Source organism: Streptomyces sp. NPDC057137 (assembly GCF_042670825.1).
In the GTDB taxonomy this organism is placed as follows: domain Bacteria; phylum Actinomycetota; class Actinomycetes; order Streptomycetales; family Streptomycetaceae; genus Streptomyces.
In genome coordinates this window covers 56360-112174 of sequence record NZ_JBHUUW010000017.1, presented here as the reverse complement: position 1 = coordinate 112174, position 55815 = coordinate 56360, and the positions used below count along the sequence as shown (strand labels likewise).

At 69.8% G+C, this 55815-nt stretch carries 55 protein-coding genes and 3 pseudogenes (2 of these 58 only partly in view); 38 read left to right on the top strand and 20 right to left on the bottom strand.

Annotated features, from left to right (window positions below; genetic code table 11):
- The 3 genes from ACFT9I_RS16885 to ACFT9I_RS16875 all read right to left on the bottom strand — a co-directional run.
- Positions 1–1488 carry the 5' portion of a flavin-containing monooxygenase gene (locus tag ACFT9I_RS16885; RefSeq protein ID WP_382564912.1) on the bottom strand. It extends 156 nt beyond the left edge of the window, so 1488 of the gene's 1644 nt are visible here — the first part of the coding sequence; its start codon is at positions 1486–1488; its stop codon lies off the left edge, out of view.
- Positions 1489–1491: 3 nt separating this feature from the next.
- The gene (locus ACFT9I_RS16880; protein WP_382564910.1) at positions 1492–1956 is read right to left on the bottom strand and encodes a cupin domain-containing protein; all 465 of its coding nucleotides are present in this window, start codon (positions 1954–1956) and stop codon (positions 1492–1494) included.
- A gap of 153 nt (positions 1957–2109) precedes the next feature.
- Entirely contained in the window at positions 2110–2931 is an 822-nt protein-coding gene (locus tag ACFT9I_RS16875; protein ID WP_382564908.1) for an IclR family transcriptional regulator, read from the bottom strand.
- 18 nt (positions 2932–2949) lie between these two features.
- Here ACFT9I_RS16875 and ACFT9I_RS16870 point away from each other — a divergent pair, with 18 nt between their 5' ends.
- From ACFT9I_RS16870 to dmpG, 7 genes are read left to right on the top strand one after another with little or no spacing between them, the layout of a single operon-like run.
- Complete coding sequence (locus tag ACFT9I_RS16870) at positions 2950–3831, top strand: SDR family oxidoreductase (protein WP_382564906.1); 882 nt, start codon at positions 2950–2952, stop codon at positions 3829–3831.
- On the top strand, positions 3831–4334 hold the full coding sequence (locus ACFT9I_RS16865) for a cupin domain-containing protein (protein ID WP_382564904.1): 504 nt from the start codon (positions 3831–3833) through the stop codon (positions 4332–4334). The genes ACFT9I_RS16870 and ACFT9I_RS16865 overlap by 1 nt, the downstream gene beginning before the upstream one ends.
- A complete protein-coding gene (locus ACFT9I_RS16860) occupies positions 4331–5317 on the top strand; it encodes an alpha/beta fold hydrolase (RefSeq protein ID WP_382564902.1) in 987 nt (328 codons plus the stop codon). Before ACFT9I_RS16865 ends, ACFT9I_RS16860 begins: the two co-directional genes overlap by 4 nt.
- Positions 5314–6249 (top strand): 2,3-dihydroxyphenylpropionate 1,2-dioxygenase, encoded by a 936-nt coding sequence (locus ACFT9I_RS16855; protein ID WP_382564900.1) that lies wholly within the window; start codon positions 5314–5316, stop codon positions 6247–6249. The genes ACFT9I_RS16860 and ACFT9I_RS16855 overlap by 4 nt, the downstream gene beginning before the upstream one ends.
- A 1-nt stretch (position 6250) precedes the next feature.
- Positions 6251–7189, top strand: a complete 939-nt coding sequence (locus ACFT9I_RS16850) for a 2-keto-4-pentenoate hydratase (RefSeq protein ID WP_382564898.1) — start codon at positions 6251–6253, stop codon at positions 7187–7189.
- A gap of 44 nt (positions 7190–7233) precedes the next feature.
- Entirely contained in the window at positions 7234–8118 is an 885-nt protein-coding gene (locus ACFT9I_RS16845; protein ID WP_382564959.1) for an acetaldehyde dehydrogenase (acetylating), read from the top strand.
- On the top strand, positions 8118–9143 hold the full coding sequence (gene dmpG / locus ACFT9I_RS16840; RefSeq protein WP_382564896.1) for a 4-hydroxy-2-oxovalerate aldolase: 1026 nt from the start codon (positions 8118–8120) through the stop codon (positions 9141–9143). Before ACFT9I_RS16845 ends, dmpG begins: the two co-directional genes overlap by 1 nt.
- Positions 9144–9186: 43 nt before the next feature.
- Here dmpG and ACFT9I_RS16835 read toward each other — a convergent pair whose 3' ends face one another.
- Positions 9187–9636 (bottom strand): hypothetical protein, encoded by a 450-nt coding sequence (locus ACFT9I_RS16835; protein ID WP_382564894.1) that lies wholly within the window; start codon positions 9634–9636, stop codon positions 9187–9189.
- Positions 9637–9800: 164 nt separating this feature from the next.
- Here ACFT9I_RS16835 and ACFT9I_RS16830 point away from each other — a divergent pair, with 164 nt between their 5' ends.
- The 6 genes and pseudogenes from ACFT9I_RS16830 (at position 9801) to ACFT9I_RS16805 (ending at position 14121) form a co-directional block, all read left to right on the top strand.
- Positions 9801–11033, top strand: coding sequence for an LAETG motif-containing sortase-dependent surface protein (locus ACFT9I_RS16830; protein WP_382564892.1), 1233 nt, complete (start codon positions 9801–9803; stop codon positions 11031–11033).
- A 130-nt stretch (positions 11034–11163) separates the two neighbouring features.
- Positions 11164–11823 carry a DUF402 domain-containing protein gene (locus ACFT9I_RS16825; protein ID WP_382564890.1) on the top strand — a complete coding sequence of 220 codons (660 nt, stop codon included), beginning with the start codon at positions 11164–11166 and terminating at the stop codon, positions 11821–11823.
- A gap of 33 nt (positions 11824–11856) precedes the next feature.
- Positions 11857–12420 (top strand): exonuclease domain-containing protein, encoded by a 564-nt coding sequence (locus ACFT9I_RS16820; protein ID WP_382564888.1) that lies wholly within the window; start codon positions 11857–11859, stop codon positions 12418–12420.
- A 315-nt stretch (positions 12421–12735) separates the two neighbouring features.
- Complete coding sequence (locus ACFT9I_RS16815; protein ID WP_382564886.1) at positions 12736–12843, top strand: hypothetical protein; 108 nt, start codon at positions 12736–12738, stop codon at positions 12841–12843.
- Between the two features lie 62 nt (positions 12844–12905).
- Positions 12906–13292 (top strand): annotated as a pseudogene (locus ACFT9I_RS16810) (signal peptidase I).
- Between the two features lie 127 nt (positions 13293–13419).
- Positions 13420–14121, top strand: coding sequence for an NAD(P)-dependent oxidoreductase (locus ACFT9I_RS16805; protein ID WP_382564884.1), 702 nt, complete (start codon positions 13420–13422; stop codon positions 14119–14121).
- 39 nt (positions 14122–14160) lie between these two features.
- Here the strand turns inward: ACFT9I_RS16805 and ACFT9I_RS16800 are convergent, their stop codons facing one another.
- Positions 14161–14928, bottom strand: a complete 768-nt coding sequence (locus tag ACFT9I_RS16800; RefSeq protein ID WP_382564883.1) for a Type 1 glutamine amidotransferase-like domain-containing protein — start codon at positions 14926–14928, stop codon at positions 14161–14163.
- Positions 14929–15089: 161 nt separating this feature from the next.
- Here ACFT9I_RS16800 and ACFT9I_RS16795 point away from each other — a divergent pair, with 161 nt between their 5' ends.
- On the top strand, positions 15090–15356 hold the full coding sequence (locus ACFT9I_RS16795) for a hypothetical protein (protein ID WP_382564881.1): 267 nt from the start codon (positions 15090–15092) through the stop codon (positions 15354–15356).
- Positions 15357–15654: 298 nt separating this feature from the next.
- On the opposite strand, the gene ACFT9I_RS16790 is transcribed toward ACFT9I_RS16795, so the two are convergent.
- Complete coding sequence (locus ACFT9I_RS16790; RefSeq protein ID WP_382564879.1) at positions 15655–17712, bottom strand: heavy metal translocating P-type ATPase; 2058 nt, start codon at positions 17710–17712, stop codon at positions 15655–15657.
- Positions 17713–17807: 95 nt separating this feature from the next.
- Here ACFT9I_RS16790 and ACFT9I_RS16785 point away from each other — a divergent pair, with 95 nt between their 5' ends.
- From ACFT9I_RS16785 to ACFT9I_RS16775, 3 genes are all read left to right on the top strand, one after another.
- Positions 17808–18215, top strand: a complete 408-nt coding sequence (locus ACFT9I_RS16785) for an ArsR/SmtB family transcription factor (RefSeq protein ID WP_382564876.1) — start codon at positions 17808–17810, stop codon at positions 18213–18215.
- A 58-nt stretch (positions 18216–18273) separates the two neighbouring features.
- Entirely contained in the window at positions 18274–18843 is a 570-nt protein-coding gene (locus ACFT9I_RS16780; protein ID WP_382564875.1) for an SDR family NAD(P)-dependent oxidoreductase, read from the top strand.
- A 396-nt stretch (positions 18844–19239) separates the two neighbouring features.
- Positions 19240–21258, top strand: a complete 2019-nt coding sequence (locus ACFT9I_RS16775) for a hypothetical protein (RefSeq protein WP_382564873.1) — start codon at positions 19240–19242, stop codon at positions 21256–21258.
- On the opposite strand, the gene ACFT9I_RS16770 is transcribed toward ACFT9I_RS16775, so the two are convergent.
- Positions 21255–22988, bottom strand: a complete 1734-nt coding sequence (locus ACFT9I_RS16770) for a translation initiation factor 2 (protein WP_382564871.1) — start codon at positions 22986–22988, stop codon at positions 21255–21257. The two genes, ACFT9I_RS16775 and ACFT9I_RS16770, sit on opposite strands and share 4 nt — an antisense overlap.
- 162 nt (positions 22989–23150) lie before the next feature.
- Between ACFT9I_RS16770 and ACFT9I_RS16765 the strand changes: the two genes are divergently transcribed.
- The 11 genes from ACFT9I_RS16765 (at position 23151) to ACFT9I_RS16715 (ending at position 33799) form a co-directional block, all read left to right on the top strand.
- A complete protein-coding gene (locus ACFT9I_RS16765) occupies positions 23151–23621 on the top strand; it encodes a hypothetical protein (protein WP_382564869.1) in 471 nt (156 codons plus the stop codon).
- 129 nt (positions 23622–23750) lie between these two features.
- The gene (locus ACFT9I_RS16760) at positions 23751–24710 is read left to right on the top strand and encodes an ATP-binding cassette domain-containing protein (RefSeq protein WP_382564867.1); all 960 of its coding nucleotides are present in this window, start codon (positions 23751–23753) and stop codon (positions 24708–24710) included.
- Entirely contained in the window at positions 24707–25513 is an 807-nt protein-coding gene (locus tag ACFT9I_RS16755) for an ABC transporter permease (protein ID WP_382564865.1), read from the top strand. Before ACFT9I_RS16760 ends, ACFT9I_RS16755 begins: the two co-directional genes overlap by 4 nt.
- A gap of 12 nt (positions 25514–25525) precedes the next feature.
- Positions 25526–26317 carry a MerR family transcriptional regulator gene (locus tag ACFT9I_RS16750; protein ID WP_382564863.1) on the top strand — a complete coding sequence of 264 codons (792 nt, stop codon included), beginning with the start codon at positions 25526–25528 and terminating at the stop codon, positions 26315–26317.
- Between the two features lie 152 nt (positions 26318–26469).
- Positions 26470–27792 carry a geranylgeranyl reductase family protein gene (locus tag ACFT9I_RS16745; protein WP_382564861.1) on the top strand — a complete coding sequence of 441 codons (1323 nt, stop codon included), beginning with the start codon at positions 26470–26472 and terminating at the stop codon, positions 27790–27792.
- 178 nt (positions 27793–27970) lie between these two features.
- Entirely contained in the window at positions 27971–28813 is an 843-nt protein-coding gene (locus tag ACFT9I_RS16740; protein WP_382564859.1) for an oxaloacetate decarboxylase, read from the top strand.
- A 63-nt stretch (positions 28814–28876) separates the two neighbouring features.
- Positions 28877–29476, top strand: a complete 600-nt coding sequence (locus ACFT9I_RS16735) for a TetR/AcrR family transcriptional regulator (RefSeq protein ID WP_382564857.1) — start codon at positions 28877–28879, stop codon at positions 29474–29476.
- 119 nt (positions 29477–29595) lie between these two features.
- A complete protein-coding gene (locus tag ACFT9I_RS16730; protein WP_382564855.1) occupies positions 29596–30993 on the top strand; it encodes an amidohydrolase family protein in 1398 nt (465 codons plus the stop codon).
- Between the two features lie 105 nt (positions 30994–31098).
- Positions 31099–31935, top strand: coding sequence for an SDR family oxidoreductase (locus tag ACFT9I_RS16725; RefSeq protein ID WP_382564853.1), 837 nt, complete (start codon positions 31099–31101; stop codon positions 31933–31935).
- A 130-nt stretch (positions 31936–32065) separates the two neighbouring features.
- Entirely contained in the window at positions 32066–32788 is a 723-nt protein-coding gene (locus tag ACFT9I_RS16720) for a HEAT repeat domain-containing protein (protein WP_382564852.1), read from the top strand.
- Between the two features lie 6 nt (positions 32789–32794).
- A complete protein-coding gene (locus tag ACFT9I_RS16715; RefSeq protein ID WP_382564850.1) occupies positions 32795–33799 on the top strand; it encodes a HEAT repeat domain-containing protein in 1005 nt (334 codons plus the stop codon).
- 164 nt (positions 33800–33963) lie between these two features.
- Here ACFT9I_RS16715 and ACFT9I_RS16710 read toward each other — a convergent pair whose 3' ends face one another.
- Entirely contained in the window at positions 33964–35442 is a 1479-nt protein-coding gene (locus tag ACFT9I_RS16710; protein WP_382564849.1) for a carboxylesterase/lipase family protein, read from the bottom strand.
- Positions 35443–35529: 87 nt separating this feature from the next.
- Positions 35530–36432: an MBL fold metallo-hydrolase gene (locus ACFT9I_RS16705; RefSeq protein WP_382564847.1), complete on the bottom strand. Its 903-nt coding sequence runs from the start codon at positions 36430–36432 to the stop codon at positions 35530–35532.
- A gap of 188 nt (positions 36433–36620) precedes the next feature.
- On the opposite strand from ACFT9I_RS16705, the gene ACFT9I_RS16700 reads away from it, so the two are divergent.
- Positions 36621–37481 (top strand): helix-turn-helix transcriptional regulator, encoded by an 861-nt coding sequence (locus tag ACFT9I_RS16700; protein ID WP_382564845.1) that lies wholly within the window; start codon positions 36621–36623, stop codon positions 37479–37481.
- A gap of 54 nt (positions 37482–37535) precedes the next feature.
- Here ACFT9I_RS16700 and ACFT9I_RS16695 read toward each other — a convergent pair whose 3' ends face one another.
- Positions 37536–37802: a helix-turn-helix domain-containing protein gene (locus ACFT9I_RS16695; protein WP_382564843.1), complete on the bottom strand. Its 267-nt coding sequence runs from the start codon at positions 37800–37802 to the stop codon at positions 37536–37538.
- A 94-nt stretch (positions 37803–37896) separates the two neighbouring features.
- Between ACFT9I_RS16695 and map the strand changes: the two genes are divergently transcribed.
- Positions 37897–38712 (top strand): type I methionyl aminopeptidase, encoded by an 816-nt coding sequence (gene map, locus ACFT9I_RS16690; protein ID WP_382564841.1) that lies wholly within the window; start codon positions 37897–37899, stop codon positions 38710–38712.
- Positions 38713–38805: 93 nt separating this feature from the next.
- Entirely contained in the window at positions 38806–39249 is a 444-nt protein-coding gene (locus tag ACFT9I_RS16685; protein WP_382564840.1) for an HIT family protein, read from the top strand.
- A gap of 275 nt (positions 39250–39524) precedes the next feature.
- Here the strand turns inward: ACFT9I_RS16685 and ACFT9I_RS16680 are convergent, their stop codons facing one another.
- Positions 39525–40358: an enoyl-CoA hydratase/isomerase family protein gene (locus ACFT9I_RS16680; RefSeq protein ID WP_382564958.1), complete on the bottom strand. Its 834-nt coding sequence runs from the start codon at positions 40356–40358 to the stop codon at positions 39525–39527.
- Between the two features lie 122 nt (positions 40359–40480).
- Between ACFT9I_RS16680 and ACFT9I_RS16675 the strand changes: the two genes are divergently transcribed.
- From ACFT9I_RS16675 to ACFT9I_RS16665, 3 genes are all read left to right on the top strand, one after another.
- Positions 40481–40870, top strand: coding sequence for a winged helix-turn-helix transcriptional regulator (locus ACFT9I_RS16675; protein WP_382564838.1), 390 nt, complete (start codon positions 40481–40483; stop codon positions 40868–40870).
- Positions 40871–41274: 404 nt separating this feature from the next.
- On the top strand, positions 41275–41796 hold the full coding sequence (locus ACFT9I_RS16670; protein ID WP_382564836.1) for an acyl-CoA thioesterase: 522 nt from the start codon (positions 41275–41277) through the stop codon (positions 41794–41796).
- 306 nt (positions 41797–42102) lie between these two features.
- Complete coding sequence (locus ACFT9I_RS16665) at positions 42103–42615, top strand: DUF4259 domain-containing protein (protein WP_382564834.1); 513 nt, start codon at positions 42103–42105, stop codon at positions 42613–42615.
- Here the strand turns inward: ACFT9I_RS16665 and istB are convergent.
- Positions 42572–43362, bottom strand: a pseudogene (gene istB / locus ACFT9I_RS16660) (IS21-like element helper ATPase IstB). The gene ACFT9I_RS16665 and the pseudogene istB overlap by 44 nt on opposite strands.
- 92 nt (positions 43363–43454) lie before the next feature.
- On the opposite strand from istB, the gene ACFT9I_RS16655 reads away from it, so the two are divergent.
- Positions 43455–43895, top strand: a complete 441-nt coding sequence (locus ACFT9I_RS16655) for a hypothetical protein (RefSeq protein WP_382564832.1) — start codon at positions 43455–43457, stop codon at positions 43893–43895.
- 10 nt (positions 43896–43905) lie between these two features.
- Here the strand turns inward: ACFT9I_RS16655 and ACFT9I_RS16650 are convergent.
- Both ACFT9I_RS16650 and ACFT9I_RS16645 read right to left on the bottom strand, forming a co-directional pair.
- Positions 43906–44115 (bottom strand): annotated as a pseudogene (locus ACFT9I_RS16650) (IS21 family transposase); the annotation flags it as partial.
- A gap of 322 nt (positions 44116–44437) precedes the next feature.
- Positions 44438–45448, bottom strand: a complete 1011-nt coding sequence (locus tag ACFT9I_RS16645; protein ID WP_382564830.1) for a hypothetical protein — start codon at positions 45446–45448, stop codon at positions 44438–44440.
- A gap of 102 nt (positions 45449–45550) precedes the next feature.
- Here ACFT9I_RS16645 and ACFT9I_RS16640 point away from each other — a divergent pair, with 102 nt between their 5' ends.
- Positions 45551–45943, top strand: a complete 393-nt coding sequence (locus tag ACFT9I_RS16640) for a hypothetical protein (RefSeq protein ID WP_382564829.1) — start codon at positions 45551–45553, stop codon at positions 45941–45943.
- Positions 45944–46676: 733 nt separating this feature from the next.
- A complete protein-coding gene (locus ACFT9I_RS16635; protein ID WP_382564827.1) occupies positions 46677–46946 on the top strand; it encodes a hypothetical protein in 270 nt (89 codons plus the stop codon).
- Between the two features lie 600 nt (positions 46947–47546).
- Here ACFT9I_RS16635 and ACFT9I_RS16630 read toward each other — a convergent pair.
- From ACFT9I_RS16630 to ACFT9I_RS16605, 6 genes are all read right to left on the bottom strand, one after another.
- Positions 47547–49685, bottom strand: a complete 2139-nt coding sequence (locus tag ACFT9I_RS16630; protein ID WP_382564826.1) for a TIR domain-containing protein — start codon at positions 49683–49685, stop codon at positions 47547–47549.
- A 176-nt stretch (positions 49686–49861) separates the two neighbouring features.
- Positions 49862–50584, bottom strand: coding sequence for a hypothetical protein (locus ACFT9I_RS16625; protein ID WP_382564824.1), 723 nt, complete (start codon positions 50582–50584; stop codon positions 49862–49864).
- A 335-nt stretch (positions 50585–50919) separates the two neighbouring features.
- Entirely contained in the window at positions 50920–51111 is a 192-nt protein-coding gene (locus ACFT9I_RS16620; protein WP_382564823.1) for a hypothetical protein, read from the bottom strand.
- Positions 51108–51848 (bottom strand): GntR family transcriptional regulator, encoded by a 741-nt coding sequence (locus tag ACFT9I_RS16615; protein ID WP_382564821.1) that lies wholly within the window; start codon positions 51846–51848, stop codon positions 51108–51110. The genes ACFT9I_RS16620 and ACFT9I_RS16615 overlap by 4 nt, the downstream gene beginning before the upstream one ends.
- A 65-nt stretch (positions 51849–51913) precedes the next feature.
- Positions 51914–53701: a thioredoxin family protein gene (locus tag ACFT9I_RS16610; protein WP_382564819.1), complete on the bottom strand. Its 1788-nt coding sequence runs from the start codon at positions 53699–53701 to the stop codon at positions 51914–51916.
- Between the two features lie 64 nt (positions 53702–53765).
- Positions 53766–55085: an ABC transporter substrate-binding protein gene (locus ACFT9I_RS16605; protein ID WP_382564817.1), complete on the bottom strand. Its 1320-nt coding sequence runs from the start codon at positions 55083–55085 to the stop codon at positions 53766–53768.
- 158 nt (positions 55086–55243) lie between these two features.
- Between ACFT9I_RS16605 and ACFT9I_RS16600 the strand changes: the two genes are divergently transcribed.
- On the top strand, positions 55244–55815 hold the 5' portion of the coding sequence (locus ACFT9I_RS16600) for a hypothetical protein (protein ID WP_382564816.1). It continues 31 nt past the right edge of the window; only the first 572 of its 603 coding nucleotides appear in the window; its start codon is at positions 55244–55246; its stop codon lies beyond the right edge, outside the window.

Sequence of the window (55815 nt, the reverse complement as noted above, 5' to 3'; positions counted from 1 at the left end):
ATTCAGCCAATGGACCGCGCGGACCAGGGGGTTGATGTTGAGACCGAGATCGTCCAGCACCTCGTCGGCGTTGTGCATCGAGAACGGGATGATCTTCGTCCCCCGGCAGTGGTGCCGGTTCGTGGCCTCGTCCATAAAGGCGATCTGGTCGACCACCGCCTGCCGTCGGGCGGCCGGTTCGGGCAGTGGCAGCACGCCCCCGAGGTCGGCCGCGATCCAGAGCGCGGCCATCTCGGCGTTCAGCGGACTGAAGAGTGAGGAGTTGTAGCCGTTGAAGTACAACCCCGGTACGTCGAGCGGCAGGATCTGCCGGTAGAGCATGAAGTTGCCGTGCTCGTCGAGGAGTTGGTCCCGCACCTCATCGGCGAGGAACGGGACGCCCTGGGTGAAGCCGGTGGCGCAGACCACCAGGTCGGCGGGCAGCGTCGTACCGTCGCCGAGTTCCGCGAAGGGGCGGCCCGCCTCGGCGAACAGCCGGGTGATCGTACGATCGCGGCGCACCGTGATCGCGCCCGCGTCGACCGCCTCGAAGAAGCCCTCGGTGCCGAGTCCGATCGCCCCCTGGATGATCTGCTCCATCCGCCCCTTCGGGACCAGGCCGTGTTTCTCCAGCCCGTACTGCCGCGCGGAGACCGAGCCGATCGAGTTGAGCATCCGCCGGCGCAGACCGTTGCCGGGCCCGTGCAGGAAGCGTTCGACTCCCCGCAGCCGCCGGTAGCGGAACAGGGCCTCGCCCATGCGCGTCAGCAGCAGCATCTTGAAGTTGAGGAAACCGCCGATCCTGCGCGGTACCTTCCAGAGCAACTGCCGGGCGATGACGTCGGTGCTGGTGGCGGTCCCGCTGATCGGTACGGCCACGTCGCACGCCGACTTGCCGTACCCCACCACGAGCACGTGCTTGTCGCGGGCCTCCTCCGCGTCGTGGAACGCGTTGCCGGCGCACAACCGGCCGCCGGCGGCGGTGAATTCGTCCAGTCCGGGATACGCGGGAACGGCGGGCTCGCAGAACACGCCGTTGGCGACGACCAGCCGGTCGAACCTCTCCGTGGCCGGTGCGCCCGCTCCGCCCCGTACGTCGACGTCCGGTACGTCGGCGTCCCGTACGTCGGTGTCCCGTACGTCGGTATCCGGGACATCAGCGCCCCGTACGTCGACGGTCCAGCCGCCCCCGGCCGCCCGCACGCGGGTCACCTCGGTCCGCAGCCGCAGGTGCGCCTCCAGCTCGAAGTGCCGGGCGTAGGCGGCGAGATAGCCCTGCACCTGGGCCCCGCTCGGCCACTCCGGCAGTTCCTTCGGCATGGGGAAGTCCGACAGGGCGTACTGCGTCTTCGGGCTCTGCGTCGACAGACCGGGGTAGCGCCGGGTCTCGCTCCACACACCCCCGATGTCCGGGGTCCGGTCGAAGACCACGACCTCGTGGCCCGCCTGCTTGAGCACCTTGGCCGTGGTCAGTCCGGCGACACCGGCGCCTATGATCCCGATCCTCATGGCTCAGTGACCCCCGGGCGGCAGGTGCAGCACGATTCCGAAGTCGTCCATGATCGCCTTGATCTTGGAGATGTCCTTCGGTCCCGGCGGCATGGCGGCCAGGGCCTGGTAATAGCCTTCGAGGCCCGCCGGCGACACGACGGAGATCACCCGTGACTCCTCCCCGTACGGATTGCGGAAGGCGTGCGGCACATCGCGCGGCAGATACATGTAGTCGCCGAATTCGAGGACGTAGTCCTGGTCGCCCAGCGTGACGTCCAGCCGGCCGGCGAGACAGATGAAGGACTCGTCCTCGCGAGTGTGCGTGTGCAGCGGTGGTCCGTCGGTCTCCGGAGGGATCGCGTACTCGAACAGCGAGTACGCGTCGTGCGTCGACTTGCCGTCCGTCTTCATCGTGATGCCCAGCCCGATCGCGGCGATCTTCGTGCCGTCGCGCGAGGGAAGCAGATAGCCACCGCCGAGGGTCATTCGTGGGCCTCCTTCGGAGTTGTCACACCGTCAGTCGACCGGTGTGTCCTGGCTCACAGCGTGCCGGGACACGGGAGATCTTCCAAGCGCGCGTCCCGCTCACCGGGACACCTTCCGCTTACGGGCTCCCGGGGGCCTCCGTCGGCCCTGTGCTCACCGCCGCCGCGTGGAATATGCCCGCGAAGCGGCGGCGGCGGCCATCCGTACGGCGGGCCCGACGCGATCGGCGCGGACCAGTTCCGTCGGCCCCGTGACGGAGAGGGCGGCGACGGCATCGCCGAGCGGCCCGAAGACCGGCGCGGCCACACAGTTCACCCCGGTGTTGCCCTCCTCCTGGTCCACCGCCCAGCCCCGGTCGGGGATGGCGGCCAGCTCCCGCCGCAGCGCCACCGGGCTCGTGATGGTCCAGGGCGTACGCGGAGTGAGCCCGGCCTCGATCACCGCGTCGACGGTCGCGGCGTCGGACCACGCGAGGATGGCGCGACCGAGACCCGAGCAGTGGGCCGGGATGGTGCCGCCGACCTGCGAGAGCATCGGCATCGGCCGATGCCCGCTGATCTTCTCGACGACCAGCACCCGCGGGCTGTCGAGCACGCCGAGCTGCACCGTCGTACGGGTGGCTTGATAGAGGTCCTGGAGATACGGCAGTACGGCCTCACGCAGTTCGTGCCGGACCGGGGCAAGGCCGGAGATCTCGAAGAGCCGGTTGCCGATCCGGTAGCGGTCGCGTGGTTTGTCCAGCCAGCCCAGCCTGATCATGGTGTCGGCGGTGCGGTGCGTGGTCGAGCGCGGCAGCCCGCTGCGCTGGACCAGTGCGGCGAGGGTCAGTTCGCGGTGGGTCGGGGTGAAGGCGCCGAGGATCGCCGCCGCGCGGTCGAGCGCGCCCATGCCGGCCGCGCCCATGCCGGCCGCGCCCGTGCCGGCGGCCGCACCGCGCCCCTCTTTCGTACCGGTGTCCCGTTCAGTGGGACTCATGGTTGGTGCCTCGGTGTCATGCGGGTCAGGCTAGGGCTGTCTTCCGGATCGGGCCAGATCCCACGAGCCCGGCACCATCCGAAAGGCAGGTCCACCCCCCACACCGACCTCAGGGAGACCGCCATCGCCGTTCGGACCGCACTCGTAGGTGGCGGAGCCACCGGTATCGGATACGCCACCGCCGAGCAACTGGCGCTGGCCGGCCACCGGGTGGTCATCACAGGCAGACGTGCCGACGCCCTGGAGACGGCGGCGGCCGGTCTGCGGGCGAGCACCGGAGGAGACGTGCACTGGCTGGCCGGCGATCTGGCCGACCCCTTCTCCACGGACGCCGTGGCGGCCGAGGTCACCAGCCGGTACGGCTCCCTCGACATCCTCGTACTCAACGCCGGCGGCCCGCCGCCGGGCCGGATTCTGGAGATCGACGACAAGCAGTGGCAGGCCGCGTTCGGCCTGCTGCTGCTCGGCCCCCTCGCACTGGCCCGACTGGCGCTGCCCCGGATGGCGGCCCGCGGCTTCGGCCGCGTGGTGTTCCTGACCTCCACGGCGGTCCGGCAGCCGCAGCCGGATCTCGCGATCTCCGTCGTGCTGCGCTCGGCGGTGACGGCGGCGGCCAAGCTGCTGGCCAGGGAGTTCGCGGCCGAGGGCGTGACGGTCAACTGTGTCGCACCGGGCCCGACCGCCACCGGGCGGCGCGAACAGATCCTGACCGCCCGTGCCACGGTCACCGGGCGCACCTACGCCGACCTCGACGCCCAGGACGCCGCGAGCGTCCCGGCCGGCCGCGCCGGGCAACCGGCCGAGATCGGAGCCGCCGTGGCCTTCCTGGCCTCGGCGGAAGCAAGCTACGTCAACGGGACGGTACTGACCGTCGACGGCGGACGAACGGAGACGATCTGATGGCCGAGTCGGGACCCGACTTCACCCTGGCGGACTTTCTCGGAGGTATCTCCGACACCGTCCGCCCCAGCACGGCGCGCCCGGTCGTGGTGCGCGCGGCGGAACTTGAGCGGCTGCCCGCCGACCAGGTGCACAACCCGACCGCGCTCTCCATCGCCGGGCGGCTGCCGACCACGACGTTCGAGATCTTCCGGCAGACGATCCCGGCCGGCGAGAGCTCCGACATGCAGCGCCACCACCACGAGACGGTGCACTACGTCATCTCCGGCGAGGGCCACAGCGAGGTCGAGGACGACACCGAGTCGTGGTCGAGCGGCGACTTCGTCTACACCCCGCCATGGACCTGGCACCGCCACTACAACGACTCCACCGAGCACCCGGTCGAATTCCTGACGATCGAGAATTCCCGGCTGCTCGGTCTGCTCGGTGTCGCACGCCGGCAGAGCGCGGGCCTGGTCACGATGGCGGAGGCCCGCGCCAGATTCAAGGAGGAGAACTCATGAGCGGCCCGCCCGACCGAGTAGGTGCCCCCGACCAGGCAGGTGCCCCCGATCACGCAGGTGCCCCCGATCACGCCGGGGTCACCGACCGCGTTGGGGTCACCGATCACGCCGGTCTCCCCGACCACATCAGCATCTGGGCCGAACTGGCCGACGTGGACCACGAGTTGCTGCATGTCGATGTCGGCGGAGTCCGCACCCGGGTGCTGCGGGCGGGCTCCGGGCCCGATCTGATCCTCCTGCACGGCACCGGCGGGCATCTTGAGGCGTACGCCCGCGACATCGCCGGGCTGGCCGCCGACTTCCGCGTCACGCTCTACGACATGGTCGGCCACGGCTGGTCGGACCTGCCGGACACGCCGTACACCATCGACGTGCTCTCCGCTCATCTGCTCGGCCTCATGGACGTGTTGGGCATCCGCAGCGCGCACCTGTCGGGCGAATCGCTCGGCGGCTGGGTGGTGGCGTGGACGGCCGCGCACCACCCCGAGCGGGTGGACCGGCTGGTGCTCAACACCCCCGGCAACATAGCCAACAAGCCCGAAGTCATGACCCTCATGCGGGAGAGCACGCTCGCCGCCGTACGGGATCCCAGCGACGCGACCGTACGCCGCCGGGTGGAATTCCTGTTCCACCACAAGGAGTTGGTGACCGACGAGCTGGTGAACCTGCGGCGGGCGGTCTACAGCAGGCCCGGATTCGTGCGGGCCATCACCAACACGCTGGTGCTCCAGGACCCTGTCGTACGCAAGGACTTCGCCTGGGACCCGGAGTGGGTCGGCAGGATCGGCGCACGGACGCTGCTGCTGTGGACCGACCACGACCCGACCGGCGGACTCGACGAGGCCGCGACGCTCCTGCAGTGGCTGCCCGACGCCCGCCTGCACGTCATCGAGGACGCCGGCCACTGGCCCCAGTGGGAGAAGGTCGACGAATACCTGCGCGCGCACCGCGACTTCCTGCTTCTCGACAAGGATCCGGCATGAGCGAGATCATCGGCTTCGTGGGGATGTCCCACTCTCCCTTCGTCACCATGCTGCCGCCCGACTCCGCCGCCGCGCCGGGCGGGGCATTCCTCGGCGACGCCGCCAGGGTCGAGGCCGCGGTGGCGGAGCTGGCGCCGGACGCGATCGTCGTCATCGGCCCCGACCACTTCCACGCCAACTTCTACGACGTGATGCCGCCGTTCGTCCTCGGCGTCGAGTCGGCCGAGGGCTTCGGCGACTTCGGCAGCGCGTCGGGGCCGCTGCCGGTGGCCTCGGCCCTGGCCTGGTCGATCCACGAGGGCCTGGCCGCCGCCGACTTCGACATCTCCCTGTCGTACGCGCTCACCGTCGACCACGGCATCGTGCAGAGCTACAAGATGGTGTCGCACAAGGACGGAATCCCACTGGTCCCGCTGATCGTCAACACCGCGGCGCCGCCCCTGCCGGGCATGGAGCGCTGTGTGGCACTGGGCAAGGCGCTGGGCGCGGCGATCCGGGGCTCCGACTTCGACGGCCGGGTGCTCGTCGTCGCCAGCGGCGGGCTGTCGCACTGGCTGCCCTCCAACGACCCCCGCGACGTGTCGGTCGCCGGCGAGAAGCGCGAGTCGCTGATCCACGGCCGCCGGGACACGCGCGCCTTCGCCGCGGCCCGGGAGCCCCGGGTGCGCGCGATGGGCGGCGACCCCACCGCGCGGGTGAACGCCGACTGGGACAGCTGGTTCCTCGGCCAACTCGCCGCCACCGACCTCGCCTCCGTCACCGCGCTCGGCCACGAGGGCCTGGAGGAGGAGGCGGGCAGCGGCGGCCACGAGATCCGCTGCTGGCTGGTGGGACACGCCGCCGTCGGCGAGCCGCTGGTGTGGAGCTCGTACGAGCCGGTGCCGGAGTGGATCACCGGCATGGCCATCGGCACGACCTTCGAGGTCGTCTGACATGCCCGCCGAGACAACGGCCGGGACGACAGCCGGGGCGACCGCCGGGGCGACGCCTGAGACGACGGCCGGGACTACGGCCGAGCCGACGCCTGCGACGACGACCGAGACCCCCTCCGCGACACCCCCTGAGACGACCACGTCCTCGCTCGACCGCGCCGTCGCGGAGGCATCCCGGCGGCTGGCCGCGGCCCGCGCGTCGCACCGCCCCTGCCCACCGGTACGCGACCTCCTCCCGCCCGGCGACATCCACGCGGCCTACGCCGTGCAGTCGCGATGGGTGGCCGGACGAGAGGCGGCGGGCGCCCGGGTCATCGGCCGTAAGATCGGCCTCACCAGCCCCAAGGTCCAGGCCCAACTCGGCGTGGACCAGCCCGACTTCGGGTTCCTGCTGGACGACATGGCCTGCGCGGACGGCGCCGCCGTCGACCTGGACCGGCTGAACCGGCCGAAGATCGAGGCGGAGGTCGCCTTCGTGCTCGCCGCCGATCTCGACACCGAACACATCGGCCCGGCCGAGGTCGCCGCGGCGACCGGCCATGTGGTCGCCGCCCTGGAGATCGTGGACAGCCGGATCGCCGACTGGGACATCTCGCTCGTCGACACGGTGGCCGACAACGCCTCCTCCGGCCTCTTCGTCCTCGGCTCCGAGCCGCGCCACCTCGACGGGCTGGAGCTGGCCGGATGCGCGATGGTGCTGCGGCGCGGCGGCGACGTGGTGTCCACCGGTACGGGCGCCGAATGCCTCGGCGGCCCAGCCCTGGCCGTGGCCTGGCTGGCCCGTACCGCACGCGCCCACGGCCGGCCGCTGCGCGCGGGCGACATCGTGCTCTCCGGCGCGCTCGGCCCGATGGTGCCGGTGACGGCGGGCGACGTCTTCGAGGCGGAGATCACCGGTCTCGGCACCGTCCGTACGAGCTTCACGGGAGGCAGTTCGTGACCAAGGTCGCGGTGATCGGCTCCGGCAACATCGGCACCGACCTCATGATCAAAGTGATGCGGGTGTCGGAGCGTCTGACGATGGCCGCGATGGTCGGCATCGACCCGGCCTCGGACGGCCTGGCGCGCGCGGCCCGGTTCGGTGTGCCCACGACGGCCGACGGTGTCGAGGGGCTGCTCGCGCTCCCCGGGGCCGACGAGATCGAGATCGTCTTCGACGCCACGTCGGCCGGCGCGCACAAGGCCAACGCACGCGCGCTCGCGCCGTACGGCAAGCGGCTGATCGACCTCACACCCGCCGCACTGGGCCCGTTCGTCGTCCCTGCGGTGAATCTCGGCGAGCATCTCGACGCGCCCGACCTCAACATGGTGACCTGCGGGGGCCAGGCGACCATCCCGGTCGTCGCCGCCGTCTCACGGGTGACTCCCGTCCCGTACGCCGAGATCGTCGCGGCCATCGCGTCGAAGTCGGCCGGTCCGGGCACCCGCGCCAACATCGACGAGTTCACCGAGACCACGGCGACCGCGATCCGGACCGTCGGCGGGGCCGGTCGCGGCAAGGCGGTGATCATCCTCAATCCGGCCGAGCCCCCGATGATCATGCGCGACACGGTGTCCTGTCTGATCGGCGATCCGGATCCGGCCACTCACGGGCGGGTGGTCGCCTCCGTCGAGCGGATGGTCGCCGACGTGGCGGCGTACGTACCCGGCTACCGGCTCAAGCAGCGCGTACAGATCACCCCGCTCGACGACGATGTACGCACCCTGGCCGGGGACGCCGGCGTCACGCACCGGGTGGGAGTGTTCCTCCAGGTGGAGGGCGCGGGCCACTACCTGCCCGCGTACGCCGGGAATCTCGACATCATGACCTCGGCGGCCCTGGCGGTCGCCGAGCGCATCGCCAACGACCCAGTGCGGGAGACCATCTGATGACCCGTCGAGCGAACCGTCGGCTGTTCGTCCAGGACGTCACACTCCGGGACGGAATGCACGCGATGCGCCACCGGATCACCCCGGAGCAGGTCGCCCGGATCGCCGGAGCGCTGGACGCCGCCGGGGTCGACGCCATCGAGGTCGCACACGGCGACGGACTGGCCGGTGGCAGTCTCACCTACGGCCCGGGGAGCCACACGGACTGGGAGTGGATCGAGGCGGCGGCCGGGGCGATCACCCACGCCCGGCTCACCACGCTCCTGCTGCCCGGCATCGGCACGGTCAAGGAGCTGCGACAGGCGTTCGCGCTGGGCGTTCGGTCGGTGCGGGTGGCCACGCACTGCACGGAGGCCGACGTCTCGGCCCAACACATCGCGACCGCACGTGAGTTGGGCATGGACGTGGCGGGCTTCCTGATGATGAGTCACCTGGCCGCGCCGGCCGAACTGGCCCGCCAGGCACGGCTGATGGCGTCGTACGGCGCGCACTGCGTGTACGTCACCGACTCCGGCGGGCGCCTCACGGTGAACGGTGTCCGCGAACGGGTCCGGGCCTACCGCGACACGCTCGATCCCGACACCGGGATCGGCATCCACGCGCACGAGAACCTGTCGCTGTCGGTGGCCAACTCGCTGGCCGCGGCCGAGGAGGGCGCGACCCGTGTCGACGCCTCACTGGCGGGGCACGGCGCGGGAGCCGGCAACTGCCCCCTGGAACCGTTCGTCGCGGTCGCCACGCTGGAGGGATGGGAACACGGCTGCGACCTGTTCGCCCTCCAGGACGCCGCCGAAGATCTCGTCCGCCCACTCCAGGACAGGCCGACCCGGGTCGACCGAGAGACGCTGACCCTCGGATACGCCGGGGTCTACTCCAGCTTCCTGCGCCACGCCGAGACGGCGGCCCGGCAACACGGCGTCGGCGTCCGTGACTTGCTGGTGGAGGCCGGGAGACGGGGCCTGGTCGGCGGGCAGGAGGACATGCTGGTCGACATCGCGCTGGACCTGCCGGACGGGCGGGGCTGAACGAACTTACGGCGCTGGGTCGGGCGGGGTGCCGGGCATCGCGTCAGAGACCGCCGGGCCCATTCACATGGGAGGGCCGGTATCCCTTCAGCCACCAACCCTCTTCGAGCAGGGCCGCGACCTCCGGCTGCATGCCGATGCGGTGCTGCCACCCCCCGTGCTCGTGTGTCAGGGGTGGGGTCCGTTCGCGATCCCGCCTGACCAGGGCCACCAGGGAGAACACGAACACCCCGAGGAGCAGCAGAGCGGCGGCACCAAGAACGAACGAGTGCAGACCGATGGCGAACACACCTGTCGCGGGGGTCCCTATCAGCGCGACGAAGAAGCTGACGTCCGTCGCGGATGTTCCTTCGGCGCGATGGGTCTCGTATCTGCGCAGGCAGTCCGCGCAGCCGGGGATGTCGACCGTACGAGGGCCGTGGCCACCCTCCAACTCGACGCGGTACATCTGCCCGGCGTCCACCGGGTCGCCGCACAACCAACATTCCCGCATCGCTCCAGCGTCGCAGACGTCACCGGCGCCGGCCAAGAGCCGGCGACCCGGCGGAGTGCCCGCGTGCGTGCAACCGTTCGGTATCGACAGGTGTCTTAGCGGTGGAGGGACTGTTCTCCCGGAGGACATCGTCCGTTTACCCGCGTCCAGCAGAGGTTCATTCAATGCCGATCCCCCCACGCAACCGTGGCGACCGTCGCATCTCCCGTACCGCTGTCGCCGCGCTGAGCGCCGCCGGGCTGGTCGCGCTGTGCGCCGCCGCCCCCACCGCCTTCGCCGACGAAACCGCACCCGGGCTGGTCCTGGGAGACATCGCCCCGATCGAGGGCGTGAAGCCGGGCAGCAGCTTCGACCCGTCGGTCACCGTGGCGAACAAGGGCACCAAGGCCGTCGACGCGGTCTGGGTCTACTACTCCGTCACGCGGGGCCTCGGCTACGCGGAGATACCGTCCAACTGCCAAGCCCACCAGGTCCCCTCGTACGACGAGATGACCGAGAAGTCGAACGTGGTGTGCAAGTTCGACCAGGCCGTGGAGCCCGGCACCGTATACGCGCCCGAGAAGCCCCTCGCGGTCAAGGCACTGCCCCACGCGCTCCACGACGACCTGCGTGTGACCGTCGGGGACACCGAGCCGGGACTGGACGAGGCCGCCACGACCCCGGTGGCCGGAACCGCACCGGCGGTGAAGCTGGTCGAGCGCGCCGCCGGGGGCGAGGCCACCAAGGACGCCGTCGACGTGCCGGTCACCTCCGTCAACACGGCCGACTACCAGGTCACAGGAGCCGCCCTGAAGGGCGCCGTCGGTGACACGGTGACCCTGACGGCGAAGTTCGCCAACGCCGGGCCCGCCTGGGTACTGACCAAGGAGGGGGACCCGCTCGTCGAGGTCCTCATCACGCCCCCCGCCGGGACGTCGGTCGCCAAGTCTCACGGGTTCTGCGAGGCCAAGGGCAAGGCGCTGGCCTGCGGTACGAGTCAGAGGTGGGTCAACGAGGGCGGGGGAGAGACCTACACGATCAAGTTGAAGATCGACAAGCAGGTGGCGGGCGCCAAGGGCTCGGTGGCGCTGAGCACCGAGGCGCGCCCGTTCGACCCGGACAAGGCCAACGACAAGGCCGACATCACGCTGGATGTGACGGGCGGCGGTTCGACCGGTTCATCGGGCTCGACCGGCGGTTCGACCAACGGCTCGGGCAGCTCGGGCGGTTCGGGCGGCTCGGCCGGGGGCTCCTCCTCGACCGGCGGTACCGGCTCGACGACGACCGGCGGCAACCTGGCCGCCACCGGCTCCTCCTCGGCGACCCTGCCGATCGCGGTCGCGGCCGCCGCAGCGGTGGTCGTGGGCGCGGGCGGCCTCGTCGTCGTACGCCGCCGCCGTGCCCAGCACACGGGCTGATACCTCCAGGCATCCTGCGCGACCGGCGGCCGGCATTCACGGGGATCGAATGCCGGCCGCCGGCCGCGCGCGGGGTGGCTCGCGTGGCGGTTCGCGTGATGACGCGTGCCTCTACTCGTATGGTGACCGGATGAGGACGTTCGACGTCGGCGAGACGGTGACACGGCGCGACATGTACCGAGGCCGGGTGTGGAGCGCGCAGGCGATGCGTGTCATCGCCGACACCGACGAGGCGTTGGTGACGGCGTGTGTGCCCGGAGCCGAAGTGCGCTGGGCGTCGCTGTACGCCAAGGCCCGCGACGACGACGACCGTTCGGTGCGTACGTCCGCGTTCGACGCGATGGCGACGGGGGAGTGGGAACTCGCTCCCGGCGTATGGCAGGACACCGAAGTGCTGCTGTGGAAGCCGCCGCGGGCGTGGTTCAGCGTCAACGCCTTCTTCGCCCCCGACCGCGCCGGTGCGCACCGGCTTCGGAACTGGTACGTCAACTTCGAGCACCCCACGCGCCGTGCGGCGGACGGGTTCGACACCTTCGACCTGACCGTCGATCTCGTCGTCGCCCCCGACCTGAGCACGCTCCAGTGGAAGGACGAGGACGAGTACGCCCACGTCAGGCGCCTCGGCATCGTCACCGACACCGAGCACCGGGCGGTGGAGCTGGCCCGCGCCCAGGTGCTCGCCATGCTCGAACAGCGCGAGGGGCCGTTCGCGGAGGCCGACCGGTGGGCGGCCTGGCGGTGGGACGCGTCCTGGCCCGTGCCGAGCCTCCCGCCCGGGAAATCCGGATGACCTGCAACGCGGCTGTTTCTACGCTCACTTCTCATGGACGATGCCGAGTACCTGCTGAACGTGGTCGACGTCGAAGCGACATGCTGGGAGGGACAGCCGCCGCCCGGCCGGCTGAACGAGATCATCGAGATCGGGCTCACGGTCGTTGACCTGCGCGCGGGGGAACGCCTGGCCAAGCACCGGCTGCTGGTCCGCCCGGCACGTTCGAAGGTGAGCCCGTTCTGCACGGACCTGACCGGGCTGACGCAGACCGAGGTGGACGCGGGCCTGTCATTCGCCGAGGCGTGCCGCACGCTGGCCGCCCAGCACCGGACGGGCCTGCTGCCCTGGGCCAGTTGGGGCGACTACGACCGTAACCAGTTCACCCGCCAGTGCCGCCGTACGGATACGACGTACCCCTTCGGCCGCCGTCACACCAACGCGAAGGTCGCCTTCACCGCCTCCTACGGCCTGCGGCGACGCCCCGGGATGGCCCAGGCACTGCAGGCGGCCGGCCTCCCGCTCGAAGGCCGCCACCACCGAGGCGACGACGACGCGTGGAACATCGCCGCTCTGGTGCTGGATCTGGCGAGACGCGGCGACTGGCCGGCCGGCTGACCGGGTCTCAATCGCGCGAACGGCACGGCGCACCGATGTCCGGCCCGGACGGGTCGTACTCACGCTCCAGTCCCTGGGCCACGCCGCGGTGACCACTCGCGACGTCGAACTCGCGCAGCGGATGTCGGGCGTTGTGCGCGAGACCGGGTCGCGGACGGAGTCTGAGGTCGGTGCGAAGGAGCCACGGTCGGTCCAGCTCCTGGAGATCGCGATCGACGCACTCGACATCGCGGCGATCCACCCGTTCTGGAAGGCGTCCCGCACGACGAAGCGCCCCGGCGAATCGATGCCGCACTGGCCGCCGGTGGCCGACCGGTGTCCACGACCCGGGCACCGGCCTTCTGGGTACTCGCCGGCACCGAGGGCAACGAGGTCTGTGTGACCACCTGGCAGGGCCGGGACGGTCATCAGTACGACGTCTGAGAGAGCGTCGGGGACTTTTTCCGCTGATGGTGCTCACGAGTGCGGCTGCTAGCGTCCGGCACGTGAACGACGGTGTGTATGTGGGCAATGCGGGCAACGACGCGGCACTGGACCGGGGATGGCTCCTCGGGCATTTCAAGGACGTCGGCGATCCGCGCCACAGCGAGGCCGTAGAGATCAAATGGGGCGTCCAACCACGTGGCGACGAACGATCGCGGTGGGTGAAGGGCGAGGAACGCACAGCCCTTCTGGTACTCATCAGCGGCCGTTTCCGCGTTGAACTCCCCGGCCGCGGCGTCCTTCTGGAACGGCAGGGTGACTACGTCGTGTGAGGGCGCGGCATCGACCACTCATGGTTCGCGGAGGAGGAGTCGGTGGTGCTGACTGTTCGGTGGCCGTCCGTTCCCGGCTACGCGGTGGCGGAGAGCGGTCAGGCGCGGCGCCCCTGAGGTCATCAACTTCAGCGCCCTCTCGCGATATTGGTGGCCGTATCAGAACTGCACGCCGTATAGTTGTTGCACGGCGTCAACGTGCGTGGCAGTGGCCGGCACGGAGACCGCGAACAAGGGGAGAGCCATGCACATCGGAGTGATCGGTGCCACCGGCACCATCGGCAGCCGGGTCGTCGCGGAGGCACTCGGCCGAGGCCACCGCGTCACGGCACTCAGCCGCGACGCCTCGCGGATCGACGAGCACCGCGCGAACGTCACCTGGGCGAGCGTGGACATCCTCGACCCCGCGAGCATCGCCGCCGTCCTGCCGGGGCTCGACGTACTGATCAGCGGGTTCCAACCCGGCAACGCCGCCAAGGACATGGCGGACACCGTGCGGCGCTCCATAGCCGACCCCACGGTCCACGCCACCGCCGCCCGAGCGCTGATCAAGGCTCTGGAGAGTCATCCCAGAACCCGGCTGATCGTCATCGGCGGCGCCGGCAGTCTGGAGCGGGAACCCGGAGTGGTGCTCGCCGACTCCGAGGACCTTCTGCACGAGACCCTCGACAAGCTCGGGCTGCCGCGCGAGTACGCGGCGGCGGTACGGGGAGCCCGGGACGCGCTGAACGTCCTGCGTACGTCGAACCGCCTCTGGACCTACTTCAGTCCCGCCGAGGACATCGCCCCCGGTGACCGCACCGGCCGATTCCGGATCGGCGGCGACCAGTTGGTCACGGACGCCGACGGAGTCAGCCGGATCTCCGCGGAGGACGCCGCCGTCGCCCTGGTCGACGAGGTGGAGCTGCCCCGCTTCGTCCAGCGCCGCTTCACGATCGGATACTGAACCGCCGCGCCCCGTACCAGCGGCAGAATCCCGCGCCGTTCAATCCGCGCTTGGCCGGTCGGCGGCTCCGCCGACCGGCGCACCACGATGAAGCAGCGCTCCGCCGAGTGGACGGCACACCATCGCGCGCTCGGTGACTTCACCTCCGCCGTCCGGCTCCACCCGGTACAGGGCGGCCTCCGGGATTCGGGTCACCGTCTCCGTCAGGAGCCCGTCCGTGAAGAGAGCCCCCACACCGTCGTCCACCGCCCATCCGGCGGGCAGCATGCCGGTCGCCACGGCTGTCCGGTACGAGGGACGGCGGCCCGGTTCGCTGTCGTAGTGCGGACACACCGATCCCGGCAGCAGCCCCAACCCGTCGGGCAGGAACGTCAGCGGGCCGAAGGAGTCGGTGTGCGAGCCCTCGGCCCAGCAGTTCGCGCCGGCGCTGATCCCGCAGAGGAGCGTCCCGCGGTCGTACGCCTCGCGCAGCAGCCGGTCCACGCCGTGTGTACGCCAGACCGCGAGCAGGTTCGCCGTACTGCCGCCGCCGACGTACACGACGTCCTGGGCGAGGAGAAAGGTCCGCAGGGCGTCGGCGTCGAGTTCGCGCCGGAACAACCGCAGGACGGACGGCTCGCAGTCGCGTGACTGGAAGGCGGTGAGGAATTGCTCGATGTACGCGGGGGTGTCGCCGGTGGCGGTGGGCGCGAAGCACACCTTGGGCCGGGGGGCGCGCGCGTGGCCGAGCACCCAGTCGTCCAACAGCCCGTCGTCGTCGGTGGAGAAGCCTCCGCCGAGGAGAGCCAGACGTCGAGTGGGTTCCATGGCCACGGGAGTGCCTCCTCGGCAGACGAACGCGGGGCTGTCGGGTGCCCCGAACAATGCCGGGCCCGGTCCGCGCCCGCAATCGAATAGAAGCCGGTCGGCGCGGGTGCCAGGACTGCACCCCGGCCTTGGTTGTCAGTGGTGGCTGGGATGCTGCCCTGATGGACGAACTGATGCGGCGGCGGGTGTACGGCGCCGACCATGACGACCCGGATCCGGGGCCTCGGCCGGGCCGCGCGTACCGGGAGCTGTGCGCGGGTCCGCTGGACGGGCTGCTCCTGGACGTGACCGGCTGGACGGACGAGGAGCTGGGCGCCGGCGCGATGCTCGTGACAGAGATCGGGGCGTACGGGCCGGGCGGGCGCGCCGGATACGGGCCGCGTGCTGGTGATTCGAGGCGGTGGGACTGGCAGGGAGACAGTCCGTGACAGCAGCCGTGCGCTGTCCGATCAGCTGTCGGTGGTACACCTCCGCGCCTCCGCACGCCCGCCCCGGCCACTGCGGGCCACCGCCGACCGGCCTCACCGATGGGCCTCGGGCGGCGAGCCGTACACGTCGTGAACAAGCCCATGTCGACTGGCAGTTGGCCTCACGCCACGGCCGGGGCGGTCATCGCCTGGCTCACCCTCCGCACCAGCCCCGCCCCGCCCCGGCAGTGGCCACGCCGGATTCGGGCCCGCCCGACGCGGACTCCACGTCCCCGTCCGGCGGCACCCGTCCGGCGGCTCACGTGACGGCCTCCGCGCCGGTGCGCCTCCACGCGGTCTCGCGCAACAGGCGCAGGCCGTTGAGGCCGACGATGACGGTGGATCCTTCGTGGCCGAGGACGCCGAGTGGCAGTGGCAGGTTTCCCACGAGGTCCCAGACCACCAGTCCGGTGATGAACACCGACGCGATGACCAGGTTCTGCACGACGAGGGCGCGGGCGCGGCGGGAGAGCGCGACGACCGTGGGGACGGTGGTGAGTTCGTCGCGGACGATCACCACGTCGGCGGTCTCCAGCGCGAGGTCGGATCCGGCGCGGCCCATGGCGATGCCGGTGTGGGCGGCGGCCAGCGCGGGGGCGTCGTTGACCCCGTCGCCGACCACCAGGACCCTACGGCCGGCCATCTCCCGCTCCTGGACGGCGGCGACCTTGTCCTGGGGCAGCAGCCCGGCACGTACGTCGGTGATGCCGACCTCGGCGGCCAGGCGCGCGGCGGCGCGCGGGTTGTCTCCGGTGAGGAGCATCGGGATGGTACCGGTGAGCCGCGTCAGGGCGGCGACGGTGGCGGCGGCGTCCGGCCGTAGCCGGTCCGCGATGCCCAGCACACCGGCCGGCACGCCGTTCACCTGGACCAGCACAGCGGTACGGCCACCCTCCTCCAACTCACCTGCGAGCGTGGCGGCGTGGGAGGGCGACGCGTCCTGGTTGTTCCGGTCGTGCTGATGGCTGTTCAGCAGCCGCGAGGGGGCGCCCACCTCGATTGTGTCGCCGTCCACGGTGGCCGTGACGCCGATGCCGGGGGAGGAGCTGAAGTCCACGGCGGTGGGCAGTGCGAGACCGCGGGCACGGGCGGCGTCCACCACCGCGCGGCCCAGCGGGTGTTCGCTGGGGTGCTCGGCCGCCGCCGCGAGCGCGAGCAGGCCGTCCTCGTCCAGGCCGGCGCCGTTCAGACCTGAGCCGTTCGGGCCGGCGCCGTCCAGGCCTGAGCCGTTGAGCGGCAGGATGTCGGTGACGCGCGGGGTGCCCTCGGTCAGCGTTCCGGTCTTGTCCAGGGCGACCGTGTCGACCTGACCGAGCCGCTCCATGACCACGGCGGACTTCACCAGCACACCGTGCCGGCCCGCGTTGGCGATCGTCGCGAGCAGCGGTGGCATGGTGGCCAGCACCACGGCACACGGCGAAGCGACGATCATGAAGGTCATCGCGCGCAGCAGCGAGCCGGTCAGTTCGGCGCCGAAGGCGAGGGGGACCAGGAACACGGCGAGGGTGGCGATGACCATGCCGATCGAGTACCGCTGCTCGACCTTCTCGATGAACAACTGCGTGGGGGCCTTGGTCTCGGAGGCTTCCTCGACCATCTTCACGATGCGGGCGATCACGGAGTCCGAGGCGTCCCGCTCGACCTCGACGCGCAGCGCACCGGTGCCGTTCAGGGTGCCGGCGAAGACCTCGTCACCCGGCTCCTTGGCCACCGGAAGCGGCTCGCCCGTGATGGTGGCCTGGTCGGCCTCGCTCGCGCCCTCCCGTACGCGGCCGTCCGCCCCGATCCGCTCGCCGGGGCGGATCACGATGGTGTCCCCGACGACGAGTTCCTCGGTCACCACGCTCTGCTCCGTGCCGTCGGCCAGGAGCCGGGTGGCGGTGCTGGGAGCGAGATCGAGCAGTCCGCGTACGGAGTCGGCGGTGCGCGCGGTCGCGACCGCCTCCAGGGCGCCGGAGGTGGCGAAGATGACGATCAGGAGCGCCCCGTCGAGAACCTGCCCGATGGCGGCGGCGCCGAGGGCGGCGACCACCATCAGCAGATCCACGTCCAAGGACCTGTCCTTGAGGGCCCTCAGGCCCGCCCGTCCCGGTTCCCAGCCGCCGGTGAGGTAGGTGGCGGCGAACAGCGGCCCCCATGTCCACGCCGGGGTTCCGAGCAGATCGAGGGGGAGCGCGATCAGGAACAGCACCAGGGAGACCGTCGCCCAGCGGGCTTCCGGCAGTGCCAGGACGGGCGTACGCCGCCGAGTCGCGACGGGCTCGGCGGGACGCGGAGGCGCGGGCGTGGCCAGGGTGGAGGGCATGACGGAGGGCATGACAGCGGGAGTCCTTCACGGGAGGAGGTCTTGGCCCTCAACATACAGGAATGCTTGAACAGCTATTCATGTGTTCATTCCGTAGAATGGCGCCCATGGGCCACGGAGCGAACACACCGGACAGCAGCGCGACGCCGCGCACCCGCCTGACTCCGGAGAACGCACCCCAGGTCGCGACCACCCTCCAGGCGCTGGCCACGCCGTCGCGGCTGCTGATCCTCGCCCGCCTGCGCGAAGGCCCGTGCGCCGCGACCGAGTTGGCCACGGCGGTCGGCATGGAACAGTCGGCCTGCTCCCACCAACTGCGCCTGCTGCGCAACCTCGGCCTGGTCACGGGCACCCGCGAGGGCCGTTCCGTCGTCTACGCCCTCCACGACGACCACGTCGCCGGCCTCCTCGACCAGGCGCTCTACCATGTGGAGCACCTGCGCCTCGGCATGACCGACACCGCTGCCGAAGCACTCTCGCAGGAGGACGGTGCCGCGCCCGCCGCCGTGCGCTGAACCGGCGCACGGTTTCTTCGCCGATGTCGCCCTACTTCTTCGCTCTGCCGGATGTGGCGTGGGCGGCGGCGCGGACACCCTGTTCGCCGGGCTGGAGCAAGGACTGGCAGGGCGGCCGCTGGACATCCTGGTCAACAACGCGGCCGAGTTCGCCGGCACGCTCGACCAGGTGACACCGGAGCAGTTCGACCGGCTCTTCGCGGTCAACGTGAAGGCCCCGTACTTCATCGTCAAGCGGGCCCTGCCGCTGCTGCGCGACGGCGGCCGGATCGTCAACATCTCCTCCGCCGCCACCCGGATCGCCCTGCCCGAGACCGCGTACGCGATGTCCAAGGGCGCGCTGGACGTACTCGGCCGGAACCTGGCGAACGAGGTCGGCCCCAGGGGCATCACCGTCAACACCCTTGCCCCCGGGGTCACCGAGACCGACATGAACACCTGGATACGGGACGCTCCGCACCTGGTCGAGCAGAGCACCGGCATCACCGCGCTGGGCCGGGTCGGCCAGCCGGAGGACGTGGCCGACGCCGTCGCGTTCCTCGTCTCCGACGACGCCCGCTGGATCACGGGCCACTGGCTCGACGCCTCGGGGGGCCTCCATCTGGGACCGGGCGGGTTCCGGGGCTAGGCCCTGTCTTCAAAGTCCCGCCTGGCCCGCGGCGCCTGGACGGCACCTCTCCCCCGTGGGCCCCGAGGGGGCCACGGGGGTGCCCCCTGCGTTGTCGGAGTCGGCCGAGTACGCCCGGGCCATCTACAACGACGATCCTCCGCCTTGCGATGCACCGCACCAGCCGCCGCGGGCCCCGCCCTGCGGGCGGACGGCGCTACTTTGAAGACAGGCCCCAGAGGTCTGGCTGTCCAGGTCCCGTGGCCGGTCCGCCCGGAGGAACGGATCAAGTTCACCCGGCTTCGACGGCGTCGACCGCCTAGAGTTGCGGCATACATGAGGGCACGTCAGGGCGGGGGATCGCAGCGTCCGTCCCCGGGCGTCCCGGGCGTGGGACATCGGAGTCGGGCGGACCGCATGGCGTATGAACTTCCTCCGGAAATTGTGCACTTCGTCAATCGGGAGGACGAGCAGAACCGGGCCTTCACCGCGGTCGCCGAGTGGAACGCGCGCTCGCGGCCCCTGTGCCTCGCCTTGCGCGGGCCCGGCGGATCGGGCAAGACCGAGCTGGCCTTCCTGATCGCCCGCGCGCTGCGCGACGAGTACCCCGACGGCGTGCTGTACGTGGATCTCGACGAGTTCCGACGGGACGGGGCTGTGGTGGTCGCCGACGCGGTGGGCCAACTGCTCGTCTCGCTGGGCGTCGCGCCCGAGATGCTGGCGCCCTCCTTCAAGGGACGCTGCAAGCAGTACTGGACCCGGACCGACGGCGCACGGCTGGTCGTGGTGATCGACAACGCCCGCTACGGAGCGGAGGTCGTACCGCTGCTCCCGGGCTCCGGCGCCAGTGTGGCGATCATCGCGAGCCATGGTCCGCTGTACGACATCGAGGACGGCGCCGCGGTCGACCTTGAGCTGCATCCGCTGGACGAGGCGGATTCCGCGGAACTGCTACGGCGCGTGGTACTGGATCAGCGCCTCACGGACGAGCCCGAGGCGGCACGGGGGGTCGTCCAGCTCTGCTCCGGCCTGCCGGCCGCCTTGCACGTCGCCGCCCGCTGGATCCGCAAGTACCGCCGACGACCGCTGTCCCGCCTGCTCGCCGAACTGTCGAAGGAACTGAACGAGAAGGGCGTGCCGGTGGTCGAGAAGGTATGGGACGCGGCGTATCTCAGCCTCACCGCCGAAGCCGCCCTGCTCTACCGGCTGCTCGCCGAACATCCAGGACCGTCGTTCACTCCGGAATCCGCCACGGCGCTTCTCGGGCTCGGCCGGGACGCGGCCGACGAAGCGCTCGAAGAACTGGAGATCGCCGGGCTGCTCGACACCCGTGAGGTGCCGGGCACCGCTGACGGCGGCATGCGGCTGCCCGAACTGATGCGCGCGCACGCCCGTCGCCGGGCCAGGAACGACGGTGCGGAGCGGGAACGGGCCGAAGCGCAGCGACGTGTCGTGGTCTGGTTCCTGCGGCAGGCTCAGCGGGCGGATGCCTTCGCCGCCGGCCGGAGGCTGGTCGTGGCGGACGCCGTTCTGCCCGTCGAAGGTGCCGCCGACTCTCCGCTCGCGGATCCTGCCGACGCCGAGCGGAGCGGGCGGCCCGAGGAGGCCAGGGAAAGGGCTCGGCACGCGGCACGCTGGCTGCACGCCGAACGGCACGCGCTGTACGCCTCCGTGCGTCTCGCCCACTCGCTGGGCCTCGACACCGAGGCGTGGGCCCTGTGCGAACCTCTGTGGACGCACTACCTCGACCACCCCCAACCCGCCGACGACATCGAGGCGTTCGGTCTGGGTGTCGCGGCAGCGGGGCGCGCCGGGAATCTGCCCGCACTGGTCCGTATGCGGTGCCAGCTGGCTCGTCCCCTGTGGGAACAGGGGAGAACGGACGAGGCGGCGCAGGAGCTGGAGCGGGCATTGGCGACGCTGGACACGCTCGGGGATTCCGCGCAGACGAGCAAACTGCGGGCGTCCGCCGTCGAGTTCCGAGGCATGCTGCACTCGGTCCAGGGCGACTGGGCCGCTGCCGCGGCGGACTTCCGGCGCTCCCGCGACGTGCACGAAGCGATCTCCAACACGTACGGCGTCACGCTCCAGACCTACCGACTGGGCCAGGCGACAGCCGAACTCGGCGATTTGGACGAAGCGGCCCAACTGCTTGCGCAGGCCCACCGGTCGGCCGTCGAGCTGGGACGTGAGCGGCTGTCCGGGCGTATCGGTTTCGCATGGGGTGGCGTACTGCGCGGACTCGGACGTACCGGTGAGGCACGGGTGCTGTACGACGATTCGCTGGCCAGCGCTCGCGGCCGGGGCTCCGATGCCGACGAGCAACGGATCCTGGACGCCTTCGCCGAACTGGCCGACGAGGAGGGGCACCCTGACGAGGCCGAGGCTCACCGGGCGGCCGCCCACGCCATTCGCGTACGGAACGGCCTCGCCTAGAGGACCCGCCCCGCCTCCTCCGCAGTGGCGGGGGAGAGGCGCACTGCGTACCGTCGGTCTCCGATCACGCAGTTCACCAGGGCCACAGAGGTGACCTGCCCGTCCGGCGCGGCCAGTCGCGCATGGACCGCGGAGAGTACGGCTGCCGGATCGCTGTGGACGATCCGGCCGTTCTCCCGCGGTGGTTCGATCCGGACGGACAGCAGCGAACTGCCCCGGCCTCGCACGACACAGTGCGTCGGGGACAGTACGGCCGCGGCGGTGCGACAGCCCGGGTAGCTGTCGAGCGCGTGAGAGGTCCAGCCGGCCACGGTCCACGCGACGCTGTACGGAGCAGCTGTTGCTGTCCGGCCCGTGCGCCGGTACAGCAACGCCGCACTCTGCAACTGCCCTTCCCCGGCCGCGCCGTACTCGGCGGCGAGGTGGTGCGCGGGCGCCTCGAAGTGGCTGGGGAAGCGCTCGATGTGCGTCTCGTCGCCGTCGAGACGTACGCGTACGGCGAAGGCGGACGGCGTACGAGAGGGCGGAGCCGGGATCGGCAGCAGCCGGGCGGCGACGGGGACGGCGGGCGGGGCGAGATCGAGCAGCCGGTACAGCTCGTGCCGGAGCCGTCCCAGCGCGCTGTCTTGCTTCGCAGCGGTGAACGCGGAGGTGGCCGCGGCCCGTCCGGTTCCCGCTCGATAACTGCCCAACGCCTCCTCCAGATCGCCGGAGCGGTCCAAGCGCGGTGCCTGGGTGAGGAGTTCCGCCATGGGGCTGCCGGGGATCAGCTCGTGGCCCCCGTCGTAGGCGGCGAGTACCGGACCGTCCAGCGCCGCCGCGTAATACAGCGCGGTCGAACCGTGATCGGTGATCACGGCGTCGGCGGCCACCAGGATCGACGCCCACTCCTCGTGCGGCCGGGCGAGGATCATTCCGGCGTCGAGCGCGGGCGCGAGCTGCTCCGACAGGTCGAACTCACCTGTCCGGCTCCACTGGTTGGGGTGCACGATCAGCGCGAGCTGGTACGCGTCCTGCGGAAGGCGGGCGGCCAGTTCGCCGGGGAGAGTCGCACGGCGTTGGAGCAGGGACTCCTCGCCCCAGGTGGACGTCAGTACGACCAGCCGCCTACCACCCGTCCCCAGCGCGGCGCGGAAGCTGTCGCGCAGGGGGAGTGAGGCGAGGATCCGCTCCAAGGTCGGATCACCGACCACAGTGGCGCGTGCCGCCGCTTGCGGACTGAGCGCCGCCAGCCGGTCGATCTGGCTGGGGTGAGCCAAGGCGTGCAGAGCGGGCGGTGGACCACCGTCCGGCACCAAGTACTCCGGATCCAGGCCCGACGCCTCGCCTGCGGACCCTTCCCCGTGGAACGTCTTCCCGAAGCCGGCGCCGTGCGGCAGCAGTACCCGGGGGCCTCGCAGGAGGTGCAGTGCACCCTTCGGACTCGCGGTGACGATCAGGTCGTACGAGGTGCGGCACGCCTCGTCCCAGGGGACGGTGTGCGCGCCGACCCGTTCGATGGCCGCGAGCGCGTCGACCCCGAAATCGGAGCCGGGGACGAGCGTGAAGACTCGGCTGACGCGCTCGTCCCCGGCGAACACCGGAAGGACGTCGAGCAGCCTGTACAGGGCGATCGCCGAGCGCGCGGCGAACAGAACCGCCCGTCGCCCGTCGCCCGTCGCCCGTCGCCCGTCGCCCGTCGCCCGTCGCCCGTCGCCCGTCGCCCGTCGCCCGTCGCCCGAAGTGTCCATTCTAGCTTCGGGCGGCCCGTCGGGCATGAAGTTCCCGCTGATCAGGCCAGGTTCCTCAGGCTCTCTCGGCGGCATGATCCTGATCGTACCTTCGTGACTTTGCGAGTACCCGCCCCCACTGTTCGTGCCCCGTCACCGGCCTGGTCGGGAACAATGGCCGCCATGAATGAGTGGGGGATCGCACTGATCGCGGCAGGCTCAGCCCTCGCGGGCAGCCTGGTCACCGGCTGGTTCGCGCGAAGCGCGGGCATGAGACAGGCCGAGGCGGCGCAGCACGCCGGTGACCGGCAGGCGGACGCTCTGCTCCACACGGTCCGCCTGACGCTTCAGGAGCAGCGCGCGGTCCGACTGCTCGATCTACGGCGCCAGACCTACGTGGCCTTTCTGGAGGCCGCGGAAGCCGTGGCGCTCACGAACCGCACGGGCATCGGCCTCGGCGGCGACGGCGCGGCTCTTCAACGGGCCTTCGGCGCCGTGGCGTTGGAAGGCCCCGCCGAGGTGGCTCGCGCGGCGGGCGAGGTCGTTGACCGCCTGCGGCGCGACGACTCGCCGGACGACGTCGAGCGCGCCAAGCTGGCCTTCATCGCGGCCGCACAAGCCGCTCTGGACCCGACAGTCCCAGGACCGGAGTGACTCGTCGTCTCGGGCATCCGGTTCGTATCGCTGCTCATGGAGGGCGCGGACCGGGACCAGACACGTACGGAGATCACGCCGCCGCGCCAGTTGACCCTGACGCAGGGGCAACCTCGCAGCATGGCTCGCATGACGACAAGAACCAGCGCGATCGAGGTCGGCGGACTCCGCAAGTCGTACGGCGACCACCAAGTACTCGCCGGAGTCGACCTGATCGTCCCCGCGGGCACCGTCTACGCACTGCTCGGGCCCAACGGGGCCGGTAAGACCACCGCCGTCCGCATTCTGTCCACCCTGCTCCCCGCGGACGCCGGTGAGGCCCGGGTCGCCGGACACGACGTACGCCGCGAGGCGGATCAGGTGCGCGCGTCGATCGGTGTCACCGGACAGTTCTCCGCCGTCGACGAACTGCTGACCGGACGGGAGAATCTGCTGCTCATGGCAGACCTCGGCCATCTCGACCGGCACCGCGCGCGGAGCACGGTCGGGCGACTGCTGGAGCGGTTCGACCTGGCCGAGGCCGCCGACCGGCGCGCGGCGACGTACTCCGGCGGCATGAAGCGGCGGCTGGACCTGGCGATGACCCTGGTGCCCGGACCGCGGCTGATCTTTCTCGACGAACCGACCACCGGCCTCGACCCGCGCAGCCGCCGTGACCTGTGGGGGATCGTGCGTGAGCTGGTGGCCGACCAGGTCACCGTCTTCCTCACCACCCAGTATCTCGAAGAGGCCGACCAACTCGCCGACCGGATCGGTGTGCTCGACGGGGGCCGGCTCGTCGCCGAGGGCACCGCCGCCGAGTTGAAACGGCTGGTCCCCGGTGGCCACATCCAGCTCCAGGCCGCCGGCCGTGAGCAAGTGGCCGTACTCGCAGCCCAGTTGCCCGACGCGAGCCCGAACGCCGAGACGCTCACCCTGACCCTGCCGCACGACGGCAGCCTCACCGCACTGCGACGGCTGCTGGACCGGATCGACGACGACGGCACGGTCACCGGGCTCTCCGTGCACACCCCGGACCTCGACGACGTGTTCCTGGCTCTTACCGGCCGCCCCACCATCCACGAACCCTCACCGGAGGCGCCGGTATGAACACCGCGACGTACGCCGTCCGCGACTCGGCGACCATGCTGCGCCGCAACCTGAGGCACATGGCCCGCTACCCGTCGATGACAGTGATGCTGGTCGGGCAGCCACTGCTGTTCCTGCTGCTGTTCGTGTACGTCTTCGGCGCGACCATGGGCGCCAGCCTGCCGGGTCCTCCGGTGGGAGCCTCGGCGGGGGACCGCGGCGACTACCTGACGTTCATCACTCCCGGGATCCTGATGATGACGGTGGCAAGCGTCTCCATCGGAACCGCGGTCCTGGTCGCCACCGACATGAAGAACGGGATCATCGACCGGTTCCGGACCATGTCGATCGCCAAGACCTCGGTGCTCACCGGCCATGTGCTCGGCGCGATGATCCAGACCGCGCTCGCGCTCGTGACGCTCCTCGGGGTGGCGTTCCTGATGGGGCTGCGGACCGACGCCTCGGCGACGCAGTGGCTGGGGCTGACCGGCCTGCTCGTGCTGCTCTCCCTGGCGATGACCTGGTTCACCGTGGCACTGGGGCTGGCCAGCCCCGACCCGGAGACCGCGAGCAATCTGCCGATGATCTTCGTACTCCTGCCGTTCGTGGGCAGCGGTTTCGTGCCGGTCGAGTCGATGCCCACCGGACTGCGCTCGTTCGCCGAACATCAGCCGTTCACACCGATCATGGACGCCTTGCGCGGCCTGCTGGCCGGAGCGCCGGCCGGTCCGGACATCCTCCGGGCCATCGGCTGGTGTGCGGTGATCGGACTCACCGGCTACCTCTGGTCACGTCGCCTCTACCGAACCCGCGCCGCGACCTAGGAGACTGATCCGATGCTGACCATCGGCGAGCTGGCCGCGTACGCCGGGGTGACCGTGCGCGCGGTGCGGCACTACCACGCCAAGGACCTGCTGCCGGAACCGGAGCGGGACCACTCCGGCTACCGCAGATACGACGCCGCCGCCATGGTCGAGCTGATCAAGATCCGCACCCTCGCCGACGCGGGCGTCCCACTGGCGCGCGTACGGCAGCTGCTCCAGGCCGACGAGGACGAGTTCGCCACGGCGATCGCCGACATCGACAAGCGACTACGGGCGGAGATCCGGGACCGGCAGCGGCACCGCGAACGCATCGCCCGCCTCGCCGCCGGGGACAACCTGGTTCTTCCCCCGGAGGTCGTCGCGTTCCTCGATCACCTACGGGCACTCGGGGTCGACGAACGGATCGTACGGGTCGAACGCGACGGCTGGATTCCACTGGCCGCGCACTCGCCCGAACGAATCCCGGAGTGGACGACACGCAAACGGGCGCAGATCGCCGACCCGCAACTCATCGACTTCTACCTCACCCTCGGCCAGGCCCTCGACCGGCCCGACGACGACCCCCAACTGATCGAGCTGGCCGACAAGATGGCCGCCTACATCACGACGATGGCCGACGAGCAGGGCGAGGACTACCTGGACGACACCGACATCGAACCCCCCATCGCCGGCCTGCTCGACACCCTGGCCTTCGACACCGCACCGCCGGCCCGCCGACTGATCGAACTGCTGAGGAAACGCGGCTGGACCGGCTGGACCAAGATCGAGCGCGTGGACCCGCCACGGGGCGAGAGCGGAACATGACGGGATGTCGTTTGCCGGACGAGTGACAAGGGTCTGCCTCGCCACCGGACTGGGTAGTTGTCTCACGCATACCTGACGGGAATCACGAGAGAGCGCAGCGCTGGCGTGACACTTGAGCGTCACCGGCTACCCACTGGTTGAGGAGGCCGCACGTGCCGCCAACAGGGCGATCGCAAGACGTTGTTGATGCCGGTGATGACCAGGCGCAGGTGATCGTGGTGGGCGCGGGGCCGGCGGGTTCGACCGCTGCCCTGTACCTGGCCCGGGCCGGCGTCGACGTGCTGTTGCTGGAGAAGGGCACCTTCCCCCGGGACAAGGTGTGCGGCGACGGTCTCACCCCTCGGGCCGTACATCAACTGGTCCGCATGGGCATCGACATCGACGCTCCGGGCTGGCTGCGCAACAAGGGAATGCGCTGGATGTGCGAAGGACGCCAGGTGCACATCGACTGGCCGCGCTCGGGCAGCAGCCCGGACTTCGGCCTCACCCGCAGTCGGCACGACTTCGACGACATCCTGGTCCGCCAGGCGGTGGCCGCCGGAGCCCGGCTGCGTCTGGAGACGAAAGCGACAGGTCCCTTGACCGACCGCAGCGGGCGCATCGTCGGCGTGTGCGCGATCACGGGAGGCGACAAGCGGCCACAGAACTACCACGCCCCCGTGGTGATCGCCGCAGACGGGGCGTCAGCCAGAACAGCCCTGGCCATGGGGCTGGAACGCGATCGAAGCAGACCGCTCGCCACCGCCGCTCGCCGCTACTACCGCAGCAGTGTCCGGACACACGACCCGTACCTGGAGCTCTGGGCCGATCTGCTCTGTTCCCGTACCGGTCGCGATCTGCCGGGATACGGGTGGATCTTTCCCCTCGGTGACGGCCGCGTCAATGTCGGCCTCGGCGCCCTGCCCCACAAGCGCCACGGAGCGGTCGATCTGCGGGCCACCATGGACAAGTGGCTGGCACGGCTGCCCCCGGAGTGGGAGCTGCGGGAGGAGAACGCCGACTCCCCGCTGCGCAGTGCCGCCCTGCCCATGGGCTTCAATCGCAGGCCGCAGTATCACCGCGGCCTGCTCCTCATCGGCGACAGCGCGGGCATGATCAGCCCATGGAGCGGTGAGGGCATCGTTCAGGCGATGGAAGCGGGGGAGGTGGCCGCCGAGACCGTCGCGCTCGCTCTGCACCGTCCGAGCGGCACCCGGCGCGAGCAGGCCCTGCACCAGTACCAGAGCGAGGTGAACCGCCGCTGGGGACGCTACTACCGGCTCGGCAACACGGTTGCCGACCTGGTGTTCGCCCGCTCCGGCTATCGGCCTCTCCTCAACCGCCACGTCATGGCCACTCCCACTCTGGTCCGCAGTCTCGCCCGACTCCTGACCCATGGATCGGACGCGCCCTCCGACGATCTGATCGACACGGCAGTGCGAACCCTTGTACGGATGGTGCCCGCACCGGGCCGGCGTGCCACGTCCAAGCGCTGAGCGGGCTGTTCTGCGGCGTCGGCTCCGCCGGGCATGGATAGGCCTTTTCTGCCCCGTTGCGGTGACGGCGCGCCCACCCCTAGACATTACGAACGATCGTCGTTCATTATTGGAAGTGCCGGTGAGGGACGTTCCAACGCCTTGCCGGCCCCTCTGAGCCGACGAAAGGCCCGCCGCAATGACGCGCGCACTCAAGCAAGTGATCGCCGAGCACACTCCGCTCGTCGTGCCCTCCATCCATGACGGGATGTCCGCGCTCCTGGTCCGCGAACTGGGTTTCCAGGCCGCGTACATCGGGAGTTACGCGACGGGGGCCGCCAAGTATGGCGTGCCGGACATCGGCTACATCGGCCTGGAAGACATGGCGGACCAGGTACGCCGCCTTGCCCCGGTCGTCGGTGTACCGATCATCGTGGACGGAGAGGGAGGCTGGGGTAATCCGGTACATGTCGCGCGAGCGGTGCGGGTACTGGAGCGCGCCGGCGCGGCAGCCACTCACATCGAGGACCACGTCTTCGGCAAGCACATGACGATGAACCCCCAACTGGCCACCACCGGCCGGACCGCCGACAAGATCAAGGCGGCGGTGGACGCCCGTGACTCCGAGGACTTCATGATCATCGGACGGAGTGACGCCGCCTACAGCGAGGGCCCGACGGCCGCGGTCGACCGCGTGTTGGCCTACCAAGAGGCAGGCGCCGACGGTCTGTTCGTGGCCGGCCTCCTGGACCCGGAGAACCAGGCCCGGCTGCGGGCCGAAGCCCGGGTTCCCGTCTTCACGGTCGACTTCCCCCAGCACAGCGCGGCCGACCACGCCGCCCAGGGCGCCGACGTGGTGCTCTACTTCGCACTCGCCCACAGCGCCGCGGTGCACAGCATGCGGGCCGCGCTGGAAACCCTCGCCCGCGAAGGCTCGACGGTCGGCATCGAGGGCCAGTTCGACGGCGTCGCCGACTTCGACCGTTTCCTGGGCATCGACCGGGCCCGCGACGAGGCCAAGTCGTTCGGACTGCTCGGCTGACACCCGTACGCCCGGCCGACGACCGTACGAGGGGCACCGGGCACTCGTGGCAGGGTTTCCCGCATGAACGAGACGCCGACAACCACCCCCCGCCGCGCCGGGCGCCCCCAGGACGAGGGACTGCGCGGCCGTGTCCTGGAGACCGCGATCGGCCTCTACGCCGAACACGGCTGGAGCGGCTTCAACTTCGAGGCCGTCGCCCGCGCGGCCGGAGTGGGGCGGCCCGCCCTCTACCGACGCTGGGGCGACCGGGAGACGCTGCTCACCGACGCCGTCCTGGGCACCACGCCCGAGGTCACCGACAACGACCTCGGCTCCCTCCACGACGAACTGCTGCGGCTGCTCACCGACTACGCCCAGGTACTGCGAGGCAGCCGCGGCCGGGCCGGTCTGCGCCTCTACCTCGACCGCGAGACGATCCCCGAGGTGGTGGACGCGGTCCACGAGCGCCTGATGGGCCGCCGCTTCGAGGTCGTCTCCGCCGCACTCGCCCGTGCCGCCGACCGCGCGGGCACCCCGTCCGCGATCCCCGACCGCCTGGTCTTCGCCCTCCTGCTCGGCGGGACCGTCCTGGGTGAAATGGACGAAGCCCTGCACCAACCGGGCGACGCCGAGGTGATCGTGACCTCCGTCGTCACGCTGACCGGCCTGGGGGACCGGTGACACCTCCCCACTCCGCCGCGTTCGACGCCGTACCCAAACCCACTTCGATCGACCTCGGCCGAGCCCCGCCTCCGTAGAGCGACGGGGCCGGACCAGGCACCTCAGCGAAAGGCTCCGCCGTGCCCGACGACCCCCGCCCCACGACCACGACCCGCCCCCCAACCAAGACCCCAACCACGACCACGACCCAGCCCCCGACCCAGCCCCCGACCCAGCCCCCGACCCTTTTCACGGGCGCCCGCGTCCTCATCGGCGACGCGAGCGACCCGATCGACAACGCGGCACTCCTCGTACGGAACGGGCTGATCACCGCCATCGGGCCCGCCGACAGCGTCACCGCCCCCTCCGACGCGCACTGCGTGGACCTGCGGGGCAAGACGGTGATGCCGACGATCGTCAACCCGCACGGCCACATCGGCTACCTGCGCGGAGCCGACACGTCGAGCGCCCACTACTCACGCGAGAACGTCCTGGACCACCTGCGCCGACTGGCCTACTACGGCGTGAGCGTCTTCCAGTCCCTGGGCACCGACCGCGACGACATCGAGATCACCCTCCGCGACGAGCAGCGCGCCGGCCTGCTCCAGGAACCCGGACTGCCGCTGCTGCTGACCGCGGGCAACGGTCTCATCGCCCCGACGCCCGGCTCGCCCAACGGCGGGCCGTACTTCGCCACCGATGTCATCCGCGAGGTCACGACGCCCGAGGAGGCGCGCGCCACCGTACGGGAACTGGCGGCGAAGAAGCCCGACGCGATCAAGTTCTGGGTCGACGACCGCTGGTCCACCAAGGCGAAGTTCGGCCCCGACGTCTACACCGCGATCATCGACGAGGCACACCGGCTCGGACACACCGTCATCGCGCACATCTTCGACCTGGAGGACGCCAAGGGTGTCGTCCGTGCCGGAGTCGACGGCATCGCGCACATGGTCCGCGAACCGGGCCCCGACGCCGAACTCCTCAAGCTCCTCAAGGACAACGACGTCTTCGCCTTCACCTCCATGAGCATCCAGAAGGCCGTACCGGAGGGCACCGCCTGGCTCGACGACCCGGACGTGAGCGAAACGGTGCCCGCCGACGCCCTGGCGGCGATCCGCGCCCAGATCGAGTCGATCCCCGCCGACAAGCTGGCAGAGATGAAGGAGTCGTACGCCGTCCTGGAGGCCGGTCTGCGCGCCTACGTCGACGGCGGCGTACGGATCGTGCTCTCCGCCGACTCCGGGCTGTTCGTCCAGTTCTTCGGCATCGCCGAGCACCGCGAACTCCAGGCCATGGTCCAAGCCGGGATGCCCGCCCAGCAGGCCATCCAGGCCGCCACCCAGACACCTGCCCGGATCCTCGGCCTGCCCGACCGGGGCACGCTGGAGCCCGGAAAACGCGCCGACCTCCTCGTACTCGACGCCGACCCCCTCGACGACATCGCCAACACCCGCAAGATCTCAGCCGTCTACCTGGCCGGGAAGCCAGTGGACAGGGCGGCACTACGCGCGGCCTGGACGGCGGACACCCCTGCCTGACAACCCGCATCGTCCGGTCGCACCGGTGCGACCCGCGTCGAACCGGCTCGGCCCGAAGCGCCTCGCGTTGTCACCAACTCACCAACCGGCCCAGAAAGAGTCACTATGAGTCACCCTGACACAACCCGTAATGTCCTCGTCGTTGTCGGCTCCGGGGGCATGGGGCTGGCAGTCGCCCGGCGCCTGGCCTCGGGGCGGCGTCTGCTGCTCGCCGATCACTCGGCCGTGAGCCTGGAAGCGGCCGTGAGCACCCTGCGAGGCGAGGGCCACACGGTCGAGGGCATCACGGTGGACGTTTCACAGCGCGCCTCGGTGGAGCAACTCGCCGAAGCCTCCGGCGTGGTCGGCCGCGTCGAAGCCGTCGTCCACACCGCGGGAGTCTCGCCGGTGATGGCGACCGCCAGGCAGATCTACGAGGTGGACCTGCTCGGCACCGCCCACGTCATCGACGCGTTCCACACGGTCGCCTCGCCCGGCACGTCACTTGTCTGCATCGCCAGCATGGCCGGGTACTTCGCCACCCTGTCCGCGGAACTCGAACGACATCTGGCCACCGCGCCCACCGAACAGCTTCTCCAGCACGAGGGACTCGACCTCGACGGTGACTCCGCCGCGGCCTACGTGGTGGCCAAACGCGCCAACCAGCTCCGCGTACAGGCCGCCGCCCACACCTGGGGCGACAAGGGCGCCCGCCTCAACACCATCAGCCCCGGCGTGATCTCCACCGTCATGGGCGCACAGGAACTCCAGGGGCCGGCAGGCACCCACATCCAGGCCATGGTGGACCGCTCAGGCTCACGCCGGGTGGGCACCCCGGACGACATCGCAGCCGCCGCGGCATTCCTCGCCGGACCCGACTCCTCCTACCTCACCGGCAACGACCTCCTCATCGACGGCGGCGTGGTCTCCGCCCAACGCTGGAACGCCGCCCCCACCGCCTGAGGAGCATGCACGGCACCAACTTCCCCCACCCGGAAGCCACTTCAACAGCGGAGCACGCCGCTCTCCCGGCCGCCCCGTTGACCTTGACACGGTGACAAGGGATTCACTACGCGCCAAGGAGGTGGCCCCGATGACCACGCCGAAACAGGGCACGGAACAGGGCACGGAACGGGACACGGCCGCGGACACGAAACGGGACACGGACACGGACACGACGCGAACACTCCACGCGCTGGAGGACAGTCGCTCGTCAGTACGGCTGCGGGCAGCGCTCGCGGCCGGTACGTCCCCGCAGCCGCGGTTCGTCGACAAGCTCATCGAACGATGCGCGATCGAGCCCGAGTTCTACGTACGCGAAACGCTCACCTGGGCACTCACCCGCCATGCCTCACCCACCCCGGTCCCCCAGCTCATGGACGAACTCCGCTCGGAGCGTACGCAGGCGCGAAGTCAGGCGCTGCACACCCTGTCCAAGATCGGGGACCGGCAGGCGTGGCCGGCGCTCACAGCGGCGCTGCTGACCGACACGGACGACGAGGTGGCGCAAAGTGCCTGGCGAGCGGCGGTCGTACTCGTACCCGAAGGTGAAGAAGCCGAACTGGCACGGGCGTTGGCGGCGCAGCTCGGGCGCGGCGGGCGTGCGGTACAGCTGAGCCTCAGCCGGGCGCTGATCGCACTCGGCGAGGTGATCACGCCGACCCTGCGCGCCGCGACGACGGATGCGGACCCCCGCGTGCGCCGGCACGCGATCGCCACGGAGCGGCTGTTGAAGAACCCGGACACCGGATTCGAGTTCGCGATCGAGGAGGCGAAGCGCATCATGGCCCTCGGCACAACCAGCCAGGAGGGGTGACAGGCAGTGCTGATCGGTGAGGTGGCACGACGGTCCGGCGTCAGCGCCCGCATGCTCAGGCATTACGACTCCCTCGGCCTGGTACGGCCGACGGGCCGCACCCAGGCGGGCTACCGGGAGTACTCCAGGCAGGACATCCGGCGAATCCTCCATGTCGAGAGCCTGCGGTCACTGGGGCTGTCGCTGCGCGAAGTCGGGTACGCGCTGGACGACCCCGGCTTCGCACCGTCGGAGCTCGTCGACGACCTCATCCGCCAGACGCGTGAACGCATCGCGGGGGAGACGGAGTTGCTCGCACGACTGGGCCGGATCGGTGCCGCGGAACCCGCCGGCTGGCAGGACGTCCTCCGGATCGTCGCGCTCCTCCAGGGCTTGGGCTCGGAGAGCGCCGGGACGCGCCAGCGCGCGGCCCTGTCCTCGGTCGAACCGGTTCCGGTGCCGGTGGGCGCTCTGGCCGAGGCGGCGTTGGACGAGACGGACCCGAACGTCGCCGGAGCCCTCCGATGGGCTCTGGCGCGATCGGGCGACGGCGGATGCGCAGTCCTGGCGGACGGCCTCGGCTCACCAGTGGCCGAGGTGCGCGAACGTGCCGTCCGGACCCTCGCTGAGATTCCGAACGGCGAGGCGACCGCACTGCTGCACGAGGCCCTCACGAACTCCGACATCGTGGTCCGCAGGTGTGCGGCTCCGGCGCTCGGGCTACGTGGAGCCCCCGACGCGGTCCCGACGCTCATCACCATGGTCGTCGAGGAGACGAACGACGTCGACGCGGCCGATGCGCTGAGCGCGCTGGCCGGCGATCCGGCGTTGGCGGACCGGATCGCCACCCTGCTCGTCGACCGCCTTGCCCACGGCACCGCTGAACCGTCCGCACGCCGACGGCTGACACAGGCGCTCGCGGACATCCCGGGGGCCACGGCGTCACATGCGCTCGCGGATCTGTCACACGACGAAGACCGCGCTGTCGCGCTCGTCGCGGAGTACATCCTCGGAGTACGCGAAGCACGATAACGGCCTTCTCCCGGGGGCCAGTTGGCGCCTGGCCGCCGCCGACCGGTCCACGGCCGCGGGCCGGGACGCCGGCTGTACCGCAGCCGCGCGGCGGGTCCACGTACGAACGGACACCTGGGTCTCCGGGCAGCGACTGAAGGCACCGCGGGCTCCGCGTACCCCGGTCAGCCGTCCCGGTCCCCGCGCCGATTCCTCTCTCCCTCCCCGCCGTCGCCGAATCGGCGGATCCGCCGCTCCCGGGTGAACGGCGGCCAGCCGGGGTCGCCGGTCCGGGCGAACGCGACCCACGCCGCATGCATCTCCTCGGCCAGCGACGCGGGCGGTTCGGCCGGCCCCAGCAGTCCTCGGCGTCCGCGCAGCGCCGGAAGGCCGAGCCGGTCGAACACGAAGGGAAGTTCCACGGTGTGCGCCGCACCGAGCAGGCCGTCGACGGCGGGCGAACGCCAGACGAACTCGTAGACGTGTGCGCGGCCGTGAGCCTCGGCCAGTCTCCGGCTGCCGGCGCCGAACAGCGCGTCGCCGAGGATCGCCGAGCGCACCTCGCCGTACCCGGCGGCCGGATGCCGGGCCCCGTACGCCGCGACGAGCGCGTCGGCGTCGCCGTGCGCGGCGGCGGCCGAGCGTACGTCCTGGGCCGTCGAGGTCGTGAAGTTGCCCTGCGGCGCGAGGTACAGGTTCCCCTCCTCCCCGTTGGTGCCGACGAGCAGGTCGACGTCCGCCAAGCGGCTCTCGGCGGGCTGCCGTTCCAGCACGAGACTGAACGGGCTGAGCCCCATGAGAGGGTCGGCCCGCTCAGCCGTCCGCAGGTCCAGCCCACCCAGCTCGGGCACGACCTCGACGAGCCTTTCGTCGGGGACGTCCGCGAAAGCGGCGGCCGTCGGCGCGACGCCGAGCGCCGCCGCGGCCGTACGTGTCACCCGCGCGGCCTGCTCGGGGGAGAACGCACCGAGTCCGCTGCCGCTCTGCACGATCGCGCGCCGGACAAGCCCCGCCGCCGAGGGCGTGGCGAGGACAGCGGCGGTGATGGTGGCCCCGGCGGACTGGCCGAACAGGGTGACGTTGCCGGGATCGCCGCCGAAGGCCGCGATGTTGCTCCGGACCCAGCGCAGCGCGGCGACGACGTCGAGCAGGCCGCGGTTGCCCGGCGCGCCGGGCAGGTCGAGGAAGCCCGCGATGCCGAGGCGGTAGTTGAGCGTCACCAGGACGACACCGTCGCGGGCGAACGCGGCGCCGTCGTACAGGGCCGCGCCGTTCGAACCGGCCACGAACCCGCCGCCGTGCACGAACACCATGACCGGGCTGGGGGCGGCCGCATGCGGAGCCCGGCCGGCGTCGGCCGTACGTGGAGCCCACACGTTCACCGTGAGGTGGTCATCGCCACGGACCCAGCCGGGGCCGAAGTACGGCGACATGTCGAGGGCGCCGAAGGCGTCCCGGCGCGGCTGCGGCGCGCTGGGTCCCGGGGCCAGGGCGTCGCGCACGCCCGTCCACGGCTCATGAGGGCGCGGCGGCGCGAACCGGCCGGCGCCCCGCGGCGGTGCCGCGTACGGTACGGCGAGGAAACGCCGCACCTCCCTGCCGGTGTGGGCGGTGACCTCACCGCGGACGGCGCCGCCGGTGGTGGCAACGATCAGATCGGACACCGGGTCTCCTGTTCTCGTACTGATCTCTCGTACTGATCTCTCGTATCGATTTCTGGTGTCGCTCGGGTGCCGCTCGGGTGCCGCGGTTCAGATCCGGGTGAAGGGCGCCCATGCCGCGATGGCGAACGCGTCACCGTTCCGGACGACCTCCGCCCCGCCGGACCCGCCGAGATGGGCAGGCAGGACAAGGGAGTTGGTGTCACTGGCCTGACCGAGCAGCCGGCGGCGGGTGGCCCTGGCCTCGGCCGGGTCTTCGCAGAAGCAGCTGTTCGTGTCGGGCTCCACGAACTGCAGTGGCGTATGCAGCAGGTCGCCGACGAACAGCGCGCGGTCTGTGCCGGATTCCAGCGTCAGTACCGAGGAGCCCGGTGTGTGTCCCGGCGCGAGACCGAGCCGCAGGTTCCCGTCGATGGTGTGGCTGTCGTCCCACAGCAGCGTCTGCCCCGCTTCGTGCACCGGCGCCACGCTGTCCTCGAACACGTTCTGGTTGCCGCGCCCCAGCTTCGGGGCGTAACCGTTCGCGGGGTTCCAGAAGTCGAAGTCCCGCCGCGGCATCAGGTAGGTGGCGTTGGGGAAGGTCGGCACCCAGGCACGGCCCTCCAGCCGGGTGTTCCAGCCGACGTGATCGACGTGAAGATGCGTGTTGATCACCAGATCGACGTCCTGCGGTTGTACGCCCGCCCCGGCCAGCTCACCGAGGAAATCGGTGTCCCGACGGCTCCAGACCGGCGAGTAGGGACGTTCCTTGTGGTTGCCGACGCCGGTGTCGACGAGGATCGTCCGGCCCTCGCTGCGCAGCAGCCAGGTCTGGATCGCACTGACGCAGACGTCCGAGTCGAAGTCGACGAAGTCCGGCCCCAGCCAGGACCGGTGATCCCGCCACGCCTGCTCCGGCGCCTCGGGGAAGAAGGCGGCCGGAGCCATTTCGACCGATCCGTAGTACTCGACGACCCGGGTGATCGACACATCACCGAGAACGATGTCCTGCACGAGCGGTCCCCTCTGTTGCTCCGGTTCCGTGGATCCGGTTCTGTAGATCGGGTTCTGTAGATCCGGATCCGTTGATCCGGTGGAGTTCCGCCAGCCTCGTGTCACAGCGCGGTGGGGACCAGTCCCGGCTCGTGCCTACGCATGACAGGGGCAGGCTGCCTGGCGGGGCCTGCCGCATACTCGATGGCATGGCGGTTTCCATGCAGCTCAGCGAGTTCCTGCGAGCCCGGCGCGCACGCACGCGGCCCGAGGACGTGGGCCTTCCCGAGCTGCCGGGCAGGCGGCGTGTGGCGGGCCTGCGACGCGAGGAGCTCTCGCAACTGGCGGGCGTCAGCGTCTCGTACTACACCCGCCTCGAACAGGGCCAGTCGGTCAACGCGTCCGAAGGCGTCCTGAACGCGCTCGCCACCGCCCTGCGGCTGGACGAGCACGAGCACGCACATCTGCGGCAGCTGGCCTCGCAGCGCCGGCGGCCCCGCAGGCGTCCTCCGACGGAACGCGTCGACCCCCTCACCCGTGATCTGCTGCGTTCGGTGGGCGACACCCCGGCGCTCGTCCTCGGCCGCCGCACCGACGTGCTGGCCTGGAACCCCCTGGCACACGCCCTGCTCGCCGGGCACCTCGACCCTGCCGCACCCGACCGTCCCGAGGACCGGCCCAATCTGTCCCGCATGCTGTTCCTCGACCCGCACACCAGAGACCTGTACGCGGACTGGGAACGCAAGGCGCAAGCGGTCGTGGGCAGCCTGCGGCAGGTCGCCGGACACCATCCCGAGGACGCGCTCCTGGCTTCACTGGTCGGGGAACTGACGATGGCATGCCCCGAGTTCGCAGCGCTGTGGAGCGACCACCGGGTCCGGCCGTGCGAAGCGGATTCCTACCGACTGCGTCATCCGCTGATCGGCGAGCTCACCGTCACCCAGCAGATTCTCGCACCCGCCCGCTCGCCCGAGCAGTCGCTCGTCCTCGTCACGACAGAGGAGAACTCCAGCTCACAGGACACACTCGTCCTTCTCCGCGGATACGCGTCCTGGCCCCCCGCTCGGTGAATGCCTGCCGGGCCGTCGCGGCCGTCGGGGCCATCGGGGACTGAAGGGCTGCTGCTAGGAGGCCTGGCTCAGGGCGGGATCCGTGCGCCAGACCCCGGCGAGTTCGGACAGCGGTACGCCGAGTACCTCGCTGAGCCGGACGATCGTGCCGAACGCGGGCGTCGGCAGCCGTCCGGTCTCGATCTTGCGAAGGGTCTCCGGCGAGATCTCTGCCGCCAAGGCCACTTCGACGGGACTGCGTCCGGCCCGGGCGGACCGCAGCGCGGCCCCGAGGCGTCGGCCCGCCTCGATCTGTTCGGGGGCGAGCGGATGACGAACCATACGCACATGCTAGGGGCGCGGGTGTCCGGCGGGCAACCACCCCACCCCTGGTATAAATATACCTGTCGGTCGCCCCGGAGAATCGAGGATCGCAGTGATCGAGCACAAGTCTGCCAAAGACATCGAGCGTATGCGTGTCACCGGCCAGTTCGTCGGCCAGGTGCTGGCTGAGCTCGGTGATCTCGCCGCGGTAGGGGTCAACCTGCTGGATCTGGAGCATCACGCCCGCCGCCGGATCAAGGAGCGCGGCGCGGAGTCCTGCTACTGGGACTACGAGCCCTCGTTCGGCAAGGGCCCGTTCCGTAACGTGGTGTGCCTCTCGGTCAATGACGCCGTACTGCACGGACTGCCGCACAGCTACAAGCTGCGCGACGGCGACCTGCTGACCATGGATATGGCGGTACGTGTCGACGGCTGGGCCGCGGACTCGGCCCACTCCGTCATCGTCGGCACCCCGGCCCAGGAGGACCTGCGGCTGATCGAGGCCACCGAGGTCGCCCTGGAAGCCGCGATCAAGGTCGCCCAGCCGGGCAACAGGCTCGGCGACATCTCGTCCGCCATCGGCACGGTCGCCGCCGAGTACGGGTACCCGGTCAACCTGGAGTTCGGCGGCCACGGTATCGGCCGCACGATGCACGAGGACCTGCACATCCCCAACGACGGGCGCCCCGGGCGCGGTTGGAAGCTGCGCCCCGGCCTGACGATCGCGATCGAGCCCTGGTTCGCCGCCGGCACCGACAAGATCGTCTTCGACCCGGACGGCTGGACGATCCGCTCAGCCGACGGCTCGCGCACCGCTCACTCCGAGCACACGGTCGCCATCACCGAGTCCGGCCCGCTCGTGCTCACCCGGCGCCCGCAGAGCGGCAAGGGCCTGGAAGACCACCGGTCATCGGCGACCGGACACTGACGAAAGCGCCCGACATCGTGGAATCGACTGGCGCGTGACCTCTCGCACCTGGTGTCGTAGGGCGTACGAGATGTCTTCGAGCTGGGGGCCGAGTTGCCGGGCGATGGATGTGTCTTCTGCGCGATCGCGCGGGGCCGGGAGCCGGCGAGCGTCGTCTTCGAGGACGAGTGGGTCATCGCGTTCATGGACCTCCAACCCGTGACTCCCGGGCACCTGCTTGTCGTTCCGAAGTCACACGCGGAAGGACTGGCGGACCTTCAGGACGACATCGGTATACGGCTCTGGGCGGTGGCGCACCGGCTCGGGCGCGCACTGCGGCTGTCCGGCCTGCGGTGCGAGGGGGTCAACCTCTTCCTGGCCGACGGCGAGGCGGCCTTCCAGGAGGTCTTCCACATCCATCTGCATGTGTTCCCCCGCTTCAAGGGGGATCCGTTCCGTATCGAGGCGGACTGGCAGGTCCACGAGCGCGGCGTGCTCGACGAAACGGCGAGCGCGGTTCGCGGAGGAATTGCCGCCCTCGACGCCCTTCCGCGCTGACGTGCTCAAGCTCCTGGGACGAGTGGGGGAGTGTCGCGGCCTGGTTTCGCCGGACTGCTTCGCCGTCGGGTGACGGCGGGCCATCGGCGTGTTGGCGGCCCGGGCGATCAGGTGGACCTCGTCCCGCTCGCACTTCGTCAAACGAACCCGTCCCTGCGGCAGGGCGCCCGACGAGCTGGTGCTGTGACCGGGAACGTTCATCCGGGGTGGGCGAGTCACACGCTGTGGCGGTCGAGAGGACATCGGTGAGTATGCGGGGCCTTCGCGTCCTGGTCCTACCCCGCCAGTCCCCGGAGCAGGCCCTCCAGATCCCGCTCGCCGTCGCGGGTCTGGGCGCCGTGGGCCAGCCCGCCACGGATCAGACGCTCGGCCGCGGGGCGAACGAACTGGCCCGCCCAGGCGTCGTGCTCCCGCAGGAGACCCTCGGCCAGGTCCTCGGGGACGATGGCGCGCTTGGCCGCCGCGATCACACCCTCGGGCAGGGCCGCGATGTTGCGGGCGAGGCGGTCGACGATGTCGTCGAGTTCGTCAGCGGGGACGGCCCGGTTGACCCAGCCGTAGCGCTCCGCGGTTTCGGCGTCGTACAGATCGGCACCCAGCACCGCCTCCAGAGCGCGATTGCGGCCGACCCGGCCGGCCAGGTACTGCGTGCCCCCTCCGCCAGGGACGATGCCCATGAGGGCTTCGATCTGGCCGATCCCGGCGCGGCCGATCGCCGCGAACGCCATGTCCGCGGCCGTGACGAACTCCGCCCCTCCTCCGCGCGCCGTTCCGGCAAGCTTGACGATGGTCACCTGGGGCTGGTGCCGGAGCAGTTCCCCCAGCGCCTGGAAGACGTTGACGCCGTCCGGAAGGCCGGTCGCGAGCTTGTCGAAGGCGTCCGGTGTGTCGATGAGCGTCATGTCGACGTGGGCTATGAAGAACTCCGGGTTGGCGCTGTCGAACACGATCACCCGAACCGAATCGTCGTCCCTCAACGTGGTCAGCAGGCGCCGGAGGTCGGCCATCAGCGCGACGTTCAGGACGTTGACCGGCGGGTTGTCGAGGGTGACACGGGCGATGCCGTCCTCGATGCTCACCCGCAGGGTCGCGTAGGCGTCGTGGTTCATGGAGATCTCCGATCGGTACCCGGTACGCATCTAGGTTCCTGATGCATACTTACCCTGCGATGGTGCGCGACCCGCGTCAATAACGCACTTTCGGCATCTCAAGGATCGCGAAGGATACCGACATGACCACTTCTGAGAACGGCGCCGACGCCGGCATCGACACCGTCTACCGGTCCGACTGCCCCAGCCGCCCGATCCTCGACCAGATCGCCGACAAGTGGTCGATGATGGTGATGGCGGTCCTTGAGAAGCCCACTCGGTTCAACGAGATCAAGCGCCGTCTCGAGGGCGTGACCCAGCGGGTCCTGACCCAGACCCTGCGCCGCCTGGAGCGCAACGGGATGGTCGTACGCCGCGTGCTGCCGACCTCGCCGGTCGGGGTCGAGTACTCCCTCACCCCGCTCGGCGAGTCCCTGCGGGAGCCGTTCGGCCGGTTGTACGACTGGACGGTCACCAACGCGGATGAGATCCGGGCGCACCAAGTCGACTACGACCAACGCGTTCAAAGCTGAGAAGGCGTGCCCGAGAACCTCATCGCCCTGAGCTGATTCGCACCGGGCACCGCCTCGCGTAGATGCCGGGAAGCGACCGACAACACGCCGCATCCGTCACTCATGGTGATGTCGGCGTCCGCGACTGGATCGCAAACCCAACGGGACCAATTCCTGTCACGTACGTCAAGGACTTCGTCGAAACCTGGCGTGACCTGGGGACATCGATATGCGTTAGATCGGGTGCGACCAGCACGGCGAACACACTCGGGGTGTATTCGCCGGCACTACCGTCCCTCGATTCGCTACTTTCCGTAACTGCCGACAGTCTTCGCTCCGACACCAGGGGCCACCCCCAGTCCACGAGAGGAACGCCCACGGTGTCAACGTACGGATCCGTCAGCCAGCAGGTGGCGGACTCCCACTTGAGCGAGCAGACCACCCGGCCCGAGGACGGGCCACGCCCGCACCGGTACACGCGCACGGTGCGTCTGGACGATCTGGACTGGCTGCGGCACGTCAACAACGCCCGCCTGCTGCAGATGGTGCAGGAAGCACACATCAGCATGTTCTATCTGGAGCGGGCCGAGCCCGGCGCGGAGATCCAGATCCGACATGTCTACGCCCGGCACGAACTCAACTATGTCGAGCCACTGCGCATGCAATCGGAACCCGTCACCATCGAGACCCGGGTGACGGAGATCGGCAGATCGACGATGGTCCTCGCCAGCCGAGTGCGGGACGCGGAGCGCACGTTCTGCAAGTGCACATCGACCCTGGTCTCCTACGACAACGACGCCAAGCGCTCTTGTCGCCTGCAGGAGGAGGAACTTGCCTTTCTCTCCCGTCACTTTCTCCCCACTGACGACTGTGCGTTCAGCGGACCGCGTCCACGTGCAGCACCAAGGTCACCCGCCTTCACCGTGACGACTGCGCACCGAGCTTGATCGTGTCGGGGCTCATATCCATGCCCTGGGTCCGCCGCTGTAGTTCGGAGTCGGCATCGCACCCACGCTGCACAGCGCTTCCGGATGCCTGGTGCGTTCGCCGACCTGATGGTGAGGCGGAAGGGGGCATGCTGGTCGCCCCGTCTTCGAGTACGAACCGGATGACCAGGCGGGCGTCGGTCTCACCGGGGCCGACGAGTTCGGTGCCGAGAGCGGTTGGCTGCTCTGCGGCGGGTACTGCTTGCCTCCTGACCTCGCTGTCGGTGGCCGGTGCGAGGATCCCCGGACGACCACACGAGGAGAGATATGGGCACCTGGGACATCGGCCCCTTCGACAACGACACCGCTGCCGACTTCGGGGGTGACCTGGACGAGGCAGCAGTGGAAGAACGCGAATCCATGGTCCGCAGAGTCCTCAAACGCGCTGCCGACCCTGCGGACTTCCTGGACGTCTCCGACGGTGAGCGAGCAGTCGCCGCGGCGGCCCTGGTTGTCGCACAGCACCCTGACGGCGAGCCGGCATGTTCGAACTATGGCCCATCGAAGCCGCTGCCGGAGTTGCCCGCAAACCTTCGAACGCTCGCCGTCGATGCTCTGGACCAAGTGGTCGCGGATCTATCCGAGCTCGCCGAGCTGTGGGGCGAAGCTGCGAACGGATCGAATTGGCTCCAGTGTCAAGGGACGGTTCGATCTCCCCGCTGGCGGACAGTTGACATCCCCGCTGTTGGACATCAGAGATCCCCAGGTGGACAGTGTTTGTCCCCACTGAGTTGGGTCAGTTCAGGGGAACGACACCGCGTCCGGTGGTGGCCTCGTTGAGGCGGTGGCTGTCACCTTGGGTGACGACGACGTGAGAGTGGTGCAGGAGCCGGTCGACGGTCGCGGTTGCGAGGGTCTTGGGCATGATCTCGTCGAAGCCGGCCGGGTGAAGGTTGCTGCTGACGGCCAGACTGCGGCGTTCATAGGCGGCATCGACCAGGCGGTAGAAGCCTTCCGCGGCATCCGGAGAGATCGGCAGGAGGCCGATATCATCCACGATGATCAAGTCAGTGCGGGTGATGCGGGCGACGGCTTTCGCCACGGAGTCGTCGACTCGGTGACGTCGGACCAGGGCTCCGAGGTCTTCGATGGTGAACCATGTGAGGGTCATCCCGGCATCGACGGCGGCTTGTCCGAGGGCTTCGCAGAAGTGCGATTTTCCGGTCCCCGACGGGCCGACGACGCAGAGGTTCTCCCGGCGGCCGACCCACTCCAGGGTCCGCAGCGCCGACTGGGTGGGGATCGGGATGGAGGAGGCGTCCTCGTTCCAGATGTGGAAGGTCTTGCCGGTGGGGAATGCCGCGCGTTGGCGGCGGGTGCGCAGGTTGGAGGCATCGCGCCCGGCGGCTTCCTCCGCGAGCAGGGCCCGGACGACTTCGGCGGGGTCCCATCGCTGGCTTTTGCGACCGGGATGATCTCGGCCAAGGCCCGGCGGATGTGCGGGAGTTTCAGCTTGCGGGTCAGCGCGACCGCCTCGTCGAACGCGGCGCCGGAGGTTGCTGCGACGGCTGTGGCGGGAGCCTGCATCCTCGGTCTGGGCGCGATCAGGGTGTTGGGTGCTTCAGTCACGTCAGGCTGCACTTTCTGTGCGGGTAGGAAGATCCGGCTAGGGTGCCGGAATGGTGTTGGAGAAGGTGGACGCCGCGGTGTTGGCCGAGCGGGAACGGGTAGCGACCAGGGCCAGGAGCGAGCTGGCTGCTGCGGGTCTGCCGGTCGTAGTTCCGGGACTGGACAAGATCGTCTCCTCGGGGGTGGAGGTGAGCGTCTGCGCGTTCGACGACTGCTCCGGCGTGAAGGTGACCTGGTGGTGTAGCCCCAGGTTGTGGTGGAGCGCCAAGCAGGCCGTCGACTTCGAGCGGCCCGATATGCCCCTGATTCAGCACCACCGGACAGTGGTCGAGGCGATGACACCGGCGATCAGAACCATCCTGGTCTCGGCGGGGTTCGAGGTCTTCGACTCGCAGAGCAACCGTGCGCCGCGATCCATCGACTTGCTGTCAGCTCCGGAGGCCGAGGTCCCGCCGGTGTGGTGGCTTCGCGACGACGAGTTGGACGGTTGAGGCCCGCCCGTCACGGGGACCCGAAGCCTGACCAGGCGGAGGTGCCCGGTTGCAGGCTGTGTGCCTCGCCTGCCCGGGTCGGCTCGGCGTCGTCGTGCTCAACCTGGTGGGCCAGGATCGCCATCAGGTCACCGTCGGCGAACCGCTCGACGGTCGCCGCGGTGCCCAACGCCCGGTCGACCGCGTCGATGCCGTGCAGCTTGGCAAGTGCGACCGCGTCGACCTACGCCACCGCAAGGCGGACCAGCACGCGACTACGACGAAGCCTTCCTGGACTGGATCATCTGGTAGTACCTCGCGACGGTGGAGTTGGCCAACCGGCTGATCGCGTCGCGGCCCCGGGCCGACACAGCCGGACACGGCTGCTCGGCGTCCAGCGCCTGGTTTCGCGACAGCACCGGCATCCCGCCGCTGCCTCCGCGCAGTCGAGGGCTTGCCCGGCGCCCCACCGCCCGGGCCTGCGGACGCCGGTCGCGGATTTCACACCCGTCTTCTCCGTCAGGCGGCGGGCTGGCGCGGTACCGGTGATTCGGGTTTGGCGATCAGTGAGGTCGGCGATCCGTGAGTGCCTTGCGGGCCGTCTTTGTACGGACTGCTCGGTAGTAGAGCGGTTTCACGAATGAATAGCGCCATGGGAGTGCCTCCGTGAAGCCGTCGACCTGGCGGAACTGCTCCCTGGCCGCCCTGTACCGGCCCTGCCGGTGGAGGAAGTACGCGAGCAGGTGCCGTACTTCCGGAAGTCTCGGGTGGTCCGGGGCGGCGAGTGCTGCGTCGGCGAGCGCTGTGTCGACCAGTTCACGCACCTGCGGGCTGCTGAATCCGGCCTCGCCCAGCTCGTCCGCATGGTTCTCGTACCAGGCGATCACCGGCAGCACGGCCAGCAGACTGCCGGGCGGCGCACCGGCGGCCGCTTTCTCGGCGAACTCCCGTGCGAGTTGCTTCGAGCCTCGCCATTTCGCGGTCCAGTACTGAAGGGCACTGCTGTGTGCTTCGAAGTGATGCGGCGCCCGGGCCGTGATCTCGGACCACAACGCGTGCATCTCCCGGTTGGGATAGCCCAGTCCGAGCGCCGTCCAGATTTCCGCGACGAACGGGGTGGGATCTTCAGGGCGGAGTGCCGAGGCCCGCCCGATGTCGTCCCGCGAGGCCAGCAACTCCCGGTGGAATCCGTCGAACCGCCGCCGTGACGTGTGCTGCCCAAGCCCTTTGCCGCGCAGCTTCCACGCGTACAGGACCCTGGTGCGCGCCGCCACGAGTGCGCAGTCCGGGTCTCCGGGGCGGGCTTCCTGCCATGCCTTCAGCCAACGGTCGTTCCTCCTGGCGGCGAGGTATCCCAACCGCTGGGCGTACAGGGATCGGCGCTCCCAGTCCTGGCCGGCGTCCTCGAAGAGCCGGGCAGCGGGCTCCCAGCGCCCCCGCGCCGCAGCCCTGCACGCGCGCTGCAACGCGGCATCGGGGCCGGCGAGGTCGGAGTTCTGCCATCGCAGCGGCAGCAGACCGTACCCGAGCCAGTACCAGAGCAACAGCAGGCAGGCGGTGACAAGGAGTGCCATGGTTGGGCGAATCCCCCCAGGAAAGGCGTCGCGACGCACAGAGTGGGGGTGACGCCAGTATTCCAGGTATGAGGACGGGCAAGGGGAGACTATCGTCGTCTCGTGAGAGGGATTGGCAAGAGCCGGCCGGATGAGGCGTTGAGATCTGTGGTGAAGGCCGACGAAGGGCGGGCGTGGGTGTCGCCGGGGCTTGCGGCCGCGCTGGGGGCGTTCGTGGAAGGGGCGGACGATCTGGTCACCGATGCCGGCATCGTCGTGTACTCGGCCGGAAGCCGCGTCGAGCGCAACGTCACCTACGAGGTCGCCGACTATGCGCCGGAGTTCGTGCTCGTCGGTGACGACAGCGGTGGCCGTGGCTTCCTCGTGCGGGCCGATGACCCTGATTCCGGTGTGTTCTCCTCGGACCTGGGTGATCTGGATCCCGCGGAGTTCGAGATCGAGGCAGCCGACCTCGTGTCCTGGATCGGAATGGTCCGCGACGACCAGAGATCCTGAGCCGCGCGGGACTGACATCAGATGTCATCTCATGCCGGAAAGCCGCAACGTCACCCTGTGACCAACATCGATGTGGATCGTCGGGTGGACGTGGGGGATCTTCCCAACCGGTTCCCGGCGTTCTGACGCCGGGGCCAAGGCGGTTGGCGAGCCTTCGCGTGTCATAGGGATGCGCCTTCGCGATGTTCTTCGGTGAGGTTGGGCGGGCGGGCAATCGTCGGGTTGACGCCGCCCGAGTTGGTCGCTCGCCTGGGATCAGAGCGTGGTCCTTGCACCGCGCAACTTCGAACGCGTCCGCTTTCGAACCTCGCGCCGTCTGGCCAGTGTCGAGTGGGGCCGATGGTTCCCCGAGCGGACGGGCTATGCCGAGTACGCTCGTCGGCACGTCCACTGCTTGACGTGGGCCGGATCGAGGAACTGCGGTCGGCGGCCCTCACCGGTACGGCGCCGGCTCGCGCACGGCTGGCGGAGCTCTACGCAGCGCAGGGCTGTATCGAGGAGTTGCGGGCACTCGCTGCTGCCGGGCCCCTGCTGGCCCGCGCGCTGGTCGGGCTGGGGCGCGTCGATGAGGGAGTCGCCGTGATGGAGGAGTGCGTCGATGCCAACGAGGAATACGCCCACGACTTTCTGATCGATCTACTGGTGGAGCAGGGGGCGTGCCGATCAGGCGCTGGCCGTTCTGGAGGCCAGGCCGCACAACCCGTACGAACTGATTTCCACGGCCCCTATGAAGGTGGCCCGGCTTCTGGACGAACAGGGCCGCGCCGAGGACGCGATCAGAATCCTGCGGACCTGCGGGCCCGCGCCGCGACAACTTGCCGCGCTGCTGGCGGGGCAGGGCCGTACCGACGAGGCCGTCCGGGTCATCGACCGCGCCATGGACGATGCCAAGCAGTCATCCGTCGTGGAGGAGTTGGCCGAGGTCCAGGCCGACCTGCTCATCGAGCACCGTCGGATCGATGAGCTGCGCACCCGCGCCGAAACGGGCCGCGGGACCGGTTGAGCGCGTGGTGAGTGTCTGTTCCCGAGGGCTCTTCTTCCTGGACGGCACCGACCGCGTGATCCGAGAGAGGCAGGCCTTCCCTTCGTCCTGGGCAACCTGGAGGGTGGGACCGAGGTGTGCACACGCTCAGCGACTGCCTGGACGGTCCGCCGCTTGGACCTCCGGTCCAACGTGCCGTCGGTGAGCTGGGCTTGCCGTTGATGGTCCGGCGCAGAACGCAACTCGAACCTCGTCGGCCGCTACGCCTTCACCGCCCCGCACCCGGAAGACCGAAGCGAGCTGGACAACGAGCGCTGAAAGGGGAGTTGGACCAGCCGCTGGGCAGTGGCGCACCTGTACAGATCGACATGTCGCGGGGCTTCACCATCACCAGGACGACACGAGCGTGACGGGCTCATCACGCGGACTGTTGCCGGAGAGCGGTCCCCTCTTCCGATTCGGCACAACTTGATCCCTGCCGAGGCTCGGCGGTACCGCCCCTCGCTTACAGACAGAGGATTGCGCTGGGCACCGGGCGACTGTTCGGTCGAGGAGATCCCTGACGTGCTCCTGGGAGAGGGTGGGGGCGTGAATTCCCCGCTTCGCGAGGGCGGTTGCCCCTCATTCGTCATCCGTTTGCGCGGTGAGCAGGTCAATGCCGCACAAGGCGGCGAGTTCCTTGGCCACCGAGGTGAGTGGGCCGTGTAGTTCCGCCAGGGCGGCGCGCATGTCGGCGGATCTTTCCCACTGTCGTTCGTGTTCGACGTGGCTGGCATTCGACGGGCGGGTGGCTTCGTATTCCTGGAGAGCGGGATGCCAGGTCGCCAGGAAGGGGCGTAGGTGCCCGTTGGCGAGACTTGCGGCGATACCCGGGAGTGTGAGAGGTCCCGCGGTTTCCTTGGCCATGCGGTGGAGCACGTCGCGTGTGGTGGCGAAGAGTGAATACAGCGAGCTGAGGGCTTCCCGCAACGATCCTTGGTCTGCCTTGAGCGTCTGCACTCCTACTCGGGTGACGAGTTCGATCTGGAGATCGAACGCCGCGGCGCGCTCGACGGTGCCTGGGGGCGCGGGTGGGGAGGCCACTGCCTGCATCGTTGGCGCGGTCACCGGCCGGGAGGCTGTGGAGGCGTGTGTGGGCACGGGGGTCCGAACCGGAAGCACCGGTGTCAGGGTGTGCAGCAGTATGCGCCGGAGATCTTCCTGCCTGGCTGTGTCGGTGTCGTGGCGGCGTACGGCTCGGGCCAGGAGGGGGTGGATGGTCCAGGTCTGCTGCTGCGACTGGTCCGGGCGCAGGGCGCCGGAGCCGAGCAATGTCTCGATCGCTTCTGGGACGAGGGAGGTTACCTCCCAGGGGTCGTACGGGCTGACGGTGGAGAGGACGTCCTCCAGCGTGGCCTGTAGCAGTGGTTCCGGGCTGGCCGTGGCGAGCAGCCGAAGGATGTCGTCGGCGGGGAGGTGGCCCGACAAGGGGCGGGACAGGAAGCCCGTCAAAGGTGCGTTGGGACCGGGTTTCCCTGTGCTGGTGCGAGGGCGCCGGCTTGTCAGGACATCGGTTGCGGGGACGTGGAACTGGTTGCGCAGGCTGATGAAGTCGCTGTGCTCCGCGAGCTCCGCGAGAAGGCCCAGGGACTGCGGATGGCCGTCGACATCGTGAACGAGCGCTGTGGCGGCGGCGCGCTCCAGATCGTCCTGGGGCAGGCGGCGAGCTGTGAGCAGACGAAAACCGTCGGCGTCATCCAGCGGCGGGATGTCGATGGATTCGGCGAACGAGGTGTAGCGCAGGGACCGGGAGGTGATCAGCGTGGCGCTGAGCAGGTGTGGCCCACGCAGGAGGTGCAGTTGATCGTCGGACAGGCCGTCGGGCACGCCGTCCACCACCCAGAGGCAGTGGGTGCCACGTTCCCCCAGGGCGACCGCGAGATGGCTCAGCAGGCCGGGAAGAGTCGAGAGAGGCGGCTTCAGCCCGAGGGCGGAGATCACTGTGGAGATCTGCTCCGTGTAGGAGGCCATGACCTCGGAAGGCTGGGACTCCGCACAGTGGTGCAGATCGAACCAGAAGATTCCGCCCGGGTAGGCGGAGCTGAAGTGCAGGGCGTACTCCTGGGCAAGGAGCGTTTTGCCGATGCCTGGCATTCCGCGCAGTTGTGCCGCCCGTCCTGCGCCGGCCTGGGCGACCAGCGGAGCACGGTGGCGGTGGAGCGCGGAGTGGACGCGCCACTGCTCGGCGAGACGACCGGTGAAGCGGGCCGAGCCGGTACGGGCGGGTGCGGGCAGCCACGGGACGAATGGTGCGTGGGCCAGATCTCCCATAGGGGTGGTGATGGCGTTGACATGGGCGGCGACGCGTTCAGCGAGCCGGCTGACGGCCTTCGGCCTGGAAGGCCAAGGCCAGTGCCGGGCGTCTCGGAGTTCCATGGGGTGTACGTGATCGGCGGAGGGCTCAGGATTGATCACCAAGGTGCGGCGGCGTGGGTCGCCTTCATGCTGCCCGGCGAGGTAGGCATAGGTCAGTTCCCACTGACAAGCGCGCCGCTGCGGGTAGTCGGCCGAATACAGGGCGAGCAGGATCTTGGATCTGGACAGGGCCTCGGTGATCGTCGCGGTGATGGACGTGAAGTCGTCGACGGCTGTGTCGTCGACGAAGACGCGCAGCCCGAGGCCCTGCAGCGCGGGCACCAGGACATCGATCTTCTGCGAGTCCGAGCGGCTGTAACTGACGAATACATCCCACTCGGCCTGGGAGAGGCCAGGAGCCTCCATCAACGCACCTTCCCTGAACCGTCAGAAGACCGGCACTCGACATCCGGGATCAACCCCGAAAACAGCCGGGGGGGGGGTAGGTAGACCGGTCGCGCGACAGGACGCGCGCCGCTGGGTGTCCTAGGCAGGGAGATCATCACCGAACCATCATGCGACACAGTCCGGACTCGACCGAGCTACCGGTCCGGGTGTTCCGCTGTCGATGCGTCCGGGGCCGGACGCTGACCGGGGATCGCGGAAGCCTGATACACCGACCGGGCAGAGCGGCTCAGATGGCCTTCCGGATCGGGGATACCGGCGATCTCGCCCAACCCGACGACGTACGGCCGCAGTCTTTCCTGCAGCGCGCGGAGTTCCGCGCGGAACGCGCCGTTGTCGGCCCACGCCGCCTCGTCCTCATCCGGGTGTGCGTCCTCGAAGGCTTTCAGCCGCGGGTGCCACGCGGCGAGGAAGGGCGCGAGTTCGACATTGAGGATGTCCAGGGCCAACTCGTACACGGAATTGCCTCGTGCCGGAGGGAGCGGGGCAGAGTCGGATTCCAGCGGCTCGCGATAGAGATCGAACAGAGTCTTGAGGGACGTCAGCGCCTCACGGAGATTTCCGGCATTGTCGTCCAGCGGGCGCGTAGCCACGCGGGTCGCCGCCTGGAAGAACATCTGCTGAGCGGCCTGCCGCATGTCGGTCTTGGTCTTGAACGACATTTCGCTGCCCATCACGACAAGACGAACGTCAGTGAGCTGAGCGGACTTGCGGTACAGCTCGGCGCCCAGGACCAGTGCGACTCCGATGAGGCAACCCACCACGATCGACAGCCGCTGACCGCCCGTTTGACTGATCGAGTAGGCCGCGATGCCCACGACACCACCCACGATCCCGGCAAACAGACCACGCACCACCATCCGCGTAACCTGTGCCGCACTTCGCCCCCGCCTCGTCACCAAGACCCCTCACTACGCCAGCCTGTGATCCGCACCGAACTGACCATGCTCACACGGGAGACGGGGCCATGTCAGCCCACTTGAGATGGGAAGGTCATCTTTCCGTTGGGGGCGGGTACCCACTGGCCCTGGGGACGGCAGGTTCGGGGAGGGCAGGTTCGGGGAGGGCGAGGAACCGCTGGCAGCGGGTGACGTCACCTGCCGGGGGATCGAGGGCTGCCGGCGGGCCATGACCTGCATCCAGGGGCTCTCCGACACTGGATGCCGTCGCGGGCTTTCATGGCCCGGAGCCCTCCCTATACGCAGATTCCTCCGTCGCACAGCTGGTCGGGCGGGCAGTCGTGGTCGCCCAGACACATGCCCCTGTCGGGGTAATGCCGGGCGGCCGCGGGATGCGTCGCGGCCATGTACGCGCCCTGGGCGCTGTGCGCCTCGACGAATTGGGTCCACTCCTGATCGTCATGACGCCGGTCGCGTTCGGCCTTCATGCGCGTGCCCCTTTCGATACGGCGTCGGTCCGTCGCGGTCGTGGTGTGAGCGTGACGGACCGGATCAGGTCGCTGTCGATAATGGCGTCGATGGTCCGCCGCTGGTCCTGGGTGATCAGTCGGCTCATGGCCTCCGCCGCGGCGGCGCCGTCCCCTGTGATGACGGCGTCGGCCAACGGGCGGTGCGGCAGAGGCTCGTCGTTCGCGGCCCGGACGACGGTGTCGAGCAGGTGGTATCTCTCGGTTCGCAGCAGGACGTCCCGCAGAGCGCGGTCGAACTCGGCGTTGCCCGTCAGTAGGGCGATGCGCCGGTGGAAGCGATAGTGGCCGGTGACCAGGTCCTGTGCGGACGCCGTGCCCTGCTCCTCCAGGTCGCAGTGCGCCAGCAACGCCGCAGCCGCGTCCTCGGGATGGGGGGCCCGGCGGGCGGCCGCTGCCGCGGCCTGCGGTTCCAGAGCCAGACGTACGGCGAACAGGTCGCGCAGTTCGTTGAGGGTCATCGCCTTGACGCGGTATCCCGACCGGGGCAGGGTGTCGACCCACCCGGAGTGGGAGAGCACGATGAGTGCCTCACGGACCGGTGCGCGGCCGACTCCCAGCTCGTCGGCGAGCGCGGCCTCGGAGAAGGTGCGATCCTGTGCCAGATCGGCGGAGATGATCCGGCGCCGGATCTCGCTGATGGTACGGCCACGCAGCGAACCGGACTCCTCCGCCAGCTCTTCCTGACTCGGCGTCACGACTCGCGTCGAACTCGAACTCGCGCTCGCACTCGGACCTGGACTCGAACCTCGGCCTGCGGCCATTACAGCGCACTCCACCTCTCGTTGACGACCGTCCCGCCGAGCGCCGTACGCAACCCGGCAAGCTGCTCGTCGGACACTTCGCCGTCTCCGCGTCCCTTGATCTCCAGGATCCGCAGCCAGGTGAAGTCGGTCAGTGCCTTCACCGCTTCCGCGGTCACAGAGTCGCAAGCGAAGCTGAGATTCTGGAGGCCGTCAAGCCGGGACAGTTCGGCCACGGTCCGTTCGGTCACGGCCACCGGACCTGTGAGGAGAAGGCTGTCGACGTCACCGGGCCGCAGTGCCACAAAGGCCTCCGCGCCGAGCGTGCCACCGCCCTCGGCCACCTCACGGACGGAGACCCCTACGCTCCAGCCGGCGGGGACCTCGACTGCGCCTCCCGTGGTGATCCTGGTCGCGTCCAGGCCACTTCTGCCGGGCGGTGTGAGTTCGAGGTCGAACGGAAGGGGACCCTCGGGCAAGTCCAGTGTGCGGGCCGGGTGTGGTTTCAGTACGGGATGGGCCGTCGTCGGCGGGCCCGGCAGAGCTTCGGCCACGGCCAGGGCGGGCAGCAGGAGTTCGGCGAAGGTCTCCGCGTCCTGCACACCGGTGCTGCGCCACACCGGGTGGCCGTCCCGAAGAATGACGAGAGTCGGCATGTAGTTGATCGAGAATCGCTGCATCAAGGGGGTCTCGGTGTCGGCGTCGACAGCCAGTACGGCGATGTCGGGCCGCTCGTCCGCCAGGTTCCCCAGCAGCGGCTTGATCACCTTGCAGGGAGGACACCATGAAGCGGTGAAGTCCAGAAGTGTGATGCCCGTGGAGGTGGCGGGGTCCCGATCGAAGTTCTCGTCGGTGATGGTACGGGCGGATCCCAGCACAAGGGTGGTGTCGGCGCCGGCGTCCAGCCTGGCGACGGCGGCTGTGGGCGCCGCACCGCGCAGTTCCGGGAGAGACCACTCACCGGTGACGACCGCGTGCGGTACGGCGTGTGCGGGGGTACCGGGCAGGACGATCTGTTGGAGTCGCGGCAACAGCCGGATGGCTTCGAGCGTGTCCGTGGCGACGTCTTCCCCCTTGGAGTTGAGGAAGAGATACGTCAGCTGGTTCAGCGCGGGTATCTCCATGAGATCCGTGCCGCGGACGTCGCGGTGGGTGACCAGAAGGTAGTCGATGCTGTCCGGTTCGAACTCGCGCAGTACACGCATGTCCAGCGGCGGGTCCTGCCGGTAGTCCGCCCGCAGTTGGACCTCGACGATGTGGCCTTCGGGGACCTCTGCCGTGGCGCCCGGTTCCAGGGTGAGACGGTCCGACGCCCGGTGGACCGGATCCCTTAGCTGGACAGTCGCCGTCGCGCCCAGGACGCCGGGCACGCGTACGGTCCGCCTCGGCCGGTGCGGGGCCGGAGCCGGACTCGTATCGTCCAGCGGGTCCAGTTCGTCCACGGCGTCGAGCAACGACAGCAGCAGGCGGGCGAGTTGCGCGGAGTCGGCGTCCCGCGCCCCCGGACGCTGCCAGACGCGGTTGCCTCGGTGCAGGAGGACCAAGGTGGGGAAGCCGAGGACCTGGTACCGGTACGCCGGCTCGGGATGGTCGTCGGCGTCCACCGACACCACCCGCACCCTGTCCGGGTGTTCGGCGGCGAACTTGTCCAGATGTGCGGCCAACTGCCGGCAGGGTCCGCACCACGGTGTGGTGAACCACACCAGTACGTTGATGTCGGGTCCTCCGGCGATCCGATCCAGTTCCTCGCCTGTGACCCGCTGGATGTGTGGTGTGGGGGGAGGGGCGTCGGTCTCGGTCTCGGTCATGTGCGGCTTCTGTCCTCGTCCGTATACGTGTGATGGTGTGCGGGTGCGGATCGCTCTCGCGGGGTCAGCCTGTGGCGGTCGGCAGGTTCTCACCGACGTACTGATACGACTTGAGCTTCGCGGAGAAGGTGGCGCGGCGTACCGCCGTCACCCCGTCGGGCCGGTCGGTGGTGGGATGCGCGGCGAAGGTGGTGATGCTGTCGAACCCGTTCGCCCGGGACGCGCCCACGGCGACGGCCTGCGCGTTGACGTGCTTGCTGCCGCTCTTCGCCAGCGATGACTTGAGGAAGTCCAACTGCTCGCAGAAGGTCAGGAGCCGGGGCAGAATCCGGTCTCCCGACACGTCGACGTGTGCCTTCTGCGCGATGTCCACGCACTTCTTCGCACCCGGCTTACCCGTTGCCAGATCCTTCTGCTGCTGCACCGGGATCCCGGTGAACGCGTACGCCCAGCCGTAGTTCGTGATCCGCTCGAGGACGGCCTCCGGCACCGAGAACCTGCTCATGAGTATCTCCACGGGCAGGGCGGCACCGAACGCGGCGATCTTCGGCAGATACTTCTGCGAGGCGAACTGTGGCAGCGCGGAGGTCAGCGCGCTCGTGGCGGACTCCCCGGGGGCGACGACGAGACGGTCGTAACCGCCTTGCTTCATCTTCAGGACGAGCGCCAGCGGATCGGGCTTGGTCGAGCTGAGGGTCAGCACGGTGGCATCGGGCGCCCCGGCCGCCGAAAGGTCTTCGGCCACCTGCTTGTTGAACGTGGCGCCGTCGCCGTCACCCGCGAGTACGGCGACCTTGCGCGCTCCGGTGAAGAATCCGGACGACTTCAGCTGCTGGGCAAGCGTTCTGCTGCTTCGCTCGCGCGTGATGGAGCCGGGGGCGAAGGTGTAAGGCGCGTCCTTGAAGGTGGCGGCGGGCACCGGGGCCGATCCCCCCTGTACCTCCACGACGCCCTGCCGGTTCAGGCAACTGCCCAGGCCTCCCGTGTCGTTCGACTCCAGTACGGCGAAGTAGTCGCCCGACTCGTAGGAGGCGCACGTGGCCGCCGTCTGCTGGCTGTTCGTCGCGGTCTCCGACACCTGGACCGGCGGCTGGTTCACCAGCTTGATGCTGCGCCCGGCGATGCCTCCCTCGGCGTTGTACGCCTTCACGACCGCCTCGTACACCGGAACCATGGTCGGATTGTTCTTGGTGTTGAAGTAGTAGTCGGTCAGCGTGATCTCCGACGCCGTCACCCCGGGTCCGTCCTGAGCCGGAATGGTGAGCGTCTTCGCCGAGGATGCCGGCTTGCCCCCGGCGTCCGTCCCGGTCGTCGAACAGGCGGTGAGGGCGAACGTGCCGGCGACCGCCACGGACACGACACGAACTGCACGGGGCACGGACACGGCACAACTCCTTCGAGCGGCGGGGAACTTCCGACGAGCAGCGAACACCAGACCTTCCGAGGGTGTCAATAACAGAACGCCGAACTGACATGTCAGCTCTGTTAATTAACGAATCAGATTGATTGACTGCTGACGGGGAATGAATCAGCATGGCGGCCATGCTGACCGCTGGACACCGACCGATCGCCCGGCTGATCGCCCCTCGCCGCGGGCAACGGCCCATCGTGGAGGCGCCATTCGCGCGCCGGCGCCTCGCCCTGGTCGCCGCCACGACCCTGCTCGCCCTGTCGACCACGACCGGCTGCGGTCGGATCGGTGACCTGAGGTTCACGCAGGACCACCGGCTCGACATCGTCAGCCCGGCGAACCTTGCGACGGTTTCCCTGCCCGTCACGGTCCGCTGGCGGGTCAAGGACTTCACACCGGAGCCGCCCGGCCGACCCGTTCGGGCCGACACCGGTCACTTCGCCGTGTTCGTCGACCGGTACCCGGTCCCGCCCGGCGCGTCGCTCAAGGAGGTCGTCGGGCAGCCTTCCTGCGAGGCGGATCCGCGCTGCCCCAGCTCCGACCTGCTCGCGCTGCAGTACAACGTGTACGTCACGGACCGCACCGAGGTGCGGCTCCCCTCGGTGCCGGCCGGGGCTCTCAACTCCGACGCCCACTATGCGACGGTCGTGCTCATCGACGGCTCCGGCCATCGAATCGGCGATTCCTTCTGGAACGTGTCCTT

Excerpts from the sequence above, each read along its gene's own strand:
- ACFT9I_RS16880 (WP_382564910.1), bottom strand. The coding sequence starts at position 1,956 with ATGACCCTCGGCGGTGGCTATCTGCTTCCCTCGCGCGACGGCACGAAG.
- ACFT9I_RS16875 (WP_382564908.1), bottom strand. The coding sequence starts at position 2,931 with ATGAGTCCCACTGAACGGGACACCGGTACGAAAGAGGGGCGCGGTGCG.
- ACFT9I_RS16870 (WP_382564906.1), top strand. The coding sequence starts at position 2,950 with ATGCGGGTCAGGCTAGGGCTGTCTTCCGGATCGGGCCAGATCCCACGA.
- ACFT9I_RS16865 (WP_382564904.1), top strand. The coding sequence starts at position 3,831 with ATGGCCGAGTCGGGACCCGACTTCACCCTGGCGGACTTTCTCGGAGGT.
- ACFT9I_RS16860 (WP_382564902.1), top strand. The coding sequence starts at position 4,331 with ATGAGCGGCCCGCCCGACCGAGTAGGTGCCCCCGACCAGGCAGGTGCC.
- ACFT9I_RS16855 (WP_382564900.1), top strand. The coding sequence starts at position 5,314 with ATGAGCGAGATCATCGGCTTCGTGGGGATGTCCCACTCTCCCTTCGTC.
- ACFT9I_RS16850 (WP_382564898.1), top strand. The coding sequence starts at position 6,251 with ATGCCCGCCGAGACAACGGCCGGGACGACAGCCGGGGCGACCGCCGGG.
- ACFT9I_RS16845 (WP_382564959.1), top strand. The coding sequence starts at position 7,234 with ATGATCAAAGTGATGCGGGTGTCGGAGCGTCTGACGATGGCCGCGATG.
- dmpG (WP_382564896.1), top strand. The coding sequence starts at position 8,118 with ATGACCCGTCGAGCGAACCGTCGGCTGTTCGTCCAGGACGTCACACTC.
- ACFT9I_RS16835 (WP_382564894.1), bottom strand. The coding sequence starts at position 9,636 with ATGCGGGAATGTTGGTTGTGCGGCGACCCGGTGGACGCCGGGCAGATG.
- ACFT9I_RS16830 (WP_382564892.1), top strand. The coding sequence starts at position 9,801 with ATGCCGATCCCCCCACGCAACCGTGGCGACCGTCGCATCTCCCGTACC.
- ACFT9I_RS16825 (WP_382564890.1), top strand. The coding sequence starts at position 11,164 with ATGAGGACGTTCGACGTCGGCGAGACGGTGACACGGCGCGACATGTAC.
- ACFT9I_RS16820 (WP_382564888.1), top strand. The coding sequence starts at position 11,857 with ATGGACGATGCCGAGTACCTGCTGAACGTGGTCGACGTCGAAGCGACA.
- ACFT9I_RS16805 (WP_382564884.1), top strand. The coding sequence starts at position 13,420 with ATGCACATCGGAGTGATCGGTGCCACCGGCACCATCGGCAGCCGGGTC.
- ACFT9I_RS16800 (WP_382564883.1), bottom strand. The coding sequence starts at position 14,928 with ATGGAACCCACTCGACGTCTGGCTCTCCTCGGCGGAGGCTTCTCCACC.
- ACFT9I_RS16795 (WP_382564881.1), top strand. The coding sequence starts at position 15,090 with ATGGACGAACTGATGCGGCGGCGGGTGTACGGCGCCGACCATGACGAC.
- ACFT9I_RS16790 (WP_382564879.1), bottom strand. The coding sequence starts at position 17,712 with ATGCCCTCCGTCATGCCCTCCACCCTGGCCACGCCCGCGCCTCCGCGT.
- ACFT9I_RS16785 (WP_382564876.1), top strand. The coding sequence starts at position 17,808 with ATGGGCCACGGAGCGAACACACCGGACAGCAGCGCGACGCCGCGCACC.
- ACFT9I_RS16775 (WP_382564873.1), top strand. The coding sequence starts at position 19,240 with ATGGCGTATGAACTTCCTCCGGAAATTGTGCACTTCGTCAATCGGGAG.
- ACFT9I_RS16770 (WP_382564871.1), bottom strand. The coding sequence starts at position 22,988 with ATGGACACTTCGGGCGACGGGCGACGGGCGACGGGCGACGGGCGACGG.
- ACFT9I_RS16765 (WP_382564869.1), top strand. The coding sequence starts at position 23,151 with ATGAATGAGTGGGGGATCGCACTGATCGCGGCAGGCTCAGCCCTCGCG.
- ACFT9I_RS16760 (WP_382564867.1), top strand. The coding sequence starts at position 23,751 with ATGACGACAAGAACCAGCGCGATCGAGGTCGGCGGACTCCGCAAGTCG.
- ACFT9I_RS16755 (WP_382564865.1), top strand. The coding sequence starts at position 24,707 with ATGAACACCGCGACGTACGCCGTCCGCGACTCGGCGACCATGCTGCGC.
- ACFT9I_RS16750 (WP_382564863.1), top strand. The coding sequence starts at position 25,526 with ATGCTGACCATCGGCGAGCTGGCCGCGTACGCCGGGGTGACCGTGCGC.
- ACFT9I_RS16740 (WP_382564859.1), top strand. The coding sequence starts at position 27,971 with ATGACGCGCGCACTCAAGCAAGTGATCGCCGAGCACACTCCGCTCGTC.
- ACFT9I_RS16735 (WP_382564857.1), top strand. The coding sequence starts at position 28,877 with ATGAACGAGACGCCGACAACCACCCCCCGCCGCGCCGGGCGCCCCCAG.
- ACFT9I_RS16725 (WP_382564853.1), top strand. The coding sequence starts at position 31,099 with ATGAGTCACCCTGACACAACCCGTAATGTCCTCGTCGTTGTCGGCTCC.
- ACFT9I_RS16720 (WP_382564852.1), top strand. The coding sequence starts at position 32,066 with ATGACCACGCCGAAACAGGGCACGGAACAGGGCACGGAACGGGACACG.
- ACFT9I_RS16700 (WP_382564845.1), top strand. The coding sequence starts at position 36,621 with ATGGCGGTTTCCATGCAGCTCAGCGAGTTCCTGCGAGCCCGGCGCGCA.
- ACFT9I_RS16695 (WP_382564843.1), bottom strand. The coding sequence starts at position 37,802 with ATGGTTCGTCATCCGCTCGCCCCCGAACAGATCGAGGCGGGCCGACGC.
- ACFT9I_RS16680 (WP_382564958.1), bottom strand. The coding sequence starts at position 40,358 with ATGAACCACGACGCCTACGCGACCCTGCGGGTGAGCATCGAGGACGGC.
- ACFT9I_RS16675 (WP_382564838.1), top strand. The coding sequence starts at position 40,481 with ATGACCACTTCTGAGAACGGCGCCGACGCCGGCATCGACACCGTCTAC.
- ACFT9I_RS16665 (WP_382564834.1), top strand. The coding sequence starts at position 42,103 with ATGGGCACCTGGGACATCGGCCCCTTCGACAACGACACCGCTGCCGAC.
- ACFT9I_RS16655 (WP_382564832.1), top strand. The coding sequence starts at position 43,455 with ATGGTGTTGGAGAAGGTGGACGCCGCGGTGTTGGCCGAGCGGGAACGG.
- ACFT9I_RS16645 (WP_382564830.1), bottom strand. The coding sequence starts at position 45,448 with ATGGCACTCCTTGTCACCGCCTGCCTGCTGTTGCTCTGGTACTGGCTC.
- ACFT9I_RS16630 (WP_382564826.1), bottom strand. The coding sequence starts at position 49,685 with ATGGAGGCTCCTGGCCTCTCCCAGGCCGAGTGGGATGTATTCGTCAGT.
- ACFT9I_RS16625 (WP_382564824.1), bottom strand. The coding sequence starts at position 50,584 with ATGGTGGTGCGTGGTCTGTTTGCCGGGATCGTGGGTGGTGTCGTGGGC.
- ACFT9I_RS16620 (WP_382564823.1), bottom strand. The coding sequence starts at position 51,111 with ATGAAGGCCGAACGCGACCGGCGTCATGACGATCAGGAGTGGACCCAA.
- ACFT9I_RS16610 (WP_382564819.1), bottom strand. The coding sequence starts at position 53,701 with ATGACCGAGACCGAGACCGACGCCCCTCCCCCCACACCACACATCCAG.